Source organism: Corynebacterium lowii, from assembly GCF_001412085.1.
GTDB lineage: Bacteria > Actinomycetota > Actinomycetes > Mycobacteriales > Mycobacteriaceae > Corynebacterium > Corynebacterium lowii.
Genome location: NZ_LKEV01000003.1, coordinates 114,206 through 170,657, shown reverse-complemented (window position 1 = coordinate 170,657; position 56,452 = coordinate 114,206). Strand labels below are relative to the sequence as shown.

The following is a 56,452-nucleotide window of genomic DNA, read 5'->3' as shown; positions in this document are numbered from 1 at the left end:
GTCGAGAAGCGCCTGCAACTTCCCCGGCGTTCCCGTGGCCTCAATGACCACCGATTCCGGGGCCACATCCACCACGCGGGCGCGGAAGATGGTGGCGGCATCCACCACCTGCGGGCGGGTGTGGTTATCCACGTCCACCTTCACCAGCAGCAGGGCGCGGGCCACCGTGGCGTCCTCGTCCAGGCGCACCACCTTAATCACCTGAACGATCTTGTTGAGCTGCTTGGAAATCTGCTCGATGCGCACCTCATCGGCATCCACCACGATGGTGATGCGGTTCATACCCGGCGTGGAGGTCTTGGCCGAAACCAGGGAAACCAGGTTGAATCCACGGCGCGTAAACATTCCGGATACGCGCGAGATGATGCCGTCTACATCTTCCACCAAAACGCTCAGAATGTGGCGAACAATATCGGTACTAGCCATTACGCCTGCTCCTTTTCATCAAATAGCGGACGCAGATCGTGCGCGTAGCGGATTTCGGAGTTCGAGGAACCCGCCGCCACCATCGGCCACACCTGCGCATCCTGGCCCACGATGAAGTCCAACACCACGGGGCGATCGTTGATCTCGCGTGCCCATTGGATCGCCGGCACGATCTCTTCTTCCTTGGTCACCCGGCGCGCCGCGCAGCCCAAGGCCTCGGCCAGAGCCAGGAAGTCCGGTACGTATTCATCCTGTTCGCGCAGCTTGGTATTGGAATAGCGCCCCTCATAAAAGAGCGTCTGCCACTGGCGCACCATGCCCAGATTGCCGTTATTAATCAGGGCCACCTTGATGGGCATGCCCTCCACGGCGGCGGTGGTGAGTTCCTGGTTGGTCATCTGGAAGCAGCCATCGCCGTCGATGGCCCAAACCTCCGCTTCCGGGGCACCGGCCTTGGCGCCCAGGGCCGCCGGAACGGCGTAGCCCATCGTGCCCAGGCCACCGGAGTTGAGCCAGGTGCGCGGGTTTTCAAAGTCCAGGAACTGGGCCGACCACATCTGGTGCTGCCCCACGCCCGCGGCGTAGATGGCCTCGGGGCCGGCCTCCTTGGACAGGGCCTTGATCACGCGCTGCGGGGCGAGGAAGCCGTCGGATTGCTCCTCGTAACCGCGCGGGAAGCGCTCGGTGAGATCGTCGAGGTAGGTCAGCCACTCGGCGGTATCCGGGCCTTCTGCCTTTGCGGCGCGGTAGGCCTCGCTCAGCGCGGCCAGCACCTCCTTGGCATCGCCCACTATCGGGACGTCGGCGGCGCGAATCTTGCCAATCTCTGCGGGGTCAATATCGGCGTGGATCACCTTGGCCTCGGGGGCAAAGGCATCCACCTTGCCCGTCACGCGATCGTCAAAGCGCGTGCCGATGGCGATGAGTAGATCGGAGCGCTGCAAGGCACCCACGGCGGGCACGGAGCCGTGCATGCCGGGCATGCCCATGTGCAGGCGGTGGGATTCCGGGAAGGCTCCCAAAGCCATGAGCGTGGTGACCACCGGAATATTGGCCGCCTCGGCAAACTCGCGCAGCTGCTGGGCCGCATTGGCCTTAATCACGCCGCCGCCGATGTAGAGCACGGGCTTCTTCGCCTGGGCGATCAGCTCCACGGCCTGCGCGATCTGGCGCGGGTGCGGGCTGGTGACGGGGCGGTAACCCGGCAGGTCAATCTCCGGCGGCCAGGAGAACTCCATCTCCGAATCCTGGACGTCCTTGGGAATATCCACCAGCACCGGGCCTGGGCGTCCGGTAGAGGCGAGGTGGAAAGCCTCCGCGAGCGCCTGCGGAATATCGTTGGGATCGGTGACCATGAAGTTGTGCTTGGTGATCGGCATGGTGATGCCGCGAATATCGGCTTCCTGGAAGGCATCGGTGCCCAGCAGGCCGCTTCCCACCTGGCCGGTAATGGCCACGAGCGGCACGGAATCGAGGTTCGCGTCCGCGATCGGGGTGACCAGGTTGGTAGCTCCCGGCCCCGAGGTGGCAATGCACACCCCCACCCGGCCGGTCACCTGGGCATAACCCTCGGCGGCGTGGCCCGCGCCCTGCTCATGGCGCATGAGCACGTGGCGCACCTTGGTGGAGGAATACAGCGGATCGTAAAGGGGCAGCACCGCCCCGCCTGGCAAACCAAAGACCACATCGGCCCCAAGTTCCTCCAGTGATCGCACGACCGCCTGCGCGCCGGTCATCCTCTCCGGCTCCGTGCGATCAGCCGCAGCCTTGCGAGCAAGCGTGGACGGCAGCGGAGGTTGCTTTGCTTCCGCATTCACGAGTGTCAGGCTCCTTGATTATTCGGTGGTTCTTTTCAACAGTGATTATGCAGTGAGCAACGGCCGTGGATGAGCCGCCGCAGATTATGCAAAACGCCCTCGCGCAGCCACTGTGGGTGGGTGTTGCGGAGGGCGCCGTGCGCTTCGACTTGAACCAGCCGTTACGGCACGCGCCGCTCGGGTACGAGTACAAGTCGAATAATAAGCATGGTGTGCACTATACACCATGAGGTGACCAGGGCCATTCTTTTTATTCACTGTGCCCCTCTACCACGTATATGAAGGGCCACGGGAGCCCTTTTGAGCGATGTCACACCCGTTGGCTACGATGTGGGGCATGAATCCTGAAGCATCATCACCAGCGGACTTCTCCCCGGCAGAGTTCCGCCCGGATCGCTTCCACGTGCTCGTGGTGATCTTCATGGCCCTCATCATGCTCATCCCCATCAGCCACGCCCCCGCCATACTCGGGTGGTTTTTGCTCATTCCCGCCGTGTATCTGTGGTGGCTGCTGCGCGCCCGCACCAGCATCACGGCGCAGGGAATTACCGCCCGTTACGCTTTCCGTGCTCCGCGCACGGTGCGCTGGGATGACGTTGAGGGCATCGGATTCAAAGGCTCAACGAGCTTTGCTCGCTCCCGTTCCGGGGAACAATTCCCCCTCCCCGCGGTGAGCTTTAATTCCCTCCCGGCGCTCTCTGAAGCCTCGGGTGGACGCATCCCTGACGCACTGACCGTGGGACGGGAAGCGGTAGACGACAAGGTAGCCATTGTTCGTCGCGATGGCGAGCGCATCCTCGTTACCCGTGAGGAATATGCGGCCATGCAAAAAGAACAGTCAGAATAACTTTTAAGGGAGATTTCCCGTGATCCCGCTGCGATCCAAAGTAACCACCGTCGGCCGCAATGCCTCCGGTGCCCGCGCACTGTGGCGCGCCACCGGCACCAAGGAGCACGAGTTCGGCAAGCCCATCGTGGCCATTGTGAACTCCTACACCCAATTCGTTCCCGGCCACGTGCACCTGAAAAACGTGGGCGATGTCGTGGCAGAGGCCGTGCGCGCCGCAGGTGGCGTGCCCAAGGAGTTCAACACCATCGCCGTCGATGATGGCATTGCGATGGGTCACGGCGGCATGCTCTATTCCCTGCCCAGCCGCGAAATCATCGCAGACTCCGTGGAATACATGGTCAATGCCCACACCGCCGACGCAATGGTGTGCATCTCCAACTGCGATAAGATCACCCCCGGCATGCTCAACGCCGCCATGCGCCTGAATATCCCGGCGATCTTCGTCTCCGGTGGCCCGATGGAGGCGGGCAAGGCCGTGGTGATCGACGGCGTGGCTCACCCGCCCACCGACCTCATTAGCACGATCACGGCTTCTGCCGACGAGAGCGTTTCCGACGCCGGGCTGAACAAGATGGAAAGCATCGCCTGCCCCACCTGTGGCTCCTGCTCCGGCATGTTCACGGCGAACTCCATGAACTGCCTCACCGAGGCCTTGGGCCTTTCCCTGCCCGGCAACGGCACCACCCTGGCCACCCACACCGCCCGCCGCGCCCTCTTTGAGCAGGCCGGTTCCATGATCGTGGACATGTGCCAGCGCTACTACGGGCAGGGCGATGATTCCGTGCTGCCGCGCAGTATCGCCACCAAGCAGGCCTTCAATAACGCGATGGCCCTGGATATGGCGATGGGTGGCTCCACCAACACGGTGCTGCACACCCTGGCCGCCGCCCAGGAGGGCGAGGTGGACTTCACCCTGGCCGACATCGATGAACTCTCCTACCGCATCCCCTGCGTATCCAAGGTCTCCCCCAACTCCGATTACCACATCGAGGACGTCCACCGGGCCGGTGGCATCCCCGCCATCCTGGGGGAACTCCACCGCGCGGGTCTACTGGACAAGGACGTCCACACCGCCCTCTACGGCTCCGTGGACGAATGGCTCGACGACTGGGACGTGCGCGGCGGCAAGGCTACCGACGCCGCCATCGAACTCTTCCACGCCGCCCCCGGCGGAGTGCGCACCACCGAGGCTTTCTCCCAGTCCAACCGCTGGGACAGCCTGGACACCGACGCCGAAAACGGCTGCATCCGCGATGTGGCTCACGCCTATACCGCCGATGGCGGCTTGGTGATTCTGCGCGGCAACCTCGCCCCGGACGGTGCCGTGATTAAATCCGCCGGTATCCACGAGGACCTGTGGCACTTCTCCGGCCCCGCCCGCGTGGTGGACAGCCAGGAGCAGGCGGTATCGACCATCCTCACCCGCCAGGTGCAGGCCGGAGAGGTAGTGGTGATCCGCTACGAGGGCCCCGCCGGTGGCCCCGGTATGCAAGAAATGCTCCACCCCACCTCCTTCCTCAAGGGAGCGGGCCTGGGTAAGAAGTGCGCGCTGATTACCGATGGCCGCTTCTCCGGTGGTACCTCCGGGCTCTCGGTGGGGCACATGTCCCCCGAGGCCGCCCACGGCGGGCTCATCGGCCTGGTGGAAAACGGCGATACCATCACCATCGACGTGCACAAGCGCCTGCTCACTCTCGACGTCCCGGAGGAGATCATCGAGCAGCGCCGCGCGGCGATGGAGGCCCGTGAGAATCCCTGGACCCCGGTGGATCGCAAGCGCACCGTGACCAAGGCGCTGCGCGCCTATGCCAAGATGGCCACCTCCGCCGATAAGGGAGCCGTGCGCCAGGTGGATTAAGGCCGGGCGGTAAGATGGCCGCCACTATGCCTTCACCCCCCTCCTATTTGCGTCCTTTTCTCACGATTCTCGGCCTGGTGGCGGGGGTGACCACCACGTTCCGCCAGTTTGGCATCACCAGTTTCCCCGTGGACATGGTGATTTATCGGGAGGGAGTATGGGCCTTCCTGGAAGGCCGCGAGGTCTACTCGGTGCCCATGCTGGCGGGAGAAACGGAACTCCCCTTCATCTATCCCCCCTTTGGAGCCCTGGCGCTGGCTCCATTTTCTTACCGCGGCTTAAGCCATAATATCGCCGGGGACCTCATGCTCGGCCTCTCCAACCTCCTGCTCCTGGCCTGCCTCTACCTCGTGCTGCGCGCAGTAATTACTCCCGCAGCACGCCCCTGGCTGCTCCCTTTAAGCACCGTGAGCTGGGGCGCCGTATTGGCCTGGGAGCCGGTGGAACTCAATAATGGCTTTGCGCAAATCAACATCATCATCATGGCCCTGGTGGTATTTGACCTCGTGCCGCGGCGGCGATTGCTTCCCCAGGGCTGGCTCATCGGCTTAGCCATAGCCATCAAGGTTACTCCCGCTGCCATGCTGCTCTATTTTCTCCTCCGCAAGGAGATTCGCCCCATCCTCACTGCGGGGCTATCGGCCCTTGCGGCCACAGGTATCGGGGCCTTGATTCGGTGGGATGCCACCAAGGAATACTTCGGTTCCGTCCTCCTCGGGATGGGCGCGGGGGATGACTTCGGCGTGGACCCCACCTACACCTCCAATAGTTCCCTTCACGCCATGCTCACGCGGTGGTCCCCCACCGAGGAATGGGCAAACGACCACGCTCAGCTACTCAACCTCGCGTGGTTATTCTGCTCCCTTCTCGTGATAGTTGCGGGAGCCTGGATCATGCTGCGCCTGCTGCGCGCGCACCGCGATACGGAAGCGTGGCTTATTGGCGCGCTCATCATGCTGCTCATTTCCCCCGTCTCATGGTCACACCACTGGGTGTGGTTGACCCTCATCCTCCCCGTGACCGCGTGGCACCTCTTCGCCTCTCCCCTGCAACGCCGCTGGTTCCTCGGAGCCATCGCGGGAACATGGGCGCTCATGCTCGCCTCCAATCCCCCAAAGTGGTGGTTCGGAGACGGCATTTCTTATACCGAGCTCTCCCCCTTTCAGCGCTTCCTCGTTTCCGATTATGTGTGGATGGCGCTGCTCTTGCTTCTTGCGGTAGCCCTGGCTCAGCCCAAGATCACCGAGCCACGGACTGCGGTTAAGGCGGTTACGCCAGCGGGTTGATGCCGGCCCCGAACCACCACAAGGCCACCAAGCCCGCGATGCTCAGGATCACTCCCACCCAGGAACTCGCCAGCGGGCGGCGGGCCCAGCCTCGGGAGAAGTCCAGGGAATAAACGCCCGGCCCCGTAAACTGCAAAGCCACCGAGGCCCCGCCGAGAATCACAAAGAGCCACAGCCCCTCGGGCCAGGAGAATACGTCCATGCCCACCCCGGCGTGCGCGAGGGCGTCGATAGCCCCAAAGCCCGCCACCACCGTGGCGGCGGCCGCGAACAGCGGGGTGATGAGCCCCAGCACGAGGAAAACGCCCGCGGCTAAACCGGCGGCGGGGATCGCCACGGAAAGCGCCTGCGGGGCCACGTAGGCGGAGTACTGGGCCTCCAAACCGGAGAGTCCTTCCGAGGTGCCCAGGTGGAAGAAATCGCTCAGCGAGTTCAAAATCAGCCATACGCCCACGGTCAGGCGCAGAATCAACAGGCCAAAGTCGAGCGTGCCGCGCCGCGATTCCTCTTCCTGCTCCTGGGAATCATCCTCGACCACGGGGGCGGCCGCTCCCGCATAGGACGCTGCGGATTCCTGCTCGCGCTCCATCACCGCCGTGGGGGCAGCGGGGGCTGCGGGCTCGGCAACTGCTTCTTGCTTTTCCTGAGCCTTGGGCTTATCGACGGGTCGCTCAATCGTCCTGGTCGGCGCGTCAGAAAGCAGAGGCGCGCTGCGATCTTCCTGCCGCGGCTGCTGTGGTTGTTCCGGCTTAGCGGCGGGAGTCACCTCTTCCTTCTTCTCCTCGCGCGTTACCACAGGCTCTTCTGCCGCCACGGGCTCTTCCTTGGTTTTTTCCTCGGGCTCGCGGGGGCGAATCTCCTGCGGCGCCGCGCGGCCTACCTTCTTATAGGGGTCCACAGGCTCGCGCTGAGTCTTGGGTTCGGCTGACTTTTCCTGTGATTTTTCCGGCGACTTCTCCGGTGGCTGGAAGGTGGGAATATCCAGGTCATCTGCGGCCGCTTTATCGGCGCGATCGGGGGTGGAGGGATCTTGGCTCATGTGTGCCAGGATAACCAGGCGGCTTGGGGCTGGGGTGCTGGCGCGCCGGTTCTTGGCTCAATGGATACCCAGGGCCTTCTTCTACTAACCAGTTGCGCACATCACATCATGGTGCAAGACTTCCCTCCAAGCCACTATCCCGTACCACAAGGAATATCAGTGTCCCTCCTGAGAACCATCTGGCCCATTATCCTCACCCAGATATTCACCTCTGCCGGGGTGGGGCTTAATTTAACCGTTGCGGCGCTCGCCGCAACCTCGGTAACGGGAACGGATAAGTTCGGAGGCCTGGCCCAAACCAGCACGATTCTTGGCGCCACGGTTATCACCATTGCCACGACTCACCTCAACCATCGCTTCGGTCGCCTCACCAGCCTGCGTTTATCGCTTTTCTTGGCAGTAGCGGGCTCACTGATATGCGGGCTTGCCGTGGGGCAGGAAAACGAGCTGCGCTGGATTCTCTTTGTAGGATTATTCCTCTTAGGTGGCGGAACGGTAGGCGCGCTACTTTCTCGTTTTGTCGCGACGGAAAAGGTCGGAAATGGAAAGCACGCCTCTACCGCGATTAGTTCCGTCCTCTTCGGCTCCGCGATAGGATCGGCCATCGGCCCGAATATTTATGGAATCATGGCGGGGCTTTCTGCCGAACCTATGCGCCTGGTTTTCCTCTTCTCCGCGCTCATCTTTGCGGGTGGAATCCTTCCCCTTCTCTGAGAGCGAAAAAGCGAATACACCCCCGCGCTGCGGCAAGAACAGCAAGAGAAGAAAATGCCGTGGTCACTCAATCACATTCTCATCCTGACCATCGCCGTATTCAGTCATGCCTCCATGATTGGGCTCATGACGATGGCCCCCATCCACACCGATAGGCAATTTGGAGCGTCCGGCTCCAGCATCGCCATGACGGCTCACCTACTGGGCATGTACGCCCTGGGGCCGCTCGTGAGCATGGGGATCAAGAGATACGGGATTCGCCCCGCCATCGGTGCCGGGGTAGCGGTTTTCCTGGCCTCCTTTTCCCCATTCCTCTTTCATCTGGAATCGCTCTCGCTTTTCACCCTGGCTTTAGGCGGCGTCGGCCTGGGCTGGTCCATCGGCATGATCGCCTCTTCTACCCTGACCACCCGCATAGCCAACCCCCATCACCGCGTGGTTCTCCAGGGGCGGCTCGATATATCCATCAATATTGCCGCCGGTATCAGTTCTCTCCTTTCCGGGCTCGTGGTTTCCCGCTATGGATATTCGGCCCTGGCCACAGGCAATATTCTCCTGTTCGTTATCGCCATAGCTCTGGGCTGTGCTCTGCTCAGGTGGAGTAAACCCGGGCAGGACATTCCCAGGTAGGACGCCCTCAAGCGGGACCCCTCACGCAGGGCACTGGCTCATGATATTTCCCAGCGCATCGTGCTCCGCCTGGGTCACCCACAACCCATACTTGTACTTCACCTGCACCTGGCGCTGCGCATATTCACAGCGGAAGGCCTTATTCGGCGGCAGCCACGTAGCCGCATCCCCGGCGCCCTTTTGCTGATTCAATCCCCCATCCACCGCCAGCAGATTCAACGGATCATTGGCCAGATTCCGGCGCTCCTGCGCCCCCAGCTGCTGCGCTCCTTTCACCCAGGCATCGGCCAGGGCCACCACGTGATCTATCTGCACGGCGCGCGAGGTATCGCTGCCGCGCTGAAAGACAATAACACCACCGGAATAGGGATCATCCAGAATACCGGTGAGCACCACGCAATCCCGCGTGCCGGGTTTTACGGTGACCTCGCGGAGATCGCGGCGCAGAATATCGTTGCGGGTATCGCAGCCATTATGCCCGCCCTCCACGTCCACATCATCGGACCAACGCTGCCCAAACTCCTCGCGGGCATATCCCGTCTTGGGCGCGCGCCCCTTAATTTCTAGGGCCTCCCACTGCTCCCAGACTCCCATGGGGAGTGCGACGGAAGCCTTCTGCTCCGAACTCGTAGCCCAGCCACCGGCATCGCAGGCGGAAAGGAGCAGGGCACACAGAGCTAAAAGGGCCGCGAACTTGATCTTCATAGTGGCGCACACCTTATCAAGCCAGTGGGACGACACCGGCACAGGGCTAGAACTAACGTTCTAATTGCTCCGCGGCTCCCACTACCGCCGCGCTGAGCACATCGAGGGTGGGAGATTCCAGGCGCCATCGCTGCCAATACAGCGGCACCTCCACCACATGATCGTCTAAGCGCACTACCTCCCCCGAGGCCAACAAGGGATGGGCCTGCTGCTCCGGGAGTAGCGACCACCCCAGCCCCGCGCAGGTGGCCTCCACGAATGCCTCCGAGGAGGGCACGTGGCTTACTCGACGCCGCGGACGCACCGCTGGATCAAGCCGCCCTTCGAGATCGGCGTCCTGGAGGGCGTCGTTAGGCCCAAAACGCAGCGCGGGCATGCGCGCCCAATCCACCCCCTCGGAGGTGCTGTATGCGCTGCGCAGATCGGCGGTGGCTACCGCCAGATAGCGCATGGACCCCAGCACCTCCACCTCACACCCGGATACGGGGGCGTGCTCGCGGGTGACCGCCCCCAGCACATCGCCGCGGCGCAGCAGCGCGAGGGTATGAGCCTCATCTTCAAGCCGCAATTGCAGCGCCACATTTTCCCACCTGGCCGCCGCCCACAACACCGGGCGGAACCACGTAGCCAGAGAGTCTGCATTAACCGCCACCGCCAAGGGCACGCGGTCAATCTTTCCGCCCAATTGCGCATCCATTTCCGCGCGCAAGAGGGCCATGCGGCGCGCAGCCTGGATAATCACCTCACCGGCGTCCGTTAAACCCACCGGGTTCGTCCGCTGTACCAGCACCCGGCCCGCCTGCTTTTCCATCGCTTTGATCCGCTGGCTCACCGCCGAGGTCGAAATCCCCAGGTGCGCGGCGGCGGCCTCGAAGCTCCCGACGTCGATAAGCACCAGCAGGGTTTCCATGTGCGCGCTATTCACGTCATGCCAATCTAGCACGTGATTTTCCCCACCCCGCTGGGCGCCTTAACAGGAGATAAAGCCAGATATGAAGCAACACTTCACAGGATGAAAAATTAGTAGTTTTACTGCATAGCGGGGCTGCCTCAGACTGTTGTCATGTCCATTGCTCTCTCCGGTTTCCTGCTCGGCATCTCCCTCATCGTGGCGATGGGGCCGCAGAATATCCTCCTTATTAAGCAGGGAATCCGCAGGGAGGGGATCACCGCCGTGATCCTGGTGTGCTTCTTCTCCGACGTCATTCTCTACTGCGCCGGAGCCCTGGGCGTGGGGTTTATCACCGATCGCTACCCCCTGGCCCTCGACGTGCTGAGAATCGTGGGCATCGTCTACCTCGGGTGGTTTGCCTTCGCCTCGCTGCGCGACGCCCTCTTTCCCCCGCGCAGCGCGGGTAGCACCATCGTGGAGGAATCGGCCCCCGCCCCCGCTGCGGCCTCGGCTGGCGGTACCGCGCTGAAAACCAAGCCGCGCACGCACAAGGCCACCTGGGTGCGCCCGGCGCTCTCCGCGCTGGCGCTGACCTGGCTCAACCCCGGCGCCTACCTGGACGGCATGGTGATGGTTGGCGGCATCGCCCTGCAATACGGTGAGCAGGGGCGCTGGGCCTTTATCGCCGGAGCCCTGGCCGCCAGCCTCCTGTGGTTTACCAGCGTGGGCTATGGCGCCGGGGCGCTCTCCCAGACGCTTTCGCGCCCCCAGGTCTGGCGGGTACTCAACGCCGTATTTGGCATTATCCTCATCGCGCTGTGCGTGAAGCTGGCGTTGATGTGATTTAGCCCCGCTTGGAGGCCGTGGCTCCGGCCCAGATATTAATGCCGGCGTCGCTCGCGGCGGCGTCGATAGCCTCCAGCTCCTCGGCGGAGAACTCTAGGTTGTTCAGAGCGTCCAGGTTGCTATCGAGCTGCTGCACCGAGGAAGCACCCAGCAGCGCGGAGGTGACCTCGGGGCGACGCAGCACCCAGGCAATCGCCATCTGGGCGAGGCTTTGACCGCGCTCCTGGGCAATCGCGTTGAGGCGGCGCACCATATCCAGATTCTCCTGAGAAAGCATGGAATCCTGGAAGGACTTTTTACCCGAGGCCGCGCGAGAGCCTTCCGGCACGCCATCGAGGTAGCGATCAGTGAGTAACCCCTGAGCCAGCGGGGAGAAGGCAATCACGCCCAGGCCATTATCGGAGGCCGTCTCCAGCAGGGAATCTCCGCTTTCCTCCCCCGGCTCCTCCACCCAGCGATTCAGAATGGAATAGCTGGGCTGGTGAATGAGCAGCGGGCAGCCTTCCTCCTCCATCATCTCTGCGGCACGCTCGGTGAGCTCCGGGCCATAAGAGGAAATACCCACGTAGAGAGCCTTACCGGAGGCCACGATGTCACGCAGCGCGTACATCGTCTCCTCCAAGGGGGTATCCGGGTCCGGGCGGTGGTGGTAGAAAATATCTACGTACTCCACGCCCAGGCGACGCAGCGATTGATCCAGGGAACTCATCAAGTACTTGCGCGATCCGCCGAAGCCATAGGGGCCGGGGTGCATGTACCAGCCCGCCTTGGAGGAAATAATCATCTCATCGCGGTAACCCCGGAAATCCTCGCGCAGGATACGGCCAAAGTTCTCCTCCGCGCTGCCCGCGGGAGGGCCATAGTTATTGGCCAGATCAAAGTGCGTGATCCCCCGATCAAAAGCACGGTGCAGGATCTGCCGCTGGGTATCCAGGGGCTTATCCTCACCGAAGTTATGCCACAGGCCCAGGGAGATCGCCGGGAGCTTCAATCCCGAGCGCCCCACCAGGCGATACGGCATATCATCGTAGCGGTTCTCAGCAGGCTGGTATGTCATGCCCGCCACCCTACGCTTTACTTCACGGCTGTGTCAGCGCCCTCCGGGCCATCGTAATCCACGGAATCGTCCTCGATGAGTTCCGTGGTCACCTCTTCCTCGATGGACGTAGTAAGGACCTCATCGGTGACATTGGAATCCTTGGTGTGGCGCAGCAATTCACGGGCATCGGCGCGGGAGAAATCCTCGTCCGGGTGCTCGCGGTTATAGGTGAGTTCGCGGATACGATCACGGCGCTCAATCTCCTCGTTAATCACCGTGCGGTTCTTCACCCACCAGTACACCAACATGCCCACCATGACGATACCCATGTAACCAATAGCCGGGTACACGTAATTCATCAGCGCCTCAAAGCCAAAGAAGCTAATGCCATAGCCAATCAGGCAAAGCACCAGATACACAGGCTTGTACTTGCTCGGGTTACTGGCCGTCATGCGGCGCCCCAGGGCGTAAAACATACCAATGGCGGTATTAAAGATCATGGCAAAAATAATCAGCGCCATGATAAAGGCCAACACCGGAGAAATGCTCTCATACAGCGACAACATGGGCACGCCCGCGTTGCCCACCTCGCGGAAGTTCAGGAAGAGCACCACGGCCGCGATCACCAGCAGCACCATGTACGTCAGCCCACCCATGACGCCGCCGCGCACCACCGCGCGGGGGTCCGAGTGATTACCACCGATCACCAGGCACATCGACACACCCAGCAGCAGCGCCAGGCCGTTGTAATTCAGGGCGGAAAGCCACCAGGGGCTCACCGGGGAATCGGTCTGCTGCGCCAGTTCGCTCAGGCCCTCGGTGGAATCCGGGAGATTGAGCATGGTGTAAATGAACACACCGATCACGGCGATGATGATAAGCGGAGTAATTCCGCCAATGATGTTGGAAACCTTATCCACATCGAGCAAACCCACGCCCATGACAATGAGCGTCATAATTCCCGAACCAATCCAGGTGGGGATACCAAACTGTTGCTCTAAGTTCGCCCCCGCGCCCGCTAACATCACAAAACCGATGGCAAAGAGCGTGGCCGTCACGCCAATATCCAAAATCTTAGACATCACCGGGTGGGCCACGTTGCGGAACACCATATTGTGCTCATCGGCCATGAAATAACTGCCCAGGCCCAGGATGACCGCACCGGCAATCGTCATGATGATGCCCGAAATAACAGCGCCAAGAATACCGACGCTACCAAAGGAAATGAAGTACTGAATGACCTCTGCGCCCGTGGCAAAACCGGCTCCCACCAGCAATCCCACGAACGACAAAGCGATCGAAATTGACTTCCTCACAGCAAGAAACAGCTCCTTAAAGCTTATCGACGTCCCCGTGCCACCGGGCCCCGCCGGGGCAGGCGCGCTCCCCCCACGGCGCGCCCGCCGCCACAGCAACGGGGAATGAACGAGGCTCCAGGGTAGCCGTTTCTTGCTCTCAGTGACAGTTAAGCCTGAAGTTTCTGTGCGATAAGGTCATTGACCTGCTTGGGGTCGGCCTTGCCGCGAGTGGCCTTCATCACCGCACCCACGATGGCTCCCGTTACCTTGGTATTACCGGCCTTGTACTTTTCCACGATGTCGGGATTAGCGGCCAAGGCCTCCTCCACCGCGGCCTCAATGGCGCCATCATCGCGCACCACCTCAAGGCCGCGGGAAGCCACCACGGCGTCCACATCGCCCTCGCCCGCCAACACGCCGTCGATAGCCTGGCGCCCCAGTTTGTTGGTGAGCTTGCCCTCGCGTACCAACTGCGCCACCCGCGCCACCTGGACGGGCGTAATGGCCACAGATTCCAGTTCCACCCCGGCCTCATTGGCCTTCTGGGACAGGTAGGAAACCCACCAGGCGCGGGCCTCATCGGCGCTGGCCCCGGCCTCGGTGGTCTCCACGATGAGATCGAGCGCTCCGGCGTTGACGAGATCGCGCATCTCGGCGTCGGAAAGCCCCCATTCTTTTTGGATACGCGCGCGGCGCACCCAGGGCAGCTCCGGCAGCGTGGTGCGAATCTCCTCCACCCACTCGCGCGGGGCGATCACCGGGGGAAGGTCGGGATCGTTGAAGTAACGGTAATCCTCCGCCGTCTCCTTGGGGCGCCCCTTAGAGGTAGAGCCATCGGACTCCTGGTAGTGGCGGGTCTCCTGCACGATCTCCTCGCCGGCCTCGATGGCGGAGGCCTGGCGCTGCATCTCAAAGCGCACGGCCTGCTCCACGGACTTCAACGAGTTAATGTTCTTCGTCTCCGTGCGGGTGCCGAACTCCGTGGTGCCCACCGGGCGCAGAGAGAGGTTGGAATCCACGCGCATGGAGCCCTGATCCATGCGGGCATCGGAAACGCCCAGGGCCTTCACCAAATCACGCAGCGCGGAGACGTAGGCGCGAGCCACCTCCGGGGCGCGCTCGCCTGCTCCCTCGATGGGCTTGGTCACGATCTCGATGAGGGGGATACCGGCACGGTTGCAATCCACCAGGGAGGCCGTGGCTCCATGAATACGGCCATCCGCACCACCGAGGTGGGTGAGCTTGCCGGTGTCCTCCTCCATGTGCGCGCGTTCGATCTCCACGCGCCAGGGGGTGCCATCTTCTAGCACCACGTCCAGGTAGCCGTCATAGGCGATCGGCTCATCGTACTGGGAGATCTGATAGTTCTTGGGCTGATCCGGATAAAAGTAATTCTTGCGCGCAAAGCGGGAGGACTCCGCGATGGAACAGTTCAGCGCCAGGCCAATCTTGATGGCCCACTCCACACCCTTGGCGTTGACCACGGGCAGCGCCCCCGGCAGGCCCAGGGAGACCGGATCCACGTGGGTATTGGGCTCCGCCCCAAAGTGCGCGGAAGAAGAGGAGAACATCTTGGTTTGCGTGGCCAGTTCCACGTGCACCTCAAGGCCCATCACCGGGTCAAACTTCTCTAGAACCTCATCAAAATCCATCAGGTCATAGCTCACGGCAGTCATAAGCTCACAGTGTAGTGTTTGCGCGTGGCGCGCAGCACGGCGGGCGGGGCTGTAAGGGGAACACTGGGGCGGCGTGTTGGGCCGCGTACCGGAGCCGTGTGTTGGGGCTGCACGCTGAGCCACGTACCGGGGCTGCACGCCGAGGCTACGTGCTGAAAGGAAAACATTGCGGGGGCACCCTGCAAGCACACGGGGTATCGGGTTCCCGAACGAGCAGAGTCAATGAGGAACAGCGCAATAGTCAGAGTGCGGTAACTCCCCCATCCCTCACCCACCCCAGAACTTTCCTAAGCCTCCTCAGAGACCCCCAGAACAATTTTTCGTGACTTATTGCATAAGTTTCCTACAAAATCCAACCCTTAAAAGTTGCAGATAAAATCATGTAACCAATTGTTTACCATCCCTTTACCGCAAGCTAGGAAACTTTCCCTAAAACAGTTAGATAATCCTTGCCAGGCTAATAACAGCCCCATATAATAGAAATCGGAGGGATGAAATAATCCCTCGTTCCAGAATTGGTATATAGCCAAGGAAAGAGGTTGACGTCGTGAAACTCCGTACCACTATTTTCCTTTCCGCCCTCACCCTGAGCACCACCCTCAGCGCCACGGCGCTGGGTGCCCCGCTCGCCATCGCCAACCCCCACACTGAAGAAGATCTCACCCGCGAGGCCGCCACCACCCAAGAGGTGCTCAACCTCACCAATCAGCAGCGCCAACAGCATGGACTCCCCAGCCTCAGCATCAATCAGGAGCTCAGCCAGGATTCCCACCACTGGGCTGAAACCCTCACGAAGCCGGAACGCTAACCCACGGCCTGGGCGACTACTCGGAGAACATCTACTTCTCCACGGGCACCTCCACCTCCCAGGAGATCGTGGATTCGTGGATGGAATCTGCCGGGCACCGCAATAACATTTTGGACCCCCAAGCCACGGAAATGGGCGCGGGAGTTCACTATGACGGCCGCGGCACCCATTCCGTGCAGCGCTTTAAATAAGCAAGCCTATTAGTGGCGAGACCTCTTATCAGCGAAACCACATAATGCCGCAAGAATGGCACCGGAAATATTGTGCCATACGGAAAACACCGCGCCTGGCAAAGCTGAAAGAGGATCTAAATACCGGGCGGCTAACCCAGCCGCCAAACCGGAGTTTTGCATTCCAATCTCAATACTCATGGTGCGACGCACCGCCACTGGCTGACGAGTCGCCCGCGCCACCCCATATCCCAAGATATAACCCAGGGTGTTGTGGAGAATCACCGCCGCGAGCACCGCGGCCCCGGCCTCGACAATCCTCTCCTTTGATCCCGCCACCACGATGGCAACGATTAAGGCAATCGCCACCACCGATACCCACGGCAATGCCCCGAGCACCCGCTCTACCCCGCTCCCCCACAGCCATCGCACTATCAGGCCGCCCACCACGGGAATGAGCACCACCTCAACGATATTCAGGGCCATTGCGGTGGCATCAAGGCCCATGTACTCCCCGGCCAACCACAGCGTTAATAGCGGCGTGAATATGGGTGCCAGAAGAGTAGAGATAGAGGTCATGGTGACCGAGAGCGCCACGTCCCCGCGTGCCAAAAGGCACACGACATTGGAGCTTGTTCCTCCCGGCGCGCAGCCCACCAGAATCACTCCGGCGGCGATCTCCGCAGGCAGCCGGAGCAGCCACACTACCAAGAGGGCCGCCAGCGGCATGATGATGTACTGGGCCGCCACGCCCAGTAATACCGGCAGGGGGCGGGTGGCTACGAGCATGAAATCCCTGGGGCGCAGGGTGAGACCCATTGCAAACATCACCACCCCCAGCAGCCAGGAGGTATAGGTGGAAAGAGGGGCTACTGCTGCGGGAGCGCTAAAACCTATTACCCCGCCGAGGAGCACGAGGAGGGGAAAGCCCAGGGCGGCAAGATAAAATGTGCGCCCCTGGGCGGCTGTGGGCTCTGGCATGGTGACATCCTTCGCTGTACTGGCTTCATCTTTAACGCGCCTAGCGGCGTGACATGAAAGATGGCGATGGAGGTCACTCTATCCGGTGAGGGTGCTTAGCCAAACATTGCCTGCGCGGTTTCATAACGGCGCAGCGGCACCTCCTTGAGGGTTCCCACGGCCTCCGCCAAGGGAATCATCTCAATCCTCTCCCCGTGCAGCGCCACCGTTTTGCCGAATTGGCCCTCGTGGCAGGCGCGCGCCGCGCGGACTCCGTAGCGGGTGGCCAATACGCGGTCAAAGGAGGTGGGGGTGCCGCCGCGCTGGATATGCCCTAACACGGTGGTGCGCACATCGTGACCCAGGCGGGCGTGTATCTCATCGGCAATCTGCTGGCCAATGCCGGTGAAGGTCTTGTGGCCGAACTGGTCCACCTCTCCCTCGCGCAGTTCCATCGTTCCCTCGGCGGGAAGAGCCCCCTCGGCCACCACGATGATGCCGTACTTCTCCCCCATCTGGAAGCGGCGTTCCATCGCCTTGCAGATGTCCGCGATGTCAAAAGGCACCTCGGGAATCACCGTGTAGTGAGCACCACCCGCCATGCCCGCGTGGAGGGCAATCCAGCCCACGTGGCGGCCCATAACCTCCACGATCATCACGCGATTATGGGACTCTGCGGTGGTGTGCAGGCGGTCGATGGCGTCGGTGGCCACGGAAACTGCGGTGTCAAAACCAAAGGTGAAGTCGGTGCCATTGACGTCATTGTCGATGGTCTTGGGCACGCCCACCACGGGGATACCGTTATCGGAGAGCCACTTGGCACCCTTGAGGGTGCCCTCACCGCCGATGGGAATGAGCGCGTCCACCCCGGCGTCTTTCAGATTCGCCTTGATCTGTTCCAGGCCGTTTTTAAACTTATCCGGGTGCAGGCGGCCCGTACCCAAGATGGTGCCACCGCGCAAGAGGATCTTGTCGATGCGCTCGTCGTCATAGAGCTGTACGCGGCGGTCTTCCATGAGCCCCACCCAGCCGTCCTCATAACCGACAACCGTCGATCCAAACTCGGAGCTGGCCGTGCGCACGATGCCACGGATCACAGCGTTGAGGCCAGGGCAGTCACCACCGGAGGTGAGGGTCGCAATACGCATGGAGACCATTCTAGTCCCCTCGCCTCGATTGGTTCAGGAGCGGTTCTGGGGTGCCGTTCCCGGAAAGAAAGACACCGCGCACAGGCCCAGGAGCAGCGCTGCGGCGGGGACGAGAAGGCTCAACCCCATCGCCACCCCGACGTCGTAATGCGCAGCAGAAACCTGCATCACCGCTCCGACGAGCGCCGTACCCAGCACCGCACCCACCTGCCGGGTGGTGTTATATACGCCCGACGCCGCCCCCATCAGGTTCACTGGAACCTCGCGCATGGAGGTGGCCGAATTAGGTGCCCACACCAGAGCCGATCCCACGCCCATCAGCGCCACGGCGGCGCTAAAGCCCCAGCTGGTATGTCCCAGCGCCATCTCTACCGAGAGCACCACGAGGGCTGCGATAAAGGCCGAAAAACCCGTCACGGAAAGCACCCGCGGAGCGATCTTGTCTGTGGCGCGGCCCACCAAGGGGGAAAGTACCCCGGAGACGAGGGCCATCGGCACCATCATGAGCCCGGCGCGCTCAGGGTCCAGCCCCCGGCCCTGTTGCAGATACACCATGATGGGAAGCATTTGCGCCGTCACCGCCAGTCCCACGGTGGCGATGGAAAAGGCCCCCAGGGCGAAGTTCCGCTGGGCGAAAAGGGCCAGCGGCATGAGGGGATCGCTCACCCTGTGCTGCCACCATACAAAAACCACCAAGCACAGCAGGCCTACCCCCAAAAGCAGCCAGAGCCACCACGGCCACCCCAGGGAGAAACCCTGTTGCAGGGAAAAGACCACCGCGCTGAGCCCCAGGAGGAAAAGCACCACGCTGCCGCCGTGAATCCTTGAGGTGGTGCGCGGCAAATCCGGCACCCACAGGCTCACCAGCACCAGGGAGAGTACCCCCAAGGGCACGTTAATAAAGAAAATCCAGTGCCACCCCAGGGAGGCCACGATGATCCCGCCGAGCATGGGACCGGCCAGCGTTGCCAGGCCCGCCACCGCTCCCCAGATTCCGAGTGCGGTGCCGCGGCGTTCCTTGGGGAAAATGCGGTTAATAACGCTCATGGTCTGCGGTGTGAGGATCGAGGCCCCCAAACCCTGCACGGCTCGCGCGGCGATCAATACCTCGATGGTGGGGGCCAGGCCGCAGACTATCGACGCCCCCACGAACACCACCATCCCCACCCGGTAGACGTTGCGCTGCCCGTAGCGATCGCCCAGTCTGCCACTCAGCAGCAGCGGCACCACGTAGAAGAGCAGGTAAATGGAGGTCACCCACACCACCTGGGAGAGGCTGGCGTGGAGTTCTTGCTGGATATGTGGGGTAGCCACGGCCACGATGGTCTGATCCATGAGGATCATAAAGAACCCGATGCACAATGCCGCTAGGGCGCGGTATGCCTGCGCTGCCGAAACCATGCTTTAAGGCTACAAAAGCGCCGCTTAACGCTGAGCACAGGCGCTAGGATGGGCCAGCATGGGAATGATTGATGTGAAAAAGCCTGAAGAAGTCAATACCGCCGCCGTGGTGGCCACCGGCCTACTCGGCGGCTGGCTCTCTGCCAGGGAAACCGGGGTGCGTCCCCTCGGCGGGGCACTGCTGGCCGCCGCCGGCGTGTGGGCCGGGCGCAGCTGGTGGGCCAAGACCAACCCCGCCACCACCGCGGCGCTGAGCACCGCCTACGTGGCCGGGTTTGGGCTAAGCCACCCGCTCGCCAAGAAGATCGGTTCCTGGCCCGCCGTGCTGGCGGTCACCGGCGTCACCGCCGGTGCCGCCCACCTGCTTTCCGATAAGCGCTAGGCGCGCCCGGCCTCGAAGGCCGCTCCCACGCGGTAGAGGCGGTCGTCGGCAAAGGCCGGGGCCATGAGTTGCAGGCCCACCGGCAGGTTCGTGTCCTCCGCAAAGCCGGAGGGCACCGACATGCCACACAGCCCGGCCAGGTTAAGCGGCAGGGTGCACAGGTCGAAGTTGTACATCGCCAGGGGGTCCTCGGCCTTTTCGCCCAGTTTGAAGGCCGTGGTGGGGGTGGTGGGGGCCGCGAGAATATCCACCTGCTCGTAGGCGCGGGCGAAGTCCTGGGCAATGAGGGTGCGCACGCGCTGCGCCTGGAGATAGTAGGCGTCGTAATAACCCACGGAAAGCGCGTAGGTGCCCAGGATGATGCGGCGCTTGACCTCGGGGCCGAAGCCCTCGGCACGGGTGAGCGCCATGACCTCGTTAGCGGAGTGGGAGCCATCGTCGCCCACGCGCTTGCCGTAGCGCATGCCGTCAAAGCGCGCCAGGTTGGAGGAGACCTCGCAGGGCAGAATCAGGTAGTAGGCGTTGAGGGCATCATCAAAGTGGGGGCAATCCACCTCCACCAGCTGCGCACCCTGTTCTTCCAACTGACGCAGCGCGGCGTGGTAGTTAGACATCACGCCCGGCTGCCAGCCCTCGCGGTCGAACTGCTTAATCACACCCACCTTGACGCCGCTCAGATCACCCGAGGCCCCCTCGCGGGCGGCGGCCACCACGGGAGCCACCGGCTTATCCACGGAGGTGGCATCGAAGCGATCGTGCCCCGCGATGACCTCGTGAAGCAGGGCGGTATCGAGCACCGTGCGCGCACAGGGGCCGCCCTGGTCCAGGGAAGAAGCGCAGGCGATAAGGCCATAGCGCGAGACAGTGCCATAGGTGGGCTTAACGCCCACGGTATTGGTCAAGGCGGCGGGCTGACGAATAGAACCGCCCGTATCGGTGCCGATGCCCAGGGGAGCCTGGCCCGCGGCCAGGGCCGCCGAGGTACCACCACCGGAACCGCCAGCGGTGCGCTCCACGTCATAGGGATTGTGCGTGGGGCCAAAGGCGGAGTTCTCCGTGGAGGAACCCATAGCGAACTCATCGAGGTTGGTCTTGCCCAGAATCGGGATACCGGCCTCGCGGATCTTGCGGGTCACCGTGGCGTCGTAGGGCGCGCGGTAGCCTTCCAGCATCTTGGAGGCGGCGGTGGTGGGGGCGTCGGTCGTGGTGAAGATGTCCTTGAGCGCCAGCGGCACACCGGCCAGTGCCGAGGCGGGCTTTTCCCCTGCGGCCAGGGCGGAATCCACGGCGTCGGCAGCGGCCAGGGCCTCGGTGGCACCCACGTGAAGGAAAGCGTGCAGGGCCTCATCGGTTTCTGCGATGCGATCCAGGTGGGCCTGGGTAACCTCGCGGGAGGAAACCTCACCCGCGTGAATCTTGGCGGCCAGCTCGGCGGCGCTGAGCGAGGTCAGGCCCTCTTCCGGTTTGATGTACGTGGTCATTGTTTACTCCCCCAAAATCTGCGGTACGACGAAACGCTGCTGCTCCACCTCGGGAGCCTGATCGAGGGCCTGCTCGGCGGTGAGCAGCGCCTCCTCCTCATCTGCGCGCATGGCGGTGGTAATGGAGTGAGGGTGGCTCATCGGCTCAACCCCCTGCGCCGCCACCTGCTGCACGGCGGAGACGTTGGCGATAATGCCGTCAATCTGCTCGGCGTACTGTTCTAATTCCTCCTCGCTGAGCGCAAGGCGGGCTAGTTCTGCGAGGTGGGCTACCTCATCGCGCGAAATCTTGGGCACGCTTTCATCCTTCTTCGGCTCGTTCGTTCCAGACTCCCGCCCATGATAATGCACCCCCGTGGCCGCGGTTTCGCCGGTTGCCCGTGAATATAAGGCACCACCCGTCCCGCGTGCCCGCTACCATGTGTTCGTACCCCTATCCACCGGATTGCCGGAAGGCCAAGCCCCGTGCCCTACCTGATTCGTGTTCTGCTCCCCGACGCCCCGGGCAGCCTCAGCGTGCTCACCCAGGCATTCGGTGCCATCGACGCCAACATTCAATCCGTGGACGTGGTGCAGGCCTTCCCCGACGGCACCGTCATGGACGATCTAGTTATCAGCCTGCCCACCGGAACCCTGGCCGATACCCTCATCTCCGCCGCACAATCCGTCGAGGGCGTGCTGGTGGATTCCATTCGCCCCTTCTCCGGGCGAGTGGATCGGCGCGGTCAGATCGAGATGCTTGCCGACGTCGCCCACAATGCCGGAGACGTCTCTCAGGCGATGGACGTGCTCGTCCAGGTTCTCCCCCGCTCCATGACCTCCTCCTGGGCCATCGTGCTCGATACCCGCGCGCCGGTGACCCGCGTGGCTGCCTCTCAGGCCGCCCCGGAGGATAATCAGGATAACCCCGAGGCTATTCCCGTGACCGCCGCGCGCACCCTCCAACCGGATACGGAAGAATGGGTGCCGCAATCCTGGGCTCTGCTCGATTCCGCCCTGGCCGCCGCTCCCCTGCCGGGCACGAACCTCGTGGTGGTTATCGGCCGCCCCGGTGGCCCGGACTTCCTCGCCAGCGAGGTGGCCCACCTGGGCAACCTCGCCACCGTGTGCGGGGCGATCTTGGCTCAGCGCTAAAGGCCGATGAACACCATCGAGGCCACGATCACGATAATCGGGGATAACAACCCCACCACCGCAGCAATCGCCAGAGCCGCCGAGCGGTTCTTCCAGGCGCACCAGCCGCTTACAGCCGCAAGTACTACGAGTGCTGCCATAAACGCATAGTCGATGGTGCCGTACCAGGAATCGGGCACGGTCCAGGAGAAAAAGCCAATGGCCAGGGCCAGCACGGCGGCCACCCAGCCGAGAACAAGGGTGTTTTTCTGAGTTTCCATCGCGCTAACCTCAGCATCTCTTTCGTGATGGTTTGTACCTGCCACGAGGATAAAAGCGGCACATGGCCCGCAAGTAACACAACCGTGAACTCTGCGTGAACCATGTGCCGCTGGCGCAGCGCTAAAACAGCGGGGATTAGGCCTGCTCAGCTTGCTCGCCGGGCTGTCCCATCATGCCGGGCATGCCCATGCCGCCCTGGGGGCCGCCGCCCATCATTGCCCCACCCATCATGCCGCCGGTGGATTCCCCGGCGGTGGCCTCGGTGGCGGTGCCATTGACGCTAACGGTGTAGGTCTCGCCCATCGTGATCTCCGAGCTAGAGAACACCACGTTGCCAAAGTCCTTTTCCGCGGTATAGGTGGCAATCACGGTGCCGTTGGCATCGGCAATGGTGATCTCATCACCCGCCGTACCAGAGGCCGCGGCCTGCACCCAGCCCTGCTCATCGGTGGAGGAGGGAGCCTCGGCCATGCCCTCCGAGCCGATCGCTGCTAGGGTGCCGCCGGTGATGGTGAACTCACCGTTATAGTCCAAAGAACCATCACCATTAGAGGTGGGACCCCACACGGTGACATCGCCACCACTCATGGCCACATCGCCATTGGAATCAATGCCATCGCCTCCCGCATTGACCACCACGGTGCCGCCGGTGATATTCAGTTGCTCACCACTGGACTGATCCATTCCCCCACCGGGGCCACCGGCGGGCATGCCGCCGCCCATCTCGCCATTCATATCGCCCTGAGGCATGCCGCCCCCGAAGGGACCACCCTGGCCGCCTTGACCACCCTGAGCACCGGGCTCACCCATCGGCGGATCCATCATCTCCTGCGGAGCACCCTGTTCTGTATCCTCCGTATCTTCCGTCTCCACAGCCTGCGCCTCCCAGGCCTCGGCGGCATCGGTATAGCCGGAGGCATTAATTCCATCGTCATTAGAAGTCAGGTTGAGGTTACCGGCCGCAATGGTGATGAGCCCGCCCTCGAAGGCCTCCTCGGACTGGCTCACGGTGAGGTCCGCGCCGTCGGCAAGCAAAGCGACGTCGGCGTGCACGCCGTCGTCCCCGGCGCTCACGGCGATGGTGCCGGAGTGGAGGCCGATAGAGCCATCGGAGTGCAAGCCATCGTCCTCGGCGGTGATGTCCAGTTCCGTGCCATCAGCCACCAGGTAGGTTCCTGCCACCACTCCCTTATCGGTGCTGGTGATGGTGGCCTTGCCGCCGGTGAGCAGGGCGTCGGTGGCGGCGTCGATACCATCATCGCCTGCGGTGATGGTCACCTCGCCGCCGCTGATCTCCACCCACCCCTTAGTGGCATCATCGTCCTGGTTGGAGCGCAGACCATCGCCCTGGGCGTTCACGGTGAGGGTGCCGCCCTGAATGCTCAGGGAATCCTTGCCGCGTAGGCCGTCGTCAGCCGCCGTGACGTCGATGGTGCCGGAGAGCACCACGAGGTCATCGGAGCTGGCAATGCCGTCCGCACCCTTGCCCTCCACGGTGAGGTGGCCGGAACCGGTGATGGTGAGGTCGGCCTTGGAGTAGATGGCGGCGTCCGCGTCGGCGTCCTCGGCGTAGGACGAGGCATCGGAAACCTCGTTGTTCCCGCTGAGCGAGATGGCTACGTCATCGGCGGAAACGACGTTGATGGCCGGGCCATCGTCGTTATGAATAGTGGCGTTATCCAGGATCAACACCACCTGGGCGTCCTCGCCCGCGTCCACGGTCACCCCGGCGTTGAGGGTGCCGCTCAACCGGTACACCCCGGCCTCGGTGATGGTGACGTCCTCGGAGCCGGAAAGGTCGATGTCCTGGGCGTCGGAGGCGGACCACTCATCGTCCTTCACCACGGTGGCATCGCTATTGCCTGCGCGCACCTCTTCGGCGCTGGGGGCCTGGGTGGTATCGGCAATGGTGGTGCCATCGGTGGCCGTGACCTCGGCGGCTGCGGCCACGGGCTCGGCGTTGCTCTGCCCGGAGCAGGCGGCCACGGTGAGTGTGGAGGCCACCAGAGCGGCGGCGATGATCTTGCGGGTGTAGGTGCTTGCTTTCATTGTTCTTCTTCTTTCTGTTTTTTGGGGGAGGTGTTGCGGGGCTGGGATGTTGCAGGGCGGTTTTGCTAGGCCACGGTTTTTAGTGGGCCGCGGCGTAGTACTCGCGCATGACGGGGCTCCATCTGTTGTGCGCCAGGTGCGGGTTGAGCGCCGCCATGCCGGTGCCAAACTTGGAGACGCGCGCCGGGCGATGCCCCAGGCTCCACAGGATTCGGTCGAGCCGGCTGGGGCTATTGCCGGACTTCGTTTCGATAAAAACGATGTCGTAGCCATGCAGTGCCTCGGGTTCACCGGCTTCATCGGAAGAGGCCTGCACGCCGGAACCAAAGGCAATAGAGGTGTCAATGGTGGCTCGCCCCAGATCGCTCGGGCACAGGGTGGTGCGGCGGTACTGGTTGAGCAGCACCGGGCGCAGCCGGTGGTGTGCCGTGGGTACCCGCGCCTGGTGCAGGGTGGAATCCACCCATCCGGCGGTATGCTGCAGCACCGTATTGCTCAGGGCCTCCGCCACGGCGATCGGCACGCGCTGCTTGATCGTCAGGCCGCGCGGGCCGGAGGTCTTAATCTCGCAAAAGGAGACCTCCGTGTCCAGGTACACCCTGGTGCGTACCTTGAAGCGGCGCCGTCTTTTCTGCGCCGTCATGCGGTAACTCAGCAGGTCATCGGTGTCAAAGTACACGGTGCGGTAGCGCTGCTGGCGCAGGCCGTCGATCTCTAGGACTCGGGTATCACCGGGCACGTGGCGCAGCACCTGCTCTAGTTGGCTGTGGTGCATCACGTACTTGCGGTCCACTCGGGTGAGCATGGCGGCCTCGGCGTTGATTTCTTCCAGCGAGATGGCGGGGAGGGCGTCGAGAGTGGTCACGGTGCCGGTCATGCCAGTTCCGCCATTTCCGGGTGGGTGCTCAGCGCCCGCTCGGCGCTTTTGCCCAGCCGCACGGTGACCCAGGTGGTGTCATTGACGCAATCGAGCCGAATCACCTTGACGTCCACCACCTGCGCGCCCAGGGTGCGTTCCAGGTGAGCGATGAGTTCCGTGCGGTCCGTGATAGCCCGTTCCACCATGACCTCCTGGGAGGTGTAGCGCCCGGTGAACCAGCGGGAATCGGCCAAGGCGAGCACCATCACGATCGCCAGGATCACGGCCACGGCGGTGATGGAAGGAGTGGAGCTCAGGCCCGCCACCAGGCCGATGGCCAGGGCGGCGAAGTAGTAGGCCACCTCCGTCTGCGAGATTTCCGAGGAACGCAGACGAATGATGGAGAGCACGCCGAAGAGGCCCATACCCAGGCCCATCCCGACCTCCTGGGTGGCCAGGGTGGCCGCCACGCCGAGCACGCCGATGTTCACTCCGAGGAAGGCCACCACCAGATCCGTGCGGCGGTGCCGGGGGAAGTAGATGGCGAATACCAGGAAACTAATGGCGATCACGTCGATCGCCGGCATTATCAGGGAAGTGGGCATCATGGGGACTGCCTTCCTTTCAGAGTTGCTGACGTTGTTGTCTTTTACTCTGCCCCCTGCTTCTGGAAGGAAAGGTGAGATTCACCGTGCGGTCAGTGGAAGTTCACGGTGAGGTTCTTGAATATTACTTGAACAATTACTGTGAGTACTGACCTGGCAAAATACGCTTACCGACGCCCCCACCACTCGCTACGGCGGTCATGACCGCGCCACCGCTACGGCGTCTCGCCGCGCAGCAGCGCCGCAAATCCCTCCTCGTCTAGCACCGGCACCCCCAACTGGCGCGCCTTCTCTTCCTTTGATCCCGCATTTTCTCCCGCCACCACATAGGTGGTTTTCTTCGACACCGAACCCGCCGCCTTGCCGCCGCGCACCACGATGGCCTCCTTGGCCTCGTCTCGGCTGAAGTTTTCCAGGGTTCCGGTGACCACCACGGTCATCCCGGCAAGCACCTGTTCGGGCTGGTCGCTGACGTCCTCGTGCATCGTCACCCCGGCCGCCGCCCAGCGATCTACGATCTGGCGGTGCCAATCCACCGCCGCCCACTCCACCACGGAGGCCGCAATGGCCGGCCCCACGCCCTCAATCTCCGCGAGTTCTTCTACGGGGGCAGCAAAAATGGCCTCCACATCGTGATAACGCTGCGCCAGAGCACGGGCCGCAGTGGGGCCTACGTGCCTAATAGAAAGCGCCACCAGCACCCGCCACAGGTCCGCGTGGCGGGCCTGCTCCAGGTTGGCGATGAGTTTGCGGCCGGAGGCATTCACCGCCCCCTTGGTGGTGGTGTACACCGCCGAGGCCCGCAGATCCTCCTCCGTGAGGTCAAAGAGCGTGGACTCATCGGCCAGGATTCCGGTGCGGATCAAATCTTCCGCGCCCTTTTCTCCCAGGGCCTCAATATCGAAACCCCCGCGCCCGGCCAGGTAGGTCAGCCGCGCGGTGAGCTGCGCCGGGCAACTGCGGTGATTGGGGCAGCGCCAGTCGGCGTCCTCCTCCTTTTGCGGGGCCAACCGCGTGCCGCACACCGGGCAGAGCGTGGGGAAGATAAAGGCCCTCTCGGTACCGTCGCGGCGCTCCACCACCGGGCCCAGCACCTCGGGAATAACCTCCCCGGCCTTGCGGATCACCACGGTATCCCCGATGAGCACCCCCTTGCGCTTCACCTCGGTTTGGTTGTGCAAGGTGGCCATCGCCACGGTAGAACCGGCCACCAGCACCGGACGCATCACGGCAAAGGGCGTCACTCGCCCGGTGCGCCCCACGCCCACCCGAATATCGAGCAATTCGGTGGTGACCTCCTCCGGGGGATACTTAAAGGCAATGGCCCAGCGCGGCGCGCGGCTGGTAAAGCCGTACTGGCGCTGCTGCCCCAAGGCATCCACCTTGACCACCAGGCCATCCATCTCGTGCAGGGCGTCGTGGCGGTGCTCCTCCCAGTAGCGCACCTGCTCGTAAATCTCCTCCGGGGTACGCACCAGCCGGGTATAGGGAGATACGGGCAGGCCCCATCGCTTGAGTGCCTGGTAGGCCTCATGCTGGCTCTGCGGCTCGAAGCCCTGGCGCGCCCCCATACCGTGACAGATCATGCGCAGGCGACGGGCCCGCACGTCCTCCACGTTCTTTTGGCGCAGGGAGCCCGCCGCGGCATTGCGGGGGTTGGCAAAGGGCTTTCCCCCCGAGGCGATGCGCTGGGCATTGACCTCGGAGAAGTCCTCCACGGCGATGAATACTTCACCGCGCACCTCCACGAGTTCGGGCACGTCATCCCCGCGCAATTCATGGGGAATATCCTCAATCACCTTGGCATTGGCCGTAATATCCTCTCCCACGGTTCCATCGCCTCGGGTGGCCGCGCGCACCAGGCGGCCATTCTCATAGATGAGGTCAATGGAAAGGCCGTCAATCTTCAACTCCGTGAGGTAGGCCGGGGCGGGGGTACGCGCCAACCACTCCCCTAGTTCCTCCTGGGAAAAGGCATTATCCAGGGAGTACATGCGCTCTAGGTGCACCACATCGGCAAAGGGCGAGGATTCCGGGGTGGGCGAACCCACCTTATTGCTGGGAGAATCCGGAACCGCGAGTTCGGGGTGTTCCTGCTCTAGGGCGAGGAGCTGCTGAAAAAGCGCGTCATAGTCTGCGTCCGGGATCGCGGGCTGCTCGTTATCGTAGAGCTCGCGGTGATGGCGAATCTGCTGGGCCAGATCCTCCCATTGGCGGCGCAGGTGGGCTTGGTTTTCTTCGTTCCCGGTGCTCTCAGTCACGCTCCCGATTGTATCGGCTCCCCATCCACGTACTGTGGTGGGCATGAGCAACTTCAATCCCGGCGCGATGCTCTCCTTTGATCTAGAGACCACCTCCGCGAACCCCCTGGAGGCGCGCATCGTCACCTCGGCCATCGTGCGTATCGACGCCTCCGGGGCCTCGCCGTGGGAGAAAATGGCCGACCCTGGGGTGGAGATTCCCGAGGCGGCGCAGAAGGTGCACGGCATCACCACCGAAAAAGCCCGCGAGGAGGGCGAGCCCCACGAGGAGGTGCTCAAAGCCACCGTGGAGCGGATTCGCCAGGGCTGGGAGGATGGTTTGAGCCTCATCGTGTTCAACGCCGCCTATGACCTCACCGTGCTGCGCCACCTCACCGGAAACTTCACGGTGACGGGAACGGTGTATGACCCCTTCGTCATCGACAAACTCAAGGACCGTTACCGAAAAGGCAAAAGAACCCTCACCGATCTGGCATCACACTATGGGGTGCGCCTTGATAACGCCCACGCCGCTACCGACGACGCCTTGGCGGCGGCGAGGATCGCGTGGAAGCAAACGAAAATCTATCCTGAGCTGCTGGAAATGAGTTCTGAAGAGCTCATGGAGTTCCAGGCGGTGGGTTACTACGAGATGCAGATGGAGTTCCGTAGGTACCTGGAAAATCGAGACCGCGATTCCAGCGATGTCCACACGGCCTGGCCCATGCGCGGATAGTCTTTTACGCCATTGCTCCGCCTTATACCGGCGAGTAGCTTTGGGATGTTCCTTGGGGAACCCACGGGCGCATTCACCCGTGGAGCATCTTTAACGATCAGAAAGGATCGTCGCCATGATCGGCACTCTTCTCTCCTCGGCTCTCGCCGGGTTGCTTTCCCTGTCCCCCTTCCTCTCCCCCGCCGATCACATCCCCGGCATTGACGGTGGCTACATCGGCTCCGAGGGTTCTAACTCCGTTTCCGCCGATGAGAACGCACCTCAAAACGGCGATCAGGAAGATGTGGACCCCGGCTTCTTCATCCACGGCGGTGAGCTCGCCGTCAAGCGCGCCATCTTTGAAGAGGAGCAGACCGCGGGCCACAAGCTGGTTTCCGTGGAGTTCATCGGCAATGATTCCGCCATCTTGCAGCAGGCGGAGTCCTTCAACCATGACACCGATTCCGAGGCTCTGGATCGAATCTTGGACGTGCTCAAGATCAACGGTTACACCCACGTGAGCATGCTGGCTGTTCCCCCGGTGATTGAGGGCGAGTAAGGTAGTAGAAAGCGGCGGGCCGCCCGGCCCGCCTTTTCTTTGCCGCACCACATACCCCCTCCGGGTATAGAGGAGAAGAGAAGAATGCGAACCTACACCATCACCGGCATGAGCTGCGCACACTGCGAAAACGCCGTGCGCGAGGAACTCTCCAAGATCCCCGGCCTCACCATCAAAGAAATCAGCGCCACCACCGGCACCCTCGTGGTGGAATCCGAGCAACCGCTTGACGACGCCACCGTGCTCGCCGCCGTGGCCGAGGCCGGCTACGAGGCCAGTCGAGACACCTCGGTGTAGGCCCGAGCGGCTTCCACGAGGCTGGCCTCGGCGGGAATCTCGGGAAAGAGATCCACGGCATCATCGGCGGGGCTGACCTCGTGAATGAGGGTGCGCACCTCGCGGTCACCCACCCCGAGCCCCAGCCGCATTCCGCTATCCAGGAGTTCCCCCAGGGCGTCGATCTGCGCGGTGCCACGAATAGCCCCGTGGGAGAGCAAAACCGTGGATACCTGGCTGCGCCGGATGGCCCGCCACGGCGGCCGCTGACCGCGCAGCCCCAGCAGGGTTTCCGCCTCAATGGAATCAAAAACGCTGTGCAGGCGCGCGCCCAATTTCTCCTGCGCGATGGGGGCGATCTGCTCAAAATCGTGGCTCCCGCGCAATCCACCCGCAGCGATTTGAGCCAGCAGCGGCTCATCCACCTGCACCAGCACCCGCGCCTCGAAGCGCCGCGCAATCTCGGCCGCCTGCTCGGTAGCCGCCTCAATGAAGGCTTCGGTGAGGTCGCGCAGCGCCCCGGAATCGGTAAGCGCGCGGTGCCCGCGCGGGGTCTCTAGTCCCGCCGCCAGGCTCCACGGCCCCACCAATTGCACCTTGACCTGCGGGGGCACAATCATCCCCTTGCTATCCGTCCAGGTCTCCTGGCAGCAATCGAGGTCGCGCAGCCACCTATCTCGCAGCCGCAGGTTACCGGGGCGCAGCACCCAGCCGCGCGGGCCGCGATCCACGGGGATACCGGGCAGGAGCGCGGCCGTGAGCCCCAGGGGGTCAGAATCAATGCCGCGTTGCGGCAGCTGAGGCAGGTGAACGAGGTCCCCGGTCTCTCCCAGCACCATCGCGGCGGCCTCGCTCATGGAGGTACCCGGTAGCGGGCCCAGTCCGTAGGCCCTCACCAGCGCTGCGTCCCGCAGATCGTGCCGGAACCCAGCACAATATCCCCCGCAGCATCGGGGAGGTAGAGCACCGCCGCCTGGCCGCGGGCCACGCCGGAAAGCGGCTCCGCCAGGTCCAGGCGCATGGTATCCGCGGCGCGGTCGATGTGCGCCACGCAATCCACCACGCCGCCGTGGGCGCGCACCTGCACCTGGCAGTCCACCTCGCCGTCCATGCCGGGGTGCAGGTACTTGAGGCGGTCGGCCTCGATCACGCCCACGCTTAAGTCCTCGCGGGAGCCCACCGTCACCGTGCCGGAGGCGGCGTCAATATCGGTGACGTAGCGGGGGCGGCCGTCGGCAGCCGGGTTCTTAATGTCCAGCCCCTTGCGCTGTCCGATGGTAAAGCCGTACACTCCCTCGTGCTCGCGCAGCTCATTGCCCTGCGTATCCACGATCATGCCGGGGCGCATGCCGATGTGGGAGCCCAAAAAGGCCGTGGTGTTGCCGTCCGGGATGAAGCAGATGTCATAGGAATCCGGCTTGGAGGCCGTGGAGAAGCCGTGAGCGGCGGCCTCCTGGCGAATCTCCGGTTTTTCCGTATCGCCCACCGGGAACATGCAATGTTCGATCTCGTGGGCACCCAAAACTCCCAACACATAGGACTGATCCTTGCGCGGGTCAATGGCGCGGCGCAGGTAACCGTCCTCAGTGATCCGGGCATAGTGGCCGGTAACCACGGCGTCGAAACCCAGGGCAATACCGCGTTCCAGCAGGGCGGCGAACTTGATCTTCTCGTTGCAGCGCAGGCAGGGGTTGGGGGTTTCCCCACGGGCATAGGAATCCACGAAGTCCTCCACCACGTCTTGCTTAAAGCGGTCGGAGAAGTCCCATACATAAAAGGGAATGCCGAGCTTATCGCATACCCGGCGCGCATCGGCGGAATCTTCCAGGGAGCAACAGCCCCGCGAGGATTCCCGCACCGTTTGTGGGTCCTGGGATAGCGCCAGGTGCACCCCCACTACCTCGTGTCCCTGTTCCAAGGCCCGCGCGGCGGCCACGGAGGAATCCACCCCTCCGCTCATCGCGGCCAATACCCGCATAACCCCGTGCCCCTTTCCCTATATCTGTGTGCGCACGGTGCGTGCGCGATTCGTCGATAGTGTAACGCTACCTTCTAGGATGGACCGCATGGCCCGCCAGCAGCAGCCCGCCCCGCAGGAGGGGACCTACGAGATTGACACCGGCACCGCCGCGCTCCAGCGTGACGACGCCGCCGGAGACTCCTGGTTATTGCTGGTCAACGACGCTATATCCAGCCACGTTGCCATCGGCCAGCCGCGCCTGCTGCACTTTGATTACATGCGCTGGATCGCCGCCGCCGTGGAGCACGCCGTGGCGGATCACCTCGATCCTCAGCGCCTGCGCATCACCCATCTGGGTGGGGCGGCGTGTACCCTGGCGCGCTACTTTGCCGCCGTCTATCCGCGCTCGCGCAATACGGTGGTGGAGATCGACGCTGCCTTGGCCACCCATGTGCGCCGATGGTTCGACATTCCGCGCGCACCCCAGGTGAAAATCCGCGTGGGAGAGGCCCGCGCCGTCACCGATACCTTCGTGGAGAACTCCCGCGATGTCATTATCCGCGATGTGTTCTCCGGCAGTACTACCCCTCGGAGCTTAAGTACCGTGGAGTTTTATCAACGCTGTTCCCAGGCGCTCAGCCCGGAGGGCCTGCTGGTGCTCAATTGCGCCACCCGCGCCGATCTGGCCGAGGCACGTGCCGAGATCGCCGGGCTGCGCGAGGCCTTTGCACACGTGGAAGCCATCGCTGACCCCGCCATGCTCAAGGGCAAGCGCTATGGCAACGTCATTCTCACCGCCAGCCACGCCGCCACCCCTGATCGCCCCGGCTTGCACCGTCGGCTCTTGGGTGGGGCCGCCCCCGCCCAATCCCGCGATAGTGCCTGGACTGCGCGGCTTGCCTCGGGAACCCGCCCGCGCCACGATTACCCCCGTGGGCAGGTGGCCGGGCGGTAAAACGGAAAGCCGGTGTTAATCTGAACCGAACATTATCTGCCTGTGAGGAGTTTCTCCATGCACGCCACTGGTCATTCAGATACGGCTTCTTCTCTCTCCCCCATCGTCGCCCCACTATCGGGCAGGGTCATTGCCATGAGCGAGGTTCCCGACCCCGTTTTCGCCAAGGGCAACCTCGGGGCGGGCTTTGGCATCAGCGACACCCCTGGCGGGGAGGTCTACGCCCCCGTCTCCGGCACCATCACCATGATCGCCAAGACCCGTCACGCCCTGGGAATCCGCACCGAGGCGGGCCTCGATGTGCTCCTCCACCTGGGTATTGACACCGTGGAGCTCGGCGGCAGCCCCTTTGACATCGCGGTCGCCAAGGGAGACACGGTAGAGCGCGGGCAGGTTATCGCCCACATGGACGCCGCCGCCATCACCGAAGCCGGAAAGAGCACCACGACCATCGTGGCCGTGACCAACTCCGCCACCGCTCTCAGCAGCCTCGATGTGCGCACCGGGGTGGCACGCGGCGGTGAGAAGGTGGCCTATCCCAAGCCGGTCACCACCGGTGCTGCCGACGCCCCGGCGACTTCCGCGCAGGAATCCACTCAGGAGGCGCCCCAGGGGGCAGCCGCCCTCATCGCGGCCGTCGGTGGCGCCGAGAACATCCGTAGCGTCACCCACTGCATTACTCGTCTGCGCTTCTACCTCAGCGATGAAACCGTGCCCCAGGACGATGCGGTGCGCGAACTCGATGGGGTTATCGACGTGATCCGCGCCGGGGGCCAGTACCAAATTGTGATCGGCCCCGGAGTGGAGGACGTCTACGACGAGGTAGTAAACGAGCTGGGCGATCGGGCTGCGGGCGGCGAGGTACCCGCCGAGGCGGAGGCGCGCCCCCGCCCCACCACGCTACGGGGCTGGATAGGGCACGGTTTCTCCTCGCTCATCGGGGTGATTACCGGCTCCATGATTCCCGTGATCGGCCTGCTGGCGGCCTCGGGCATCATCAAGGGAATCCTCGCCCTGCTCACCAACTACAACGTGGTGACCAAAACCTCGGATACCTTCTTGGTCATTAACGCGCTCAGCGATGCCGTGTTCTTCTTCCTGCCCATCTTCGTGGGCTTTACTGCCGCCAAGAGGCTGGGGGCAGATCCCATCATCGTGGCAATTATCGGCGGTGTGCTCACCCACCCGGACATGGTGAAGCTCGCTGACCAGGAGGGCAGCCGCAGTTTGCTGAGCATGTCCATCAACGCGGACTTCTTTGGCCTGCCCTATCACATGGCCAGCTATAGCTACAGCATTTTCCCCATCATCGTGGCCGCCTGGCTGGCCTCGGTGATCGAGCCCTGGTTGAAGAAGATCATTCCCGCCACCGTGCGCATGATCTTCCTCCCCCTGGTAGAGGTCGTGGTGGTCTCCCTGGCGATCCTGCTGGTACTCGGCCCCGCCGTAACCTTCCTTTCCACCGGCATCGCCAACGGTATTCAGGCCCTCTACGATCTCTCCCCCTCCGTTTACGGGTTGCTCATCGGCGGCTTCTATCAAACCCTGGTGATCTTTGGCCTGCACTGGGCCGTGATCCCGCTGGTGGCCCAGGATATTGCGCTGACCGGGCAGTCTCCCCTCAACGCCATCATCTCCGCCACGATGGTGGCCCAGGGCGGGGCGGTGCTGGCGGTCTTTGTGAAGTCCCGAATCCTCAAGATCAAGGAACTCTCCGGCTCCGCCGCCATCGCCGCCTTCTGCGGTATCACCGAGCCCGCCATGTACGGCATCAACCTCAAGTACGGCCGTATCTTCCTCATGGCCTCCATCGGCGGCGCCTGCGGTGGACTGCTCACCGGCCTGTTCAACGTGAATATGTGGGGCTTTACCGGCTCGCTCATCGGCTTTACCTCCTTTATCAACCCCGATGGCCTGGACTTTAGCTTCTGGGGCTTCTGGATTGCCTCGGGCACCGCGGCCACCGTGGCCTTCGTGCTCACCTATCTCTTCGGCTTCAAGGATTCCGACGTCGAGCAGGGCCGCGAGGTCAAGAAGGTTCGCCTCGGCCGCCGCGAACCAGTGCAGCGCTAAACCACATGCGCACGAGCCTGGCCGCCTCGGAGCCGCTGAGCTGCGGCAGGTAACACTGGGAGACGGCGAGGGCCACCGAGGGCAGCGCTAGTTCATCGCGGCACACCACGAACCAGGGATTGTGCTCCGGGTGGAACTTATACTTCGAGGCCGCCAGTGAACGGAACCCGTAGAAGGGTTCCATCGAGGCCCCCATGCGATCGAGCGCCTGGTCGAGGAAACCCTCGGCCGGGGTGCTGCGCGCCAGGGGCGCACCGGAGAGCGAGATCCAGGAAAGCCCCTCCTCGGCGGCGTCGATAAGCGCCTGGGAGAGCAGGAACTCGATGGCAGAACGAAAGCCCGTGGTATCGCGGCGCATAAAGTCCAGGGTGATACCCACCAATTTCCCGTGCTCATACACCGGCAGCCAACTGGTCACCGCATGGAGACGCCCCTGCTCATCGTGAGCCACCAGCAAGCGCGTGCCGGGCGCGGAAAGTTCCCCCAGCGTGCCTAGGGTAAAGCCCATCTCCGGCAGTGCCTTATCCGCCAGCCACTCCTCGGAAAGCTCCGCGATGTGCTGGTGGAGCAGCACCCCCGCTTCCTCCCAGGTAGTCCACTGGGCGTGTATTCCCTCTTTTTGCGCCCTATTGCGCGCGGTGCGCACGTTTTGGAACTTCTTGCCCTTGAACTCTACTTGCTGCGTGGAGAGCACCGACTCCTCCGCCACGTGAATACGCTGATAACCAGGGCGAGTATCGGCAAAGGATTCCCGCACGGAGTACCAGGCCACCGTCCAGCCCTGGCTGACGGCGAAGGCCTCGAAGCCCTCCGCCAGCCCCGCGCTGCCCACCGGTTCCCCCACCGTCACCGCCACCCCGCGATGCACCCGGCAGGCCACGTATCCCTCCACGCCCTCGTGCTCACCGAACCAATAGCGATTCCCCTCCCACAAGGTCATGGCCTGGAGGTGATCGCCGTGGGTGAGCAGGGCGCGGGCCCGCTGCCGGTCCTGGTCCACTCGCTCATCGGGAACGCTCATCAGCAGGCGATACAGCATGACCGCCACGATCAATCCGAAGAGCGTGCCCACCCATTCATAGAGCAACCAGGCCGCCGGGTGCTCCGGCACCAGGTTTAACGGGAATAGCGGCGCCAGCACCGAGGGCACGTAACGCAGCGGTAATTCCTCCACCGCCAGCGTCAGGGGTATGCCCATCGCCACCGCCCCGCCCAGCCACAGAGCCACGCTCAGGGCGAAGCCACCGAATACCACGCCCAAAAAGCGCCGCACGCGCTGCGGGGAAACGGTCACGCGGAAATGCCGGCGGGTGTACAGCAACACCGCGATGCCGCACAGCCAGGGCAGTATCACCGCGGAAAGATTCACCGCATAGGCCGCGGAAATCTCATAGCGTTCCGTGGCAAATACCTTGGTGCACAGCACCGCGATGGTCCCTATCTGCGCCACGAGGGCCAACCACCAGGCGGCGCGGCGCCCCTTGAGCAACCCCGCCAAGATCACCACTTGGAGCAACAACGGTACGAGATTAGCCACCGAGGGCCCCACCCCCGATTGCTGCGCCAGCACCACCGCCTCGCGGCACTGCTGGGTATCCCACTGGCCCTGGCACAGCAATCCCGTCTCATATCCCGCCCGGGTGGGCAGCCAAAATAGAGAGCCCACCGAGGCCAGGGGGCTAGCGGAATGGGGATTGGTGCTGGCTACGAGCGGCCCAAAGGACACCGCAGCCAAAAAGGTGCTCACCAGAACCCGCACCTCCTGCACCGAACCGAAGTACAGGCGCGGGCGGCCATGACACACCGTGCCCGCCACCAGGCCCAGAACCGTGCTGCAAAGCCCCACCACATCGGAGATGCTGCCGGAGAAGAGGGCCAGCGTGGCGCACAAGGCCACCAGCCATACCGCTATGCGACGCCGCCACAGCAGCGGCATGGTGGTACTCGCAAAGGCCGCCGTGCCGAAGAGCCACGAAACCGGAGAGAGCAGGGAGGCGTGGAGGAGATCGCTGCCCCAGCGATTAAAACCCGTTTCCTCCAACGCGCGGGCCAACAAAACTCCGCTAAGCGCCGCGCCCAGGTGCATGAGCGCGGCCACCATCATCGTCTTGACCGTTCCCAGCGCGTGTTCGGCGGGAATGATGAGAGCCAACACCGCCATCGAGGCCAGCACGAGCCCCAGCGTGGAACCGGAGGTCAGCCCCGAGGTAAGCAACTGCCATTGGTCAATCTCATAGGGCATCTGCACCGCCAGTACCTCTCGGGGCACCAGAAGGTGCAGCGCCCACATGAGAGCCAGCGCGCCGAGGGAAAAGGGAGCCCGGCGCGCCATTCGCGCCGCCGCGGTACCACAGGAAGCCAGAGAACTCATTGCACTGCCCACTCGAAGGTCTCCTCCAATGCCACGCGCCACACCTCAAAGGAGTGTCCGCCCGGAACAGTTAACATCTGCGTATCCATGCCCGCGGCGCGAGCGAGATCGTTGAGGTGGTCAAGAGCCTCAACGGATTCCGTATCGCCCTCGCCGGCCACAAAGCGGCCCCGAATACCGGGATACTGCCGCTGCGCTAATAGATCGGCCGGATTATTAGCGGCGAAGGCCGCCTCATCCCCGCCAAAGAAGCGCTCCACGGTCTCTTCATGGTCGCCCACGGTGGGTTCGGCCTGGCCAGAGAAATCGAGGAAAGTGCCATAGGCCTGCGGATGGGTGGTTATCACCTGAAGCGCGCAGGTTCCGCCATAACTCAAGCCGCCGATAACCCACTTCGATTGATCCTCCATCACCCGAAAATGCCCGCGAATCTCGGCGGGAACGTCCTGGGTGAGATACGTCATCACCTTCTGTTCCGGGCCGTCCACGCACACCGGATTGCCGGTAAAAGAACCCGTGGCGTCCACGCTCACGACGATGGGTGAAACTCCCCCATGAGTGGTCTGATAGGCGTCGGCGGTGGCCGAGGCCTCACCGTTATCGAACCACTGCTCCGGGCTGCCGGGATTACCAGCCATGAGCACCATCACCGGGAGGGTTTCTCCGCGCCAATAGGCCGGCGGCACATAGGCCACGGCGGGGCGCGGATGGAAACCCGTTCCGGGAAGATCCACCGTCACCAGGGCACCTGCCTCCCGCCCCTCTAATTCCGGAGCCTGGTGACTCGCCTGAAACTCCTCATAGGTCATGGGCACCGCTACCGGCTGGGGATCAAAAGAACGCACCGTGGGATACTCCTGGAAGGCGAGATTAAATACGCCAACGGTACCAAAAATAGTTAGCACCACAGAAATGATTACGAGGGGGCGGCGCTGCCATAGCAGGCACAACAGACTAAAAATCACCCCCGCGCCCGCCACATAAATATGCCAATCCACCCGATCCGGGAAAGGCCGCCACCACACCTCTAGCACCAGCCACACCATCACCGTGAGGGCTATCGACGCCCCCGCTATCCGCAGGCGATACCTCCCCCACGCCGCCACAAGCACCCCGCCCAACCAACTAAGCGCGATGACCGCCTGCGCCGTGGTATCGGTGAGCGAAAGGGACCACAACCAATTCATAGAATCTTGTTCTACTCCTGTTACCGCCCCTTCTCAGCACTGGCGCGCTAGGCCATACCGGCCAGGCGCGCCCGGCGCACCACCTCCGGCAATTGGGCCGCCACGTATGCCACGTCCTCGGCGGTGGTGGCGCTGCCCATGCTCAACCGCACGGTTCCTCGCGCCTCGTGTTCTGGGACCCCCATCGCCAAAAGCACCTCCGAGGCCCGATTCACCCCGCTGTGGCAGGCCGAGCCGGTGGCTGCCTCAATACCCAGGGAATCCAAGAGCATGATGAGGCTATCGCCTTCTGCTCCGGGGAAAGAAAGGCTCAGGTATCCGGGCAGGCTCGGCTCGGCGGTATTGACCCGCACGTCCTCGATTTCGCTTATCACGCGCCGCTGTAAATCCTCGCGCAGCGCGCGCAGGCGCGTTTCCTCTTCCGCGCGCTGGGCCAGGGCCTCGCGCAGGGCCGCCGCTGTAGCGGCCGCGGCCGCCACATCATTGGTGCCCGGGCGGATACCGCGCTCCTGGCCGCCGCCAAAGAGCAGCGCCTGGGGGGCCGGGGAGCGGCGCGCCAGCAGCACGCCGATTCCTCTGGGTCCGCCAAACTTATGCGCGCTCCCCGCCAGGGTGGTGGCCCCGAGTTCATGGAAGTTGATCTCGCAGCGCCCCAGGGCCTGAACGGCGTCGATATGCACCGGGGTGCCCACCGCGCTCGCCCTCTTTATGAGCTGGCCGATGGGTTGGATAGCACCGGTCTCATTATTGGCGTACATGCAGGTAGCCACCGCAGCCGGGGTATCCAGGGCGCTTAAATCACGCAGGTGCCCACTCTCGGATACCGGGAGCCATTCCACCTCGGCGCCCTGGCCTTCCAGGTGGCGCACCGTCTCCCGCACGGCGGGGTGTTCCACGGTGCTACACAGCACGCGATTCGAGGAACTAGCCCGGTAGAGCCCCTGCACCGCGATGTTATCGGCCTCCGTGCCCGAGCCCGTGAAGATCACCTCCACCGGATCGGCCCCCAGGAGCCGCGCAATCTCTTCCCTCGCGCTATCGAGTACCCCGCGCGCCGCCCGCCCCGAGCCGTATTGACCGCCGGGATTGAGCGCCGCCGCGTGCTCTACCCACGCCTCCACCGCCACCTGCCGCATAGGGCTGGTGGCGGCGTAATCGAAGTAATGGCTCATCGGCGCCGGGTAATCTCCTCGATGAGCTGGGGCACCACCTCGAAGAGGTCTCCCACCACGCCGAGGTCCGCGATCTGGAAGATCGGCGCGTCCTCGTCGTTATTGACCACCACGATCTTCTTGGCGGTCTGCATGCCGGAGAGGTGCTGGATGGCGCCGGAAATACCCAGGCCGATATAAAGATCGGGAGCCACCGTCACACCGGTCTGCCCGATCTGGTACTGCGCCTCGTAATGGCCCAGGTCCACCGCATCGCGGGTGGCACCCACGGCACAGCCGAGGGCGTCGGCAAGGCGTTCCACGATCTCGGGGAACTGATCGCCCACGCCGCGGCCACCCGCCACCACGATCTTGGCCTGGGTAAGTTCCGGGCGGTCGCCGCGCTGCGCCGGGCTAAAGGAGGTCACCTCCACATCGGTGGCTCCCGCCTGCGAGGCGGGCAGAGTGGTCACGGTACCCGCCGCGGCCTGCGGCACCGCCTCCACGGCACCGGGGCGCAGGGTGTACACCGGGCTGTTTCCGCCCACTGCGGAGCTGACCTGCACGGTATCGCCAAAGATGGACTGGCTGGCGGTGCCATCGGCGTTAATGCCCACCACATCGCGCAGCAAACCGGCGGCCAGGCGAGCGGCCAGGCGCCCGCCGATCTCGTTACCGGAGAGGTTGGCCGCCAGCACGATCGGAGCGGGGGCGGCAGCCGCCAGGGTCTGCACGGCCTCCACCTCGGCCAGCAGCAGGCGCTCGGGAGCGGCCGGGGCCACCGCCACGGTCTGCGCACCGGCCTCCGCCAAGGCGGGAACCAGGGCCTCGGACTCACCGCCCACCAACACGGCGGTGACCTCACCGAAAACGCGGGCGGCGGTGATGAGCTCGGCGGTCACCGGATCCAAAGCCGATCCGTGGTGCTCAACCAAAACATAGGCATTCGTCATGATGATTCTCCTTGATTCTCGGTCGAGTTAGAGCAGGTTCTCTTCGGCCAGGAACTGCGCCACCTCGGCGGCGGCATTGTCCCCACGCACGGTGCGGCCCGCCTCCCTGGGCGGACGCTGCGCCGCACCCGTCACCACGGTGGCGGAATGGGCCAGACCCACCTGCTCCGGGGCCACGCCGATCTGGGCCAGGTTGTACACCGTAATCTCGTGCTTCTTAGCCGCCATGATCCCCTTGAAGTTGGCAAAGCGCGGCTTATCGGCCTTGTCCGTCACGGAGATCACCGCCGGAAGCGAGGCCCGCAATTCCCAGGTGCCCCGGTGATCCTCGCGCACGCCTACCACGGCGTCCCCCTCCACGCGCGCCTCGCGCAGGTACGTTAAGGCCGGAACCTGGCGGTATTCGGCCAAGATTCCCGGCAGCGCCCCCGTCGCGCCGTCCGAGGAGGCGTCGCCAGCCACGATCAAGGCCACGTCCTCCACCGTGTTAATCGCATTGGTGAGAGCCCAGGTGGTACCCAGCACGTCAGAGCCCGCCAGAGCCTCGTCCACCACGTGCACGGCGTCGTCCGCGCCCATAGCGATGGCCTTGCGCAGCGCGGCATCGGCGGACTGCGGCCCCACGGACAGGGCAATCACCCGGTATCCGGCCTCCGGGTTCGCCTCGCGCAGGCGCAGCGCCTGCTCCACGGCGTACTCATTAATCTCATCAATCACGGTATCCACGTTCACGCGATCAATGGTGTAATCCGGCTCCAGGGCCTTGGTGGACCACGTATCCGGCACGCTCTTTACCAGCACCACAATTGCGGGCACGGCGTTTCCCCTTTCTCTTCTCTTCGCTTTTGACGTCTTGCCAGTGTAGTCAACCCTCACTCACCCGCGGGCCGCAGATCAGCGCCACGCCCTGCCGCCCTATCCGCGTGCACACCACCGCCAGCGCCGTGTTCCCCTTCAGTTTCCATTGCTTGCGCAGCACGTCCGGGTCCACATCCAGCCCGCGAACCAGAATCTCCACGGTGCCCGCATCGTGTTTTTTCAGCGCCGTCCGCGCCTGTTTGAGCGGTACCGATTCAATGAAAGTAAATCCGCTGCGGCCCTCCGGAAGGCGCTCACCGGTCAGATAAGCGATGCGCTCGTCGAGCATCCACAGGCCCTCCCGGGCCGCATACTGGCGCACCAACCCGGCGCGCACCACCGCCCCATCGGGGTCAATAATGTAGCGCCCCGGCGCCCCCACCCCCGTATCCTCGGGAGCGGTATCGTCAAGGCGATCTATCCCCTCCGGGCGCACCATCACCGCCTCGCGACGCAATCCCTCGGCCAGGCCAGGACTGTACAGGCAGGCCTCCTTGACCGCCCCCGCCACGCCGGACACGCTCACCAGCCCAGGCCACTCGGAATAATCAATTCCCGGCGCGCACTTCACGGCCACCTGCCGCCCGGCGTAGGCCTCCATCACCTCCGGCAGCGGGGGAATCAACTTCGCAGGGTCGCTAATCCGACGCCCCCCTGAGCGCCGTGCGGGATCGGCCACGATGATCTCCGCGCTACTGCTCGGGACCAGCGCATCGGCCCGCATCAGGAGCGCATCGGGAAGGTTATAGGCCGCCATGCGCACGCGCGCGGGGTCGAGATCGGAGCCAATATATCCCAGGCCGGCCTCTTGGAAAGCACGCCCCTCGGTGCCAATCGAGCAGGTGACGTCGTGCACGATACTCCCGTGGCGGGCCAGCCTGCGGGCCCGCTCCCGCGCCACCGCAACCGGGGTGGCCTGCTGGGCCGCATCGTGATCGGCCAACCAGGTATCCGGGAACTTCTCGGCCCCGGCGCGGCGAGCGTGGAGAAGTTCCAGCGCCGCGCGGCCCGCCTCCCCTAGTTCCTGGCGGGCGCGCTGGGCGTCGCTTAGCGCGGTGGCCTTGGTCAGCCCCACGGTTCTGGAAAGAGCCTCGATTTGGGTGCGGTGCTGGTGAAGAAAATCCACTTCGGAGGGGCTAAAAGGCATGAGTTAGATTCGCTCGTGAAAGGTAGTGGTGTAGAACTCGCGGTAACGCGGATCGTGCCGGGGCGCTCCGTGCACCGGGGTCATATCGGAGGCTTCGGCCTCGGCCACGGCCTGCTCCACCGTCTCGCAGCGGGAAAGCCGCATGAGCTGCGCCCAGGTGGGAATCACCAAGCGCACGAGGCCGTGGCGCCACCCCTCGATGAGAAGGCGGGGTGAGAACCAACCGGCGGAATCCGCCTCGGAGGAGGTATCGTCCGCCTCCTGCCCCACGGGGTGCACGGCGAGAAAGGAAAAGGTATCAAAACGCCGCCCCTGCTCCGAGGAACCAATCCACCGAGCCCAGGGACGCAACAGATCCGTGTGCACGCGCAGGTTATTACTGGAAAGCACCTCGGTGAGGGAAAGTCGATGAGACTCCAAGGCCAGGCGATCCTCGTGATAAGGGCTGGCGTCCCCCACCGTGGCACCGTTGGGGTGCACGGCCAATAAGGTGCCGGTCTCCTCAAAAAGCTCACGCACCGCGGCGAAAACAAGCCCCTGAGCGGCAGAATCCGTGGTGCCTAGGGTTTGAGCGGTATCACCCACGGAACGCCCGGACCACACCTGGCTATCTTCCCCCACGTCTCGATCGTCTACGCGCCCACCGGGAAAGACCGTCATCCCCGGATAATCCGGCATCGTGGATACCCGCTCCTGAACCCACACTTCCAGGCCCTCCGCACCATCGCGCACCAAAAGCACGGTGGCGGCAAGCAGAGCGGGTTCCTCCATGCCCGTTTATCTTATATGTTTTTCCGCGCCTTAAGCGTACCGGTGGGAGCCACCCCGGCGAATACGCCGGGCAAAGTAGCGCCCCTCCAGCTCCGTGAGCTCGATGGATTGGTGGAAAGTGGTGGTGAGGTTGGCGCTGGTAAGCACCTCATCAATCGGCCCCTGCGCCACAACTTTTCCTTCATCGAGCAAAAGCGCATGGGTAAAGCCCTGCGGAATCTCCTCCACGTGGTGTGTAATCATCACCGTAGCGGGGGAATCGGGATTCTCCGCCAGCTCGCTGAGGTGGGCCACCAGATCTTCCCGGCCCCCTAGGTCCATTGCCGCCGTGGGTTCATCCAAAATCAGGATCTCGGGATCAATCATCAAAGCCCGCGCCAGCAGCACGCGCTTGCGCTCCCCCTCCGAGAGCGTACCCCAGCGGCGCTCAATGAGGTGCATACCGCCCACCTGTTCCAGGATGTCGTGGGCGCGCTCAAAGTCCTGCTCATCGTAGCGCTCACGCCACCGGCCCAAAACGGCATAACCGGCGGAGACCACCAAGTCCCCCACGAGTTCATCATCGGGAATACGGTGGGCGAGCGCCGAGGAGGAAATACCGATGGCTGCGCGCAGATCGCGCACATCGGTGCGCCCCAGGCGCTCGCCTAAAATACTCACCTGCCCCTGGGAGGGATAGTCGCTCGCAGAGGCGATATTGACGAGGGTGGTTTTCCCCGCACCATTGGGACCCACGATCACCCAACGCTGGCCCAGCTCCACCTGCCAGGTCACCGAACTAAGAATCGCGGTGCCGCCCCGGATAACGGAGACATCCTGGAAATCAATCAACAAGTCCTCGCGTTGCTCATTCACAGTGACCATTGTGGCACAGGTTGGGGTGGCGAGGGTGGTCGCACATGGTTGGTGCTGCGGGGTCGATGAGGTTAGTGCTGCCAGGCTGACACCGCACATTGGCCGCGTACATCTGGTTCCCGCGTATTTGGTTCCGCAGGGCGTTTTCCTCTGGCACACGCCCTGCCTGCCCCACCCCGCTGGGGGCAGGCGGGGCGTGGGGCGGCAGAGGAGCCCGAGGGACAGGGAAACAGAAGCTAAAACAGAGCGCTGGCCAAGCGCGTGCGTGCGGCGGCCACCGCGCCATCGGCCGGTTCAAAGAGGCCAAAGAGTTCCAGCAAACGAGCCTTGGCTTCTTCCTTACGCTCCGTGCTCAGTAGGGATAACAACAGATCAAAGGCTTCCTCAGCATGGCCCGCCAGGGCTTTCTGGTCCGCCCGAGCCAGGGCGTCTTGCTCTTGTCCTTCCTTCTCGCTCGCCGCCCGTACCCTTGCGATGAGGTCACGGTAGGCGGCGGCGCGGGAGGCCTGGCTACCCTGCGCTTTTTGAGGTTGCGCGCTCTGGGTACCCTTCACGCCGCCCTGCGCACCCCCCTGAGCCAGCGCCGCAAAAATCTGCTCGGCCTGCTCCCACTGGCCCTGCGCGGCTACAGCGATGGCGTAATCGAGTTCGCTCATCTCCCCCTGCTCTGGTGCCTCCCCTTCGATCTCCGAGGAAAGCCCGCTGAGCTGTCCACCCACTTGCGCCACCAGGGCGTCGGTCCATTGCTTGAGCGCCTCAAAGGGCTGCCCGCCCTCAAAGGAGGTAATGGGCCTGCCGGCAGCCACCGCCACCACGGTGGGCAACCCCTGAATACCAAAGGCCTGAGCTACCTCCGGGGCGCGGTCAGCATCCACATATCCCACCAGGAAGGCCCGTTGGGACTGCTGAGCCAAGGCCTCTAAATCCGCCTTCAACTGCTCCGAATCCGGGCTGCGCGGGGTGCCCACGAGCACCACCACGGGAACCTGGGTGGATCGGTGCAGCACCGCAGCTTCTAGATTGGCGGCGGTAATCTCGGCGAGCGCCGGAATCTCACCCGCCGGGGTATCGCGGGCCTCCGCCTGGGTCTTGACCTGACTGAGGTCCACCGCGCCATACATAAATCTATCGGGAGCCGTCATTTAGCCCTCTCCTTTCAATCTCTTCTCCACGGATTGCACCTGGCCCGTGATCTGATTGCTATGACCAGGGCGTAATATCGGCCTTCAACACCAGAGACACCCTGGGAGAAACCCGCAGCACCGCATCCGTGGCCTCCTTAACCACCGCCATCACCTCATCCCATTCCCCCTCAACCAGGGTGAACATGGCATTGGTTTCATTGGGCAACCCCGAGGCCCGCACCACCCGCACGGCCTCCGCCACCGCATCGGCCATCTCGGCATCTCGTCCGGGGGTCTGCGTGGGAGCCACAGAAAAGGCTACGATCATGCGGCCCACTCTACCGCTTATCGACGCCCCGCCTCCCGCACCTCTCACGCCCGCCTCAGGCTCAGCATTAACCAGTCAGCGGAAGCGCGCAAAGCAAGAGCGATGCCAGTGGCGGCGTTCCTGCGCTCCCTCGTCCTCCCGCCAGGCCACCACGTGCGCCGTCCTCACGGGAATCACCTGGTGGCACCCTGGGCAGCGATATTCCTTCAAGGCCCGCTCCGCCGTAATAGTGCGCACCATGTAACCACCCTCGGCTCGCGTCTCCCATATCCCACCCAGCGGGCGGTGGGAGCTGCGGTGTTCGGGGCGGCGTCGTCTAGGCACTAGAAAAGCCGCAATTCATCGCTTTCAATGCCGCGCAGCGCCTGGTAATCCAGCACCACGCAGCGAATCCCGCGGTCCTCCGCCAGGGTTCGGGCCTGGGGCTTGATCTCCTGCGCCGCAAAGACTCCGCGTACGGGGGCCAGCAGGGAATCACGATTGAGCAATTCCAGGTAGCGGCTTAGCTGCTCCACGCCGTCAATGCCGCCGCGCCGTTTGATCTCCACCGCCACGGTGGCTTGGGATTCATCGCAGCACAGAATATCCACCGGGCCAATGGCCGTGGGATATTCACGGCGAATCAGGCTATACCCCTCCCCCAAGGTATTAATGTGCTCGGCGAGGAGTTCCTGGAGGTGCGCCTCCACTCCATCCTTGACCAAGCCGGGGTCCTCCCCCAGCTCAAAGGCGGCCTCGTGATGAATCTTCTCGATGGTGATGCGCAGTTGCTCCCCCTTGGAGTTCTCCACGATCCACAGGCGCGCACCCGTTTCTTCCCCGTCCTCCCCTTCAATGGGCATATCGCTCAGGGTGCACGGCGGGGTCATCCAGTTCAGCGGCTTATAGGCGCGATCGTCAGCATGCACGCTCACGGAACCATCCGCCTTCACGAGCAGGAGTCGATCCGCCAGGGGAAGGTGAGCATCCAGGCGGCCAACGTAGTCTACCGAGCAATGAGCGATCACTAAACGCATGGCTCCAACCCTATCCGAGAGGCTTAACGACGCCGCAGGTGGGTAATGCGGCGCTTAAGCATCCGGTAATCAGGGCGCTCCTGGCGCGCGTCGGGAGCCGATTCCAGCCAGGCCCGCAGGGCCATCTCCGTGCGAAGATCCACCGCTATTTCCCAGGATTCATTGCCGTGCTTGAGTTCGAGCACCCGCATCCCCTCGGCCATAAAAGAAGCCTCGCGCGCGCTGAGATCGCGCTGCGAGGCAAGGCTGAGAGCTTGACGGTCAAAGATCGTGTCCGCCACCGGGGCCAGGGAACGCAGCTTGTAATACCGCAGCTCCTCACCCTCATAACGAACAAGCCCATGACGCCAACCATGCGTTCCCGTGGCGGGGAGACGCCGGAGAATCACGGTGGTGCCACGGGAGCGGAGACCAAAGAAACGCCAGGCCGCTAAGCACCCCACGCCGCCGACGAGAACCACGACCAACCACAGGGCGATAGAATCCACGCGGTACACACCTCTTTTCCCGCCATAACCAGCAAATATAATGAGGTGAATTGTACTAAAAAGCCCTCCCGCGGGCGAACCGCAGAAGGGCTTTTTAATGAGAAGGTGTGAAGAGGCTATGCCTGGGCCAAGCGACGCTGCGCCTTCAGCGCGGCCTCCGCTCGACTGCGCACGAGTTCATCCTGCGCACCCAGCTCTGCCTCCGCGGCGGCGCTATCCACCTCGGTGGCCCACACCGCGTAATCGGCAAGGATAATGACCTTTTCCGCCGATACGGAGAGGAAGCCACCCTGGACAGCGGCCACGAGGCGATCACCTTCCACGGGGCGGATGGTGACCACGCCGTTCTCGACCAGCTGGCCGAGCATCGGCTCATGGCCGGGAAGCACGCCGATCTCACCCTCGGTGGTCTCAGCCGTCACGATGGTGGCCGAACCGGCCCACAGCATCTTCTCCACAGAGACCAGTTCTACGGTGATGTCAGCCATGACTCTCCTACTTCTCGGTCAGCTTCTTGTAAGCGGCCTCGACGTCCTCAAGACCACCCAGGTTGCTGAATGCCTGCTCCGGATAAGCGTCAAACTCACCGTTGCAGATGCGCTCGAAGGCGTCGATCGTCTCGGTCAGCGGGACGTAGGAACCCGGATCGCCGGTGAACTTCTGGGCCACAAAGAAGTTCTGGCCCAGGAAGCGCTGGATGCGGCGGGCACGCTGCACCGTGATCTTATCTTCCTCGGAGAGCTCGTCCATACCCAGAATGGCGATAATATCCTGCAATTCCTTATTCTTCTGCAAGATATTAATGACGCGCTGAGCCACCTCGTAGTGACGCTCACCCACGATGGAGGGCTCCAGAATACGAGAGGTGGAGGTCAGCGGGTTCACGGCCGGGTAAATACCCTTGGACGCGATGGAACGGTCAAGCTCCGTGGTGGCGTCCAGGTGGGCGAAGGTGGTGGCCGGAGCGGGGTCGGTGTAGTCGTCCGCAGGCACGTACACGGCCTGGAGCGAGGTAATCGACTTACCCTTGGTGGAGGTAATGCGCTCCTGGAGCACACCCATCTCATCGGCCAGGGTGGGCTGGTAACCCACGGCGGAGGGCATACGGCCCAGCAGCGTGGACACCTCGGAACCGGCCTGGGTGAAGCGGAAGATGTTGTCGATGAAGAGCAGCACGTCCTGGTGCTGAACATCGCGGAAGTACTCCGCCATCGTCAGACCGGACAGGGCCACGCGCATACGGACTCCCGGCGGCTCGTCCATCTGGCCGAACACGAGGGCCGTATCCTGAAGCACACCCATCTCCTCCATTTCCAGGAAGAGGTCGGTGCCCTCACGGGTACGCTCACCCACACCGGCGAACACGGAGGTACCGGAGAACTCGCGGGCGATACGGGTAATCATCTCCTGGATGAGCACCGTCTTGCCCACACCGGCACCGCCGAAGAGGCCGATCTTACCGCCCTTCACGTACGGGGTCAGCAGGTCAATAACCTTGATGCCCGTTTCCAGGATCTCGGTCTTGCCCTCCAACTGATCGAAGGGGGGCGGATCGCGGTGGATACCCCAACGCTCCACATCGGCATCGTTGTTGATCTCCGGTGCGTCCAGGCAATCGCCCAGTGCGTTGAACACGTGGCCCTTGATCACGTCGCCCACCGGCACGGAGATCGGCCGACCGCTATCGACGACCTCCGCACCACGGATGAGACCGTCGGTGGGGGCCATAGCGATGGTGCGCACGAGGTTATCGCCCAGGTGCTGAGCGACCTCCAGGGTGATGGTCTTAGCAACTGCTTCGAGGGTAACCTCGACCGTCAGCGCGTTGTACAACGCCGGGAGTTCGCCGCGTGGAAACTCCACATCGACGACAGCACCGATGACGCGCACAACACGGCCGGCGGTAGTCGCCTGCTGTGCATTGTGCTCATTGAGAGCTGTACTCATAATTAGTCACTTTCTCCGCTTTCGGCGAGCGCGCCAGCGCCACCGACGATCTCTGTGATTTCCTGGGTAATCTGCGCCTGGCGAGCCTGGTTGGCAACGCGGGAAAGATCGTTGACCAACGCGGTGGCGTTATCAGTAGCAGACTTCATGGCGGTACGGCGCGAGGCCGATTCCGCAGCGGCTGCTTCGAGGAAAATCGAAAACAGGCTGCGCGAGACGTACTTGGGCAGCAACGCCTCCAACAGGGTGTCTGGATCCGGCTCGAACTCGTAATCCGGCTCGGCCGTTCCTGCCGAGGAAAGCATGTCCTCGCCCTGCTCGATCGGAACATCCTCAAAAACCGGCTCGATGGGTAGCAACTGGTGAGCACGCGCCGTCTGCGTCAGCATGGACACAAACTCGGTGTACACCACGTGTACCTGGTCAAAGCCGTGAATGTCGGATACTCCCTCACGGCCCTTGACCTCGCCCATGGAACCGGCCAAGAATCCCTCCACGATGTGCCGACGCACATCGTGAGTGGCGTCCCAGCTGGGGTCCTGGGAGAACCCTGCCCACGATCCTGCAACGGGCTCGTCGCGGAACTCGTAGTAGCCGATGCCCTTGGTACCGGTCACAAAGCGCACAACCTCGTAACCGCTATCCTCCAGCATGCGGGTCAGCTCGGCGGCCTTCTTGAGCACGTTGTGGTTATAACCACCACACATGCCGCGATCCGAGGTCACCACCAGGACGGCCGCAACCTTGCCGTTTTCACGCTTGCGGAGCATCGGGTGATCGAGCGAGCTCGCCGCGGCAAGCCGCTCCACCACGCTTTGAATCTCCGTCGCATACGGCGCGGCGGCCTGCACGCGGCCCTGCGCCTTGGTGATGCGCGAGGTAGCGATCAGCTCCTGGGCCTTGGTGATCTTCTTGGTGGAATTAACGGACCGAATACGGTCGCGCAGTTCTCGAAGATTAGCCATGGAACACCCTCCTCCCTTCTTGCTTGATGACGGTCATCGTAATCGGAATCATCTCCGTTTACTTACGCCGTCGTGGAGCGGGAGACGTTGAGCTGATTCTTCTTCACCTCGGAAGAATCCAGGGCGTCAACCTCGGGCTCGTTGATAACGGGCGTGCCGTCGCTGGTGCGGAAGGAAGCGGTGAAGTCCTGAGCCGCCGCGAGCAGCGTCTGCTTGGACTCATCGCTCAGCGCCGCACCGCCGTTGATCTGGTCAAAGACCTGCGGGGCATTGGCCTGGAGGTACTCCTGAAGCTCCGCCTCGAAGCGGCGCACATCGGCCACCGGAACGACGTCAAAGACGCCTTCACCGGCCAGCCAGATGGAAACCATCTGGTATTCCACCGGCTGCGGGGAGCTCTCCGGCTGCTTCAACAGCTCCACCAGTCGCTGACCACGCTCAAGCTGCGCCTTGGAGGCAGCATCGAGGTCAGAGGCGAAGGTGGCAAAGGCCTCCAGGTCGCGGTAAGCCGCGAGATCCAGACGCAGCGAGCCGGCAACCTTCTTCATGCCCTTGGTCTGAGCCGCACCACCCACGCGGGACACGGACACACCGACGTTAATAGCCGGGCGCACACCCTGGTTGAACAGATCGGATTCCAGGAACACCTGACCATCGGTAATGGAGATCACGTTGGTCGGGATGAAGGCGGACACGTCGTTCGCCTTGGTCTCGATGATCGGCAGAGCCGTCATGGAGCCAGCACCCATCTCATCGGAGAGCTTCGCAGCGCGCTCCAGGAGGCGAGAGTGCAGGTAGAACACGTCGCCGGGGTAAGCCTCGCGTCCCGGAGGACGACGCAGCAGCAGGGAGATGGCGCGGTACGCCTCGGCCTGCTTGGTCAGATCATCGTAAATCACCAGAACGTGATTGCCCTGATACATCCAGTGCTGGCCCAGGGCCGCACCGGCGAAGGGGGCGAGCCACTTGAAGCCGGCGGCGTCGGAAGCCGGAGCAGCCACGATGGTGGTGTACTCCAGGGCGCCCTTCTCTTCCAGGGTGCGGCGCACGGCGGCAATCGTGGAGCCCTTCTGCCCCACGGCCACGTAGATGCAGCGCACCTGCTTGTTCTTATCGCCGGACTCCCAGTTGGCCTTCTGGTTCAAGATGGTGTCAATGCAGACGGCCGTCTTGCCCGTCTTACGGTCACCAATAATCAGCTGACGCTGACCGCGGCCGATCGGCGTCATCGCGTCGATGGCCTTAATACCGGTCTGCATCGGCTCCTCCACGGGCTGACGTTGCAGCACCGTGGGGGCCTGAAGTTCCAGCACGCGGTTTTCCTCGGCGTTAATGGCGCCGAGGCCGTCGATGGGGTGCCCCAGGGGGTTGATTACGCGGCCGAGGAACTCGTCACCGACCGGAATGGACAGGACCTCGCCGGTCCTCGTGACCTCGTCGCCCTCCTTGAGGGACTCGAAGTTACCCAGAACCACTACGCCGATGGAATCGGTTTCGAGGTTCTGCGCGACGCCAATCACGCCGCCGGGGAACTCAAGCAGCTCATTGGTCATCGCGGAAGGCAGGCCCGAAACCTGGGCAATGCCGTCAGCGGTGGAAATGACCACGCCGACCTCCTCACGGGAGGCCTCCGCGGAGAAGCTCGAGGTGTAGTTCGCTATCGCGCTACGAATCTCATCGGAGGAGATCGTCAGCTCCGCCATGTTCTTCCTGCTCTCGGTTGAATCGTGCAAATCGTCAATTTTCTCTGATCCTAGGCCAGCTGGGCGCGCAGCCTGCGGATCTTGCCAGCGGTAGAGCCATCAATGCGCTCATCGCCCACCCGGATAATCATGCCGCCGAGGAGGGATTCATCCACCTCAGCAAACACGTCCATCTCGTTGCCGTAAATGCGTCCCAGCTTCTGGGCGAGCGCCTGCTGCTGCTCCGCGCTCAGCGGGCCAGCCGACGTCACCTTGGCCACCACGCGGCCGCGCAGCTGCGCAGCCTCAGAGGCCAAAGCCGCAATATCGTCAATCGGGTTATGCTCCGGGCGGCCGATCACCTGAAGCGCCAGCGCCTCGGTGTACTTGCTCACCTTCCCGTAGAGCACGTTGGCCAGCAATCCGCGCTTTCGGGAACGCGCCACGGCGCGCTCCGAGAGCAGCTGCGTCAATTCCGGGTGGCGTTCCAGGAGACGGCTGAGCTCAAAGAGCTCGCCCTCCACCTGTTCCAGCGTGCCTTCGATCTCCGCGCCCCGCAGCAATGCCCTGCGGCCCAAGACCACCAGACCCGTGCGAAACTCACGCGGGGTAGACCAGCGTGCTCCGGCTGCGTCCTTGAGCACCGTCATCGTGGCCTCAGCAACCTTGCCCTGAAAAACGTCGTTCATCAGGCCTTGGCGCTGCTCAGGGGTAGAGGAAGCCTCCGCCACCGCCACGCGCAGCCCACGGTTATCGTCAAGGAACTCAACGGTGTCAAAAAGCTCGGCACCCAGGGTTGCCGCCGTGACGACGGAACCAGAGATCTGCGTATCCAGGCTTCGTGCTACCTCTGCCAATGCTGTGCGGCTCGCTGCGTGCATATCGCTCACTTTCCTGCCGGGGCAACGGAATCGAGGTCCGCCAGGAAGGCGTCGATGGTGCCCGAACGCTTGGTGGACTCGGAAAGCTCGCCGCCGAGCAGCTTCTCAGCCAGGCTGATGGAGTTCTGCCCCATCTCCTGACGCAGCTCGGTAATCACCTGCTGGCGGGAAGCCTGAAGCTGCTTCTCGCCGGACTCGATGATGCGGTTGGATTCCTCCGTCGCCTGAGCCTTCAGCTCGGCTTCGATCTGCTTGCCGCGCTCGCGGGCCTGCTCGCGGATCTCCGCGGCCTCCGCACGGGCGTCGGAAAGCTGGGCGTTGTACTTCTCCAGAGCCGCCTTGGCTTCCGCCTGTGCGGCCTCAGCGCGCTGGATTCCACCTTGAATCCGGTCCTCGCGCTCGGTCAGAACCTCCTGGAACTTCGGAAGAACGAGCTTCCAAAAAAGCACCAGCACAACAATGAAGCAAACGGCGGACCAGAAGATGTCATACGGCATGGGCAGCATGGGGTTATTGCCCTCAGACATCGGCAATACGCCGTTGCCTTCCGCCGCCAGAACGCTTAAGACGTTCGTCATCTGTAAGTGACCCTTCGTTTCGTGGCTGACTTATTACAGGATGAAGCCGGCAACGAGGCCGATGAGGGCGAGGGCCTCGGTGAAGGCGATGCCCAGGAACATCGTGGTGCGCAGCTGACCGGCCATCTCGGGCTGGCGTGCCATGCCCTCCAGGGCCTTGCCCACGAGGATACCGATACCGATACCGGGGCCAATGGCGGCCAGGCCGTAGCCGATGGCACCGTAACCGGTGGCCTTAGCAGCTTCGTCAGCGGCAACGAGGATGATGTCTTGCATTTCTAGTCTTTCCCTTTCGTTTTGCCCGGCCCCAGCTGGTAATCCAAGGCATTTCTGTGGTCGGGCGAGAAGTGTGTGGGGTTAGGGCCGTCCCTGACCGGGACGATAAGGATCAGTGTTCATCTGCATGCAACGACAATTCGATATACAAGGCCGAGAGCAGAGCGAAGATATACGCCTGCAAGAAGATGACCAGTAGCTCGAAGAGCGTAAACGCGACGGCGGCAACGAGGGTCACAGCCGACATAGCCGTCCAACCATTGAACTGGAAGAAAAAGAAGTTCGTGGCGGAGAACAGCAGAACCAGAATCATGTGACCGGCCAGCATATTCGCCATGAGACGAATAGTGAGCGTGGCAGGACGCAGGATGAAGGTGGAGAAGAACTCGATCGGCACCACCAAAATGTGGAGGAGCGGAGGCAAGTTCGGGATCACCACGGAGGACTTCACAAACTTGAAGAATCCGTAGCGCTTCGCACCCGCGTAGATAAACACCACGTAACCCGCAACGGCCAACACCAGCGGCATGCCGATGCGAGCATTAGGCGAGACGTTGAGGCCCGGAATGACGGCGGGGAGGTTCATTGCGAAAACGAGGAAGAATACCGTGGCAATGAAGGGAAGGAAACGACGCCCTTCCTTCTTGCCCAGGATGTCCTCAGCAATGTGAATCCGCACGAAGTCCAGGCAGATCTCCGCAAAGTTCTGCAATCCAGACGGAACCAGCTTGGGGTTCCGCATGGCTATGACGAAAAAGAGTGCAACGATAGCCGCCATCAAAAGGCGGATGAACATCAGACGGTCTAGCGCGAACCAGTCGTTAGCGAAGCCGGTCAACCACATGTTGACGACATCGCCATCCTCATTCGCATGCCCCGGGAAGAATTCGTGATCCAGTGAAGGCGGGTGAAACTCGCCTTTAAAGGCCAAAGTTGTAACGCTCAGCGATCTCTCCCGTGTTCGGGCCGTGGGGAGACGAACTCCCACGGTGCGATGGACGTCTTACATGCTCACTGATTTCGCCGTGGACTCCGTCGCACGTCTACGACACGAAACCAGGGGTAGGACCTCGCATCCTTGAGCAGCCAAAAACCGCCTGGGAAACGATGGCCGGGTTACCCGCGCTACATCGTATCAGGTATGTGGGTAATTCACTTATCCGGCTTCACCCCCGTTATTGGGTGGTTTACAGAATCCCCCGGATCAGCGCAGGTATCCCCGGACCTTTCTGCCCCCACCCGATCCCCCTCTCCCCCCATGCTAGATTCCACCCGAGAATGCAGCGCCACCCAGGAATGGGGTTCCGCTCAAAAGTGAGATCCAGCTCAGGAGTCCGCCGCGGGAGGAGCAGCGGGAGTACTCGTGTACGTCACGCGCGAGGTGATAACCTCCCAGGTCTCACTAGCCAATACCACCACGAGCACCACTACCACGGTGACGAGCAAAGCCCAGCGATCGTAGAACTCCATATCGGAGATCGCCCACATCACCAGCATGGTCACCACCAGTTTCAGCAGCCATCCGCCCAGCACCACCGCCCCGGTCGTACTCGGAGAGGTCTTGGAGGTCAGGAGCACACTGAGCACCGTCATCAGCACGAAACTTCCCCCCAGCAACGCCCCGATGAGCACTCCCCACAGCCCCGGGCCTCCGGCCAGCCAACCCCACAGGGCCAAAGAGATCACGGTGATCGCCACCAGGGCCAGGCTTCCCAGGCGCAGGGCACGCAAGAGCGGGCGGCGCGGATCATCAAAGTTTTCTTCTTGCACATCACTCACGTCCGCCGAGTTTACCCACCTCGACGCCCCCTTTAATCCTCGGTATGCGAGCCAGCACAAGCCCCACCTTAAGAACCTGCACCAGAGCCGGTGTCCATGCCATCATGCAAGCCGTCAGCCACGGAGGCAGAGACGGAAACAGAAGAATCCTGCTCCCCCATCCCATCACGCCGCACCCCCGAGCGAACCCCTCCACGCTGCCCATAACGCCGCCGCCACCGCAACGGAATAAAGGTGATCCCCGCCGCCAGCAGCAGGGCCACCGCCGTGCCGATGAGCGCCACCCCCGCGGGTACGACAGAGAAGGACACCGCCCCAAAGGCCACCACGGAAACCCACAGGTAGAGCACCAATACCGTGCGGCGATGCGTGTGCCCCAGGGAGAGCAGCCGGTGGTGCAGGTGGAGCCTGTCAGCAGCGAAGGGCGATTGCCCCTTAGCCAGGCGGCGCACCACCGCCAGCACCAGGTCCAATACCGGCACGAATACCGCCGCAAGCACCACGATAAGAGGACTCATCAGGGCCACCACGTCCACCGCCCCATACAGGGACATATTGATCTTGCCCGAGGCCGAGGTGGAGGCCGCCGCTAAGAGCAGGCCGATGAGCATGGAGCCGGAATCCCCCATGAAGATGCGGGAGGGCTCAAAGTTATGCGGTAGAAATCCCGCACACATGCCCACCAGGCCCGCCGCAATAATCGCCGGCGGATATGCGGCCACGGTGCCCCCTTGGTCATGGAGCACGGTGAGCGAGAAAACCAGAATGGCCCCGCCCGCAATCATGCCCAGGCCCGCGGCGAGCCCATCGAGCCCATCGACGAAGTTCAGGGCGTTGATGAGCAGCACAGTGAGGAAGGTAGTCAAGACTACAGACTGGACTTGGTCGAGAACCACCGTGGTTCCCTCCCCCACGGGAAGATAAAGCAGAGTCCAGGAAAGGCCCAGCAGGCTCATCACCACCGCGCTCAGCGACTGGCCGAT

Annotated in this window: 55 protein-coding genes and 3 pseudogenes (2 of these 58 cut by a window edge); 15 read left to right on the top strand and 43 right to left on the bottom strand. The window is 63.1% G+C overall.

The window, feature by feature from the left end; all coding sequences use genetic code 11:
* Positions 1-426, bottom strand: partial view of an acetolactate synthase small subunit gene (ilvN, locus tag Clow_RS06420; RefSeq protein WP_055177904.1) — the 5' portion only. Its footprint begins 99 nt before the window's first position; only the first 426 of its 525 coding nucleotides appear in the window; its start codon is at positions 424-426; its stop codon lies beyond the left edge, outside the window.
* Complete coding sequence (locus Clow_RS06415) at positions 426-2,243, bottom strand: acetolactate synthase large subunit (protein WP_055177902.1); 1,818 nt, start codon at positions 2,241-2,243, stop codon at positions 426-428. The genes ilvN and Clow_RS06415 overlap by 1 nt, the downstream gene beginning before the upstream one ends.
* A gap of 337 nt (positions 2,244-2,580) precedes the next feature.
* Here Clow_RS06415 and Clow_RS06410 point away from each other — a divergent pair, with 337 nt between their 5' ends.
* Genes Clow_RS06410 through Clow_RS06400 form a run of 3 tightly spaced genes read left to right on the top strand, consistent with a single transcriptional unit; the run spans position 2,581 to position 6,237 of the window.
* Positions 2,581-3,090: a PH domain-containing protein gene (locus tag Clow_RS06410; RefSeq protein WP_245625718.1), complete on the top strand. Its 510-nt coding sequence runs from the start codon at positions 2,581-2,583 to the stop codon at positions 3,088-3,090.
* Positions 3,091-3,109: 19 nt separating this feature from the next.
* On the top strand, positions 3,110-4,951 hold the full coding sequence (gene ilvD / locus Clow_RS06405; RefSeq protein ID WP_055177899.1) for a dihydroxy-acid dehydratase: 1,842 nt from the start codon (positions 3,110-3,112) through the stop codon (positions 4,949-4,951).
* A 26-nt stretch (positions 4,952-4,977) separates the two neighbouring features.
* The gene (locus Clow_RS06400; RefSeq protein ID WP_055178038.1) at positions 4,978-6,237 is read left to right on the top strand and encodes a glycosyltransferase family 87 protein; all 1,260 of its coding nucleotides are present in this window, start codon (positions 4,978-4,980) and stop codon (positions 6,235-6,237) included.
* Here Clow_RS06400 and Clow_RS06395 read toward each other — a convergent pair.
* Complete coding sequence (locus tag Clow_RS06395) at positions 6,221-7,276, bottom strand: DoxX family protein (protein WP_055177896.1); 1,056 nt, start codon at positions 7,274-7,276, stop codon at positions 6,221-6,223. The genes Clow_RS06400 and Clow_RS06395 overlap by 17 nt on opposite strands.
* A gap of 159 nt (positions 7,277-7,435) precedes the next feature.
* On the opposite strand from Clow_RS06395, the gene Clow_RS06390 reads away from it, so the two are divergent.
* Entirely contained in the window at positions 7,436-7,990 is a 555-nt protein-coding gene (locus tag Clow_RS06390; protein WP_055177895.1) for an MFS transporter, read from the top strand.
* A 54-nt stretch (positions 7,991-8,044) separates the two neighbouring features.
* Positions 8,045-8,620, top strand: a complete 576-nt coding sequence (locus Clow_RS06385) for an MFS transporter (protein WP_055177893.1) — start codon at positions 8,045-8,047, stop codon at positions 8,618-8,620.
* Between the two features lie 24 nt (positions 8,621-8,644).
* Here the strand turns inward: Clow_RS06385 and Clow_RS06380 are convergent.
* Together Clow_RS06380 and Clow_RS06375 are read right to left on the bottom strand one after the other, a co-directional pair.
* Positions 8,645-9,325, bottom strand: a pseudogene (locus Clow_RS06380) (HNH endonuclease family protein); the annotation flags it as partial.
* 52 nt (positions 9,326-9,377) lie between these two features.
* Positions 9,378-10,250, bottom strand: coding sequence for a LysR family transcriptional regulator ArgP (locus Clow_RS06375; protein WP_055178037.1), 873 nt, complete (start codon positions 10,248-10,250; stop codon positions 9,378-9,380).
* Between the two features lie 138 nt (positions 10,251-10,388).
* On the opposite strand from Clow_RS06375, the gene Clow_RS06370 reads away from it, so the two are divergent.
* Complete coding sequence (locus tag Clow_RS06370; protein ID WP_055177891.1) at positions 10,389-11,060, top strand: LysE/ArgO family amino acid transporter; 672 nt, start codon at positions 10,389-10,391, stop codon at positions 11,058-11,060.
* 1 nt (position 11,061) lies between these two features.
* Here Clow_RS06370 and mgrA read toward each other — a convergent pair whose 3' ends face one another.
* From mgrA to gatB, 3 genes are all read right to left on the bottom strand, one after another.
* A complete protein-coding gene (gene mgrA, locus Clow_RS06365) occupies positions 11,062-12,129 on the bottom strand; it encodes an L-glyceraldehyde 3-phosphate reductase (RefSeq protein WP_156334703.1) in 1,068 nt (355 codons plus the stop codon).
* A gap of 8 nt (positions 12,130-12,137) precedes the next feature.
* On the bottom strand, positions 12,138-13,418 hold the full coding sequence (locus tag Clow_RS06360) for a YkvI family membrane protein (protein ID WP_245625717.1): 1,281 nt from the start codon (positions 13,416-13,418) through the stop codon (positions 12,138-12,140).
* A 149-nt stretch (positions 13,419-13,567) separates the two neighbouring features.
* Positions 13,568-15,076 (bottom strand): Asp-tRNA(Asn)/Glu-tRNA(Gln) amidotransferase subunit GatB, encoded by a 1,509-nt coding sequence (gene gatB, locus Clow_RS06355; protein ID WP_055177884.1) that lies wholly within the window; start codon positions 15,074-15,076, stop codon positions 13,568-13,570.
* Positions 15,077-15,623: 547 nt separating this feature from the next.
* Between gatB and Clow_RS06350 the strand changes: the two genes are divergently transcribed.
* Together Clow_RS06350 and Clow_RS11400 are read left to right on the top strand one after the other, a co-directional pair.
* Positions 15,624-15,884 (top strand): CAP domain-containing protein, encoded by a 261-nt coding sequence (locus tag Clow_RS06350; RefSeq protein ID WP_055177882.1) that lies wholly within the window; start codon positions 15,624-15,626, stop codon positions 15,882-15,884.
* Positions 15,885-15,892: 8 nt separating this feature from the next.
* Complete coding sequence (locus tag Clow_RS11400) at positions 15,893-16,075, top strand: CAP domain-containing protein (protein ID WP_082418571.1); 183 nt, start codon at positions 15,893-15,895, stop codon at positions 16,073-16,075.
* Positions 16,076-16,084: 9 nt separating this feature from the next.
* Here the strand turns inward: Clow_RS11400 and Clow_RS06345 are convergent, their stop codons facing one another.
* The 3 genes from Clow_RS06345 to Clow_RS06335 form a co-directional block, all read right to left on the bottom strand.
* Complete coding sequence (locus Clow_RS06345) at positions 16,085-17,035, bottom strand: bile acid:sodium symporter family protein (protein ID WP_055177880.1); 951 nt, start codon at positions 17,033-17,035, stop codon at positions 16,085-16,087.
* 95 nt (positions 17,036-17,130) lie between these two features.
* Entirely contained in the window at positions 17,131-18,162 is a 1,032-nt protein-coding gene (locus tag Clow_RS06340) for a 6-phosphofructokinase (RefSeq protein WP_055178036.1), read from the bottom strand.
* 33 nt (positions 18,163-18,195) lie between these two features.
* Complete coding sequence (locus Clow_RS06335; RefSeq protein WP_055177878.1) at positions 18,196-19,563, bottom strand: MFS transporter; 1,368 nt, start codon at positions 19,561-19,563, stop codon at positions 18,196-18,198.
* 58 nt (positions 19,564-19,621) lie between these two features.
* Between Clow_RS06335 and Clow_RS06330 the strand changes: the two genes are divergently transcribed.
* Positions 19,622-19,945 carry a hypothetical protein gene (locus Clow_RS06330; protein WP_055177876.1) on the top strand — a complete coding sequence of 108 codons (324 nt, stop codon included), beginning with the start codon at positions 19,622-19,624 and terminating at the stop codon, positions 19,943-19,945.
* On the opposite strand, the gene gatA is transcribed toward Clow_RS06330, so the two are convergent.
* Both gatA and gatC read right to left on the bottom strand, forming a co-directional pair.
* Positions 19,942-21,426, bottom strand: coding sequence for an Asp-tRNA(Asn)/Glu-tRNA(Gln) amidotransferase subunit GatA (gatA, locus tag Clow_RS06325; RefSeq protein ID WP_055177874.1), 1,485 nt, complete (start codon positions 21,424-21,426; stop codon positions 19,942-19,944). The genes Clow_RS06330 and gatA overlap by 4 nt on opposite strands.
* A gap of 3 nt (positions 21,427-21,429) precedes the next feature.
* Entirely contained in the window at positions 21,430-21,723 is a 294-nt protein-coding gene (gene gatC / locus Clow_RS06320; protein ID WP_055177872.1) for an Asp-tRNA(Asn)/Glu-tRNA(Gln) amidotransferase subunit GatC, read from the bottom strand.
* 168 nt (positions 21,724-21,891) lie between these two features.
* Between gatC and Clow_RS06315 the strand changes: the two genes are divergently transcribed.
* Positions 21,892-22,560 (top strand): ACT domain-containing protein, encoded by a 669-nt coding sequence (locus tag Clow_RS06315; RefSeq protein ID WP_055177870.1) that lies wholly within the window; start codon positions 21,892-21,894, stop codon positions 22,558-22,560.
* On the opposite strand, the gene Clow_RS06310 is transcribed toward Clow_RS06315, so the two are convergent.
* The 5 genes from Clow_RS06310 to ligA all read right to left on the bottom strand — a co-directional run bounded on the left by Clow_RS06310 (position 22,557) and on the right by ligA (position 28,640).
* Positions 22,557-22,820: a hypothetical protein gene (locus tag Clow_RS06310; protein ID WP_055177868.1), complete on the bottom strand. Its 264-nt coding sequence runs from the start codon at positions 22,818-22,820 to the stop codon at positions 22,557-22,559. The genes Clow_RS06315 and Clow_RS06310 overlap by 4 nt on opposite strands.
* A gap of 136 nt (positions 22,821-22,956) precedes the next feature.
* Positions 22,957-24,870 (bottom strand): carbohydrate-binding domain-containing protein, encoded by a 1,914-nt coding sequence (locus tag Clow_RS06305; RefSeq protein ID WP_069724585.1) that lies wholly within the window; start codon positions 24,868-24,870, stop codon positions 22,957-22,959.
* 79 nt (positions 24,871-24,949) lie between these two features.
* A complete protein-coding gene (locus tag Clow_RS06300) occupies positions 24,950-25,747 on the bottom strand; it encodes a polyphosphate polymerase domain-containing protein (protein WP_055177866.1) in 798 nt (265 codons plus the stop codon).
* The gene (locus Clow_RS06295) at positions 25,744-26,337 is read right to left on the bottom strand and encodes a DUF4956 domain-containing protein (RefSeq protein WP_245625716.1); all 594 of its coding nucleotides are present in this window, start codon (positions 26,335-26,337) and stop codon (positions 25,744-25,746) included. Before Clow_RS06295 ends, Clow_RS06300 begins: the two co-directional genes overlap by 4 nt.
* 212 nt (positions 26,338-26,549) lie before the next feature.
* Positions 26,550-28,640 carry an NAD-dependent DNA ligase LigA gene (gene ligA / locus Clow_RS06290; protein ID WP_082418570.1) on the bottom strand — a complete coding sequence of 697 codons (2,091 nt, stop codon included), beginning with the start codon at positions 28,638-28,640 and terminating at the stop codon, positions 26,550-26,552.
* Here ligA and Clow_RS06285 point away from each other — a divergent pair.
* The 3 genes from Clow_RS06285 (at position 28,639) to Clow_RS06275 (ending at position 30,145) form a co-directional block, all read left to right on the top strand.
* Positions 28,639-29,310, top strand: a complete 672-nt coding sequence (locus Clow_RS06285; RefSeq protein WP_055177864.1) for a 3'-5' exonuclease — start codon at positions 28,639-28,641, stop codon at positions 29,308-29,310. The two genes, ligA and Clow_RS06285, sit on opposite strands and share 2 nt — an antisense overlap.
* Before the next feature lie 115 nt (positions 29,311-29,425).
* The gene (locus Clow_RS06280) at positions 29,426-29,848 is read left to right on the top strand and encodes a hypothetical protein (protein WP_055177861.1); all 423 of its coding nucleotides are present in this window, start codon (positions 29,426-29,428) and stop codon (positions 29,846-29,848) included.
* A gap of 84 nt (positions 29,849-29,932) precedes the next feature.
* Positions 29,933-30,145, top strand: a complete 213-nt coding sequence (locus Clow_RS06275; RefSeq protein WP_055177859.1) for a heavy-metal-associated domain-containing protein — start codon at positions 29,933-29,935, stop codon at positions 30,143-30,145.
* Here the strand turns inward: Clow_RS06275 and Clow_RS06270 are convergent.
* Positions 30,115-31,020: a uroporphyrinogen decarboxylase/cobalamine-independent methonine synthase family protein gene (locus Clow_RS06270; RefSeq protein ID WP_082418569.1), complete on the bottom strand. Its 906-nt coding sequence runs from the start codon at positions 31,018-31,020 to the stop codon at positions 30,115-30,117. The genes Clow_RS06275 and Clow_RS06270 overlap by 31 nt on opposite strands.
* A complete protein-coding gene (gene mnmA / locus Clow_RS06265; RefSeq protein WP_055177857.1) occupies positions 31,017-32,102 on the bottom strand; it encodes a tRNA 2-thiouridine(34) synthase MnmA in 1,086 nt (361 codons plus the stop codon). The genes Clow_RS06270 and mnmA overlap by 4 nt, the downstream gene beginning before the upstream one ends.
* Before the next feature lie 88 nt (positions 32,103-32,190).
* On the opposite strand from mnmA, the gene Clow_RS06260 reads away from it, so the two are divergent.
* Together Clow_RS06260 and Clow_RS06255 are read left to right on the top strand one after the other, a co-directional pair.
* Entirely contained in the window at positions 32,191-33,039 is an 849-nt protein-coding gene (locus tag Clow_RS06260) for a spermidine synthase (protein ID WP_055177855.1), read from the top strand.
* A 57-nt stretch (positions 33,040-33,096) separates the two neighbouring features.
* Positions 33,097-35,112 (top strand): PTS sugar transporter subunit IIABC, encoded by a 2,016-nt coding sequence (locus Clow_RS06255; RefSeq protein ID WP_055177852.1) that lies wholly within the window; start codon positions 33,097-33,099, stop codon positions 35,110-35,112.
* Here the strand turns inward: Clow_RS06255 and Clow_RS06250 are convergent.
* The 23 genes and pseudogenes from Clow_RS06250 to Clow_RS06145 all read right to left on the bottom strand — a co-directional run.
* Complete coding sequence (locus Clow_RS06250) at positions 35,069-37,483, bottom strand: bifunctional lysylphosphatidylglycerol flippase/synthetase MprF (protein WP_156334700.1); 2,415 nt, start codon at positions 37,481-37,483, stop codon at positions 35,069-35,071. The two genes, Clow_RS06255 and Clow_RS06250, sit on opposite strands and share 44 nt — an antisense overlap.
* Positions 37,480-38,670: an alpha/beta hydrolase gene (locus Clow_RS06245; RefSeq protein ID WP_055177847.1), complete on the bottom strand. Its 1,191-nt coding sequence runs from the start codon at positions 38,668-38,670 to the stop codon at positions 37,480-37,482. Before Clow_RS06245 ends, Clow_RS06250 begins: the two co-directional genes overlap by 4 nt.
* 47 nt (positions 38,671-38,717) lie before the next feature.
* A complete protein-coding gene (locus Clow_RS06240) occupies positions 38,718-39,842 on the bottom strand; it encodes a cysteine desulfurase family protein (protein ID WP_055177845.1) in 1,125 nt (374 codons plus the stop codon).
* Complete coding sequence (locus Clow_RS06235) at positions 39,839-40,774, bottom strand: electron transfer flavoprotein subunit alpha/FixB family protein (RefSeq protein ID WP_055177843.1); 936 nt, start codon at positions 40,772-40,774, stop codon at positions 39,839-39,841. The genes Clow_RS06240 and Clow_RS06235 overlap by 4 nt, the downstream gene beginning before the upstream one ends.
* 27 nt (positions 40,775-40,801) lie before the next feature.
* Positions 40,802-41,590, bottom strand: a complete 789-nt coding sequence (locus Clow_RS06230; protein ID WP_055177841.1) for an electron transfer flavoprotein subunit beta/FixA family protein — start codon at positions 41,588-41,590, stop codon at positions 40,802-40,804.
* Positions 41,591-41,639: 49 nt separating this feature from the next.
* Positions 41,640-42,779: a THUMP-like domain-containing protein gene (locus tag Clow_RS06225; protein WP_055177840.1), complete on the bottom strand. Its 1,140-nt coding sequence runs from the start codon at positions 42,777-42,779 to the stop codon at positions 41,640-41,642.
* 3 nt (positions 42,780-42,782) lie between these two features.
* Positions 42,783-43,550, bottom strand: coding sequence for an NUDIX hydrolase (locus Clow_RS06220; RefSeq protein ID WP_055177837.1), 768 nt, complete (start codon positions 43,548-43,550; stop codon positions 42,783-42,785).
* 30 nt (positions 43,551-43,580) lie between these two features.
* Positions 43,581-44,414: an ABC transporter ATP-binding protein gene (locus tag Clow_RS06215; RefSeq protein ID WP_055177835.1), complete on the bottom strand. Its 834-nt coding sequence runs from the start codon at positions 44,412-44,414 to the stop codon at positions 43,581-43,583.
* A gap of 227 nt (positions 44,415-44,641) precedes the next feature.
* Positions 44,642-45,547, bottom strand: a complete 906-nt coding sequence (locus tag Clow_RS06210; protein WP_055177833.1) for a tetratricopeptide repeat protein — start codon at positions 45,545-45,547, stop codon at positions 44,642-44,644.
* Positions 45,548-45,857 (bottom strand): annotated as a pseudogene (locus tag Clow_RS06205) (thiamine-binding protein). It lies immediately after the preceding gene.
* 75 nt (positions 45,858-45,932) lie between these two features.
* Positions 45,933-46,097, bottom strand: a complete 165-nt coding sequence (locus tag Clow_RS11905) for a hypothetical protein (protein ID WP_169786571.1) — start codon at positions 46,095-46,097, stop codon at positions 45,933-45,935.
* A gap of 83 nt (positions 46,098-46,180) precedes the next feature.
* On the bottom strand, positions 46,181-46,873 hold the full coding sequence (gene nucS, locus Clow_RS06200) for an endonuclease NucS (RefSeq protein ID WP_055177831.1): 693 nt from the start codon (positions 46,871-46,873) through the stop codon (positions 46,181-46,183).
* 23 nt (positions 46,874-46,896) lie between these two features.
* Positions 46,897-47,361 (bottom strand): DUF2550 domain-containing protein, encoded by a 465-nt coding sequence (locus Clow_RS06195; protein WP_055178031.1) that lies wholly within the window; start codon positions 47,359-47,361, stop codon positions 46,897-46,899.
* A gap of 116 nt (positions 47,362-47,477) precedes the next feature.
* Positions 47,478-47,849 carry a F0F1 ATP synthase subunit epsilon gene (locus Clow_RS06190; protein ID WP_055177829.1) on the bottom strand — a complete coding sequence of 124 codons (372 nt, stop codon included), beginning with the start codon at positions 47,847-47,849 and terminating at the stop codon, positions 47,478-47,480.
* Positions 47,850-47,856: 7 nt separating this feature from the next.
* Positions 47,857-49,308 carry a F0F1 ATP synthase subunit beta gene (gene atpD / locus Clow_RS06185; protein WP_055177827.1) on the bottom strand — a complete coding sequence of 484 codons (1,452 nt, stop codon included), beginning with the start codon at positions 49,306-49,308 and terminating at the stop codon, positions 47,857-47,859.
* Positions 49,309-49,310: 2 nt separating this feature from the next.
* Entirely contained in the window at positions 49,311-50,273 is a 963-nt protein-coding gene (locus tag Clow_RS06180) for a F0F1 ATP synthase subunit gamma (RefSeq protein WP_055177825.1), read from the bottom strand.
* A 62-nt stretch (positions 50,274-50,335) separates the two neighbouring features.
* Complete coding sequence (gene atpA, locus Clow_RS06175; RefSeq protein ID WP_055177823.1) at positions 50,336-51,976, bottom strand: F0F1 ATP synthase subunit alpha; 1,641 nt, start codon at positions 51,974-51,976, stop codon at positions 50,336-50,338.
* Positions 51,977-52,026: 50 nt separating this feature from the next.
* Complete coding sequence (locus tag Clow_RS06170; RefSeq protein ID WP_055178030.1) at positions 52,027-52,836, bottom strand: F0F1 ATP synthase subunit delta; 810 nt, start codon at positions 52,834-52,836, stop codon at positions 52,027-52,029.
* Between the two features lie 5 nt (positions 52,837-52,841).
* Positions 52,842-53,414 (bottom strand): F0F1 ATP synthase subunit B, encoded by a 573-nt coding sequence (locus Clow_RS06165; RefSeq protein WP_055177821.1) that lies wholly within the window; start codon positions 53,412-53,414, stop codon positions 52,842-52,844.
* A 33-nt stretch (positions 53,415-53,447) separates the two neighbouring features.
* On the bottom strand, positions 53,448-53,690 hold the full coding sequence (locus Clow_RS06160; protein ID WP_055177819.1) for an ATP synthase F0 subunit C: 243 nt from the start codon (positions 53,688-53,690) through the stop codon (positions 53,448-53,450).
* A gap of 112 nt (positions 53,691-53,802) precedes the next feature.
* Positions 53,803-54,621 carry a F0F1 ATP synthase subunit A gene (gene atpB / locus Clow_RS06155; RefSeq protein WP_055177818.1) on the bottom strand — a complete coding sequence of 273 codons (819 nt, stop codon included), beginning with the start codon at positions 54,619-54,621 and terminating at the stop codon, positions 53,803-53,805.
* Between the two features lie 395 nt (positions 54,622-55,016).
* Positions 55,017-55,460, bottom strand: a complete 444-nt coding sequence (locus Clow_RS06150; protein WP_156334722.1) for a Cg1360 family ATP-synthase-associated protein — start codon at positions 55,458-55,460, stop codon at positions 55,017-55,019.
* Positions 55,461-55,731: 271 nt separating this feature from the next.
* Positions 55,732-56,452 (bottom strand): annotated as a pseudogene (locus Clow_RS06145) (MraY family glycosyltransferase); its annotated part runs 354 nt beyond the window's last position; the annotation flags it as partial.

Excerpts from the sequence above, each read along its gene's own strand:
- Clow_RS06280 (WP_055177861.1), top strand. The coding sequence starts at position 29,426 with ATGATCGGCACTCTTCTCTCCTCGGCTCTCGCCGGGTTGCTTTCCCTG.
- Clow_RS06170 (WP_055178030.1), bottom strand. The coding sequence starts at position 52,836 with ATGCACGCAGCGAGCCGCACAGCATTGGCAGAGGTAGCACGAAGCCTG.
- Clow_RS06340 (WP_055178036.1), bottom strand. The coding sequence starts at position 18,162 with ATGCGTATTGCGACCCTCACCTCCGGTGGTGACTGCCCTGGCCTCAAC.
- Clow_RS06300 (WP_055177866.1), bottom strand. The coding sequence starts at position 25,747 with ATGACCGGCACCGTGACCACTCTCGACGCCCTCCCCGCCATCTCGCTG.
- Clow_RS06260 (WP_055177855.1), top strand. The coding sequence starts at position 32,191 with ATGGCCCGCCAGCAGCAGCCCGCCCCGCAGGAGGGGACCTACGAGATT.
- atpD (WP_055177827.1), bottom strand. The coding sequence starts at position 49,308 with ATGAGTACAGCTCTCAATGAGCACAATGCACAGCAGGCGACTACCGCC.
- nucS (WP_055177831.1), bottom strand. The coding sequence starts at position 46,873 with ATGCGTTTAGTGATCGCTCATTGCTCGGTAGACTACGTTGGCCGCCTG.
- Clow_RS06410 (WP_245625718.1), top strand. The coding sequence starts at position 2,581 with ATGAATCCTGAAGCATCATCACCAGCGGACTTCTCCCCGGCAGAGTTC.
- Clow_RS06330 (WP_055177876.1), top strand. The coding sequence starts at position 19,622 with ATGGGAATGATTGATGTGAAAAAGCCTGAAGAAGTCAATACCGCCGCC.
- Clow_RS06215 (WP_055177835.1), bottom strand. The coding sequence starts at position 44,414 with ATGGTCACTGTGAATGAGCAACGCGAGGACTTGTTGATTGATTTCCAG.
- Clow_RS06285 (WP_055177864.1), top strand. The coding sequence starts at position 28,639 with ATGAGCAACTTCAATCCCGGCGCGATGCTCTCCTTTGATCTAGAGACC.
- Clow_RS06240 (WP_055177845.1), bottom strand. The coding sequence starts at position 39,842 with ATGAGCCATTACTTCGATTACGCCGCCACCAGCCCTATGCGGCAGGTG.
- Clow_RS06385 (WP_055177893.1), top strand. The coding sequence starts at position 8,045 with ATGCCGTGGTCACTCAATCACATTCTCATCCTGACCATCGCCGTATTC.
- Clow_RS06165 (WP_055177821.1), bottom strand. The coding sequence starts at position 53,414 with ATGACGAACGTCTTAAGCGTTCTGGCGGCGGAAGGCAACGGCGTATTG.
- Clow_RS06400 (WP_055178038.1), top strand. The coding sequence starts at position 4,978 with ATGCCTTCACCCCCCTCCTATTTGCGTCCTTTTCTCACGATTCTCGGC.
- Clow_RS06275 (WP_055177859.1), top strand. The coding sequence starts at position 29,933 with ATGCGAACCTACACCATCACCGGCATGAGCTGCGCACACTGCGAAAAC.
- Clow_RS06310 (WP_055177868.1), bottom strand. The coding sequence starts at position 22,820 with ATGGAAACTCAGAAAAACACCCTTGTTCTCGGCTGGGTGGCCGCCGTG.
- ligA (WP_082418570.1), bottom strand. The coding sequence starts at position 28,640 with ATGCCCACCACAGTACGTGGATGGGGAGCCGATACAATCGGGAGCGTG.
- Clow_RS06180 (WP_055177825.1), bottom strand. The coding sequence starts at position 50,273 with ATGGCTAATCTTCGAGAACTGCGCGACCGTATTCGGTCCGTTAATTCC.
- Clow_RS06235 (WP_055177843.1), bottom strand. The coding sequence starts at position 40,774 with ATGACGAATGCCTATGTTTTGGTTGAGCACCACGGATCGGCTTTGGAT.
- Clow_RS06245 (WP_055177847.1), bottom strand. The coding sequence starts at position 38,670 with ATGAATTGGTTGTGGTCCCTTTCGCTCACCGATACCACGGCGCAGGCG.
- atpA (WP_055177823.1), bottom strand. The coding sequence starts at position 51,976 with ATGGCGGAGCTGACGATCTCCTCCGATGAGATTCGTAGCGCGATAGCG.
- gatB (WP_055177884.1), bottom strand. The coding sequence starts at position 15,076 with ATGACTGCCGTGAGCTATGACCTGATGGATTTTGATGAGGTTCTAGAG.
- Clow_RS06345 (WP_055177880.1), bottom strand. The coding sequence starts at position 17,035 with ATGCCAGAGCCCACAGCCGCCCAGGGGCGCACATTTTATCTTGCCGCC.
- Clow_RS06220 (WP_055177837.1), bottom strand. The coding sequence starts at position 43,550 with ATGGAGGAACCCGCTCTGCTTGCCGCCACCGTGCTTTTGGTGCGCGAT.
- Clow_RS06210 (WP_055177833.1), bottom strand. The coding sequence starts at position 45,547 with ATGACGGCTCCCGATAGATTTATGTATGGCGCGGTGGACCTCAGTCAG.
- Clow_RS11905 (WP_169786571.1), bottom strand. The coding sequence starts at position 46,097 with ATGGTGCGCACTATTACGGCGGAGCGGGCCTTGAAGGAATATCGCTGC.
- Clow_RS06305 (WP_069724585.1), bottom strand. The coding sequence starts at position 24,870 with ATGAAAGCAAGCACCTACACCCGCAAGATCATCGCCGCCGCTCTGGTG.
- Clow_RS06160 (WP_055177819.1), bottom strand. The coding sequence starts at position 53,690 with ATGCAAGACATCATCCTCGTTGCCGCTGACGAAGCTGCTAAGGCCACC.
- Clow_RS06370 (WP_055177891.1), top strand. The coding sequence starts at position 10,389 with ATGTCCATTGCTCTCTCCGGTTTCCTGCTCGGCATCTCCCTCATCGTG.
- Clow_RS06225 (WP_055177840.1), bottom strand. The coding sequence starts at position 42,779 with ATGCCTTTTAGCCCCTCCGAAGTGGATTTTCTTCACCAGCACCGCACC.
- Clow_RS06335 (WP_055177878.1), bottom strand. The coding sequence starts at position 19,563 with ATGGTTTCGGCAGCGCAGGCATACCGCGCCCTAGCGGCATTGTGCATC.
- Clow_RS06250 (WP_156334700.1), bottom strand. The coding sequence starts at position 37,483 with ATGAGTTCTCTGGCTTCCTGTGGTACCGCGGCGGCGCGAATGGCGCGC.
- Clow_RS06190 (WP_055177829.1), bottom strand. The coding sequence starts at position 47,849 with ATGGCTGACATCACCGTAGAACTGGTCTCTGTGGAGAAGATGCTGTGG.
- Clow_RS06395 (WP_055177896.1), bottom strand. The coding sequence starts at position 7,276 with ATGAGCCAAGATCCCTCCACCCCCGATCGCGCCGATAAAGCGGCCGCA.
- Clow_RS06295 (WP_245625716.1), bottom strand. The coding sequence starts at position 26,337 with ATGATGCCCACTTCCCTGATAATGCCGGCGATCGACGTGATCGCCATT.
- mnmA (WP_055177857.1), bottom strand. The coding sequence starts at position 32,102 with ATGCGGGTATTGGCCGCGATGAGCGGAGGGGTGGATTCCTCCGTGGCC.
- Clow_RS06255 (WP_055177852.1), top strand. The coding sequence starts at position 33,097 with ATGCACGCCACTGGTCATTCAGATACGGCTTCTTCTCTCTCCCCCATC.
- gatA (WP_055177874.1), bottom strand. The coding sequence starts at position 21,426 with ATGACCACGTACATCAAACCGGAAGAGGGCCTGACCTCGCTCAGCGCC.